Here is a 56933-nt window from a genome sequence, read left to right as displayed (position 1 = left end):
TCCAGGTAGCCCACATCGTGAAACCAGGCGGCCAGCACCAGGGCTTCCAGGTCGGCCTCGCTGAGTTTGGCGGCTTCCCCCAGGGCGCGGGCTTCTTTTACCACCGTGGCCGTGTGCTTGGGCGAGTGGTACACCAGTTGGGCGGGCAGTTTTTCCTCCAGCAAAGCCTGCACGTAGGCTTTGGCGTTTTGTATGATTTCGGCCTTGGCCGGCTTTTGAGTAAGAATAGGCTCCATTGGGGCGAAAAAACAACGGGGAAAAGCAACAACAGGCTGTGCGGCTTACAACGCGTTTCGGCGCGCCAGGTTGTTGAGGTGAAAAAGATGGGTGGAGTAAGTATAAGGTATAACGCCCAATGCCCGTTCCAGGTGCCGTACCTAGCCTGGGGCGGCGCGGTAAAACGAGCGTCTGGTGCCAATTCTTGGTTGGCCCAACCGTAGCCCAGTAATTTGCGTACCGCACCGCACGGCCAAGTATGGCTGCTGGAAACAACCGCAACCGAGCGGTTTGCCGTATTTCTGACTATCACGCTTCCCGCGCTGGCACCGGCCGGCGGCATTGCCTTCGTGCTACTTCCCTCTCTTCTTATATGAGCAGACATTTCCTGTCCTGTTGCCTGCTGCTGGCTCTGTACGGAGCGGCCGCGCCTGCGGCCCTGGCGCAGCAGAAAACCCAAACCGCCCACCCAACCCGCCCCAACTACCGCAAAGCCGGCCTGAACTGGGAATCGAAAACGCCCCCGGACAGCACCCGCATCCGCTACACCGTCTTCCTGATCGGGGACGTGGGTAAGCCCATTGCTGAGGCGGAAGGTGGGGAACCCTCCCTGAACTACCTGCGCAAGCAAATACTGGCCGCCGGCAGCAAAAGCACCACCGTTTACCTCGGCGACAATATTTACGAGTACGGCATGCCCGAGGCCAAAGCCGCCGACCGCAAGGAGTCGGAGCGGCGTATGATAGACCAGCTCAAGGTGCTTCGCGACTATCAGGGTGAGAAGTATATGATTCCGGGCAACCACGACTGGAAACAGGGCCAGCGCGGGGCCGTGGACCAGGTGAATCGGGAGCAGTTCTTCGTAGAAAACTACCTGCAGAGCGACTCAGCGGCCTTCCCTTACACCGGCGACTTTTTCATTCCGCGCGACGCCTGCCCCGGACCGCTGGAAATCCGCTTGCAGGACAATCTGGTACTCATTGCCATCAACTCCCAGTGGTTTCTGCAAACCTCCGGGGAGCGGCCCTACGGGGCCAACAGCGGCTGCGGCGTAGCCAACGAAACCGACTTCTTCACGCAGGTGGAGGACATTATTCAGCGCAACGCGGGCAAGAACATTATGGTGGTGGCCCACCACCCGCTGTTTTCCGATGGTATTCACGGCGGCTATTTCACCCTGGGCGACCATTTCTTCCCGCTCAGCATTGTGTACAAATACGCCTTTGTGCCCCTGCCCATTATTGGCTCTATCTACCCCTTTGCCCGCAAGTACGGCGGCATAAGCCAGGATATTCCGCACCCCTTGTACCAGGCGTACAAGAAGGGGCTGATGGATATTTTTCAGAAGTACCCCAACGTGGTGTACGCCGCCGGCCACGAGCACAACCTGCAGTATTTCAAGGAAGGCAACCTCAACCATATCGTGAGCGGCTCGGGCTGCAAAACCCAGCACGTGAAGCCCGGCTCGGGTGGTGATGCGCTGTTCTCGGACAAGGAGAAGGGTTTCGCCCGCGTGAATTACTACGACAATGGGGAGGTGTGGACGGAATTTTACGTGCCGGAAGGTACCGGCCAGACCGGCCGCTTGGTGTTCCGCACGCCCATGTATGCCCAGCAGGAAGTAGTGGCGGAAGGTCCCACCAAAATTGTGGGCCCCCGCCCCAATTTCCGCGACTCTACCGTGACGGTGGCCGTAAACCCAGGCTACGACGACCGGGGCCGGTTCCATAAGTTTCTGTTTGGGGAGCACTACCGCAAGGAGTGGGCCACGCCGGTGAAATTCCCGGTGCTGGACCTGGCCACCGAGAAAGGGGGCCTCACGCCCTACAAAATTGGCGGCGGCAAGCAAACGGCCTCCCTGAAGGTACGCAATGAGGAAGGCCGCAACTTCACCATCCGCAGCCTCAACAAGGACCCCTCGGCGGTGCTGCCCGAAGCCCTGCGCACCGGCGCGGCGGCCGATATTCTCCAGGACCAGATTTCGGCCCAGCACCCGTTCAACTCCATCGTAATTCCGCCCCTGGCCGATGCGGCCGGTATTCTGCACACCAACCCCGAGCTGCGCTACATCCCCCAAGACCCCCTGCTGGGCCAGTACCTGGAGCGGTTTGGCAATACGCCGGGCGCCATTGAGGAAGATGCCAAGGACGACCAGAGCAACGTGGAAAGCCTGGGCAACGCCAAAAACCTGGTGGGCACCGACAAGGTGTTTGAGCGCATCACCGACGACAACGATAACCGCGTCAACGAAAAAGCCTTTGCCCGCTCCCGCCTCTTCGATATGTGGATTGGCGACTGGGACCGGCACGAGGACCAGTGGCGCTGGGCCGAGAAAAAGGACAAGGACGGGGACCGGAAATTCACGGCCGTGCCCGAGGACCGGGACATTGCCTTCTTCAAGGGCGACGGGCTATTTCCCTACCTGGCCTCGCGCAAGTGGGCTATCCGCAACTTCCAGAACTTTGGCAAGGACTACGCCGACTGGAAGGGCCTGAACCTGACCGCCCTCAGCAACGACCGGGTGTACCTGGCTTCCGTAACTAAGGAGCAGTGGGTGAAGCAGGCCGAGGAAATGAAAGCCGGCCTCACCGACGAGGTAATTGAGAAGGCCTTCAGAGAGCGGTGGCCTCAGCAGATTTACGCCCTGCACGGCCCCGAAATCATTGCCAAGCTGAAAAGCCGCCGGGAGCTGCTGCCCCAGGTTGCCGCCGACTACTACGAGGTGCTTAGCAAGGTAACGGAGGTAAAAGGCTCCAAAAAGCGCGAGAAGTTTGTGGTGGAGCGCCTCGAAGGTGATAAGACGCACGTAACGGTGCAGAAAATCAACAAGGAAGGCGAACTGACCAAAATGCTCTTTGACCGCACCTTTGATAACAAGGTGACCAAGGAGCTGCGTCTCTACGGCTTTGAGGGCCGGGACCTGTACGAGGTGAAAGGCGACGTGAAGAGCGGCCCGCTGGTACGCATCATTGGGGGCCTCGACCGGGACTCTATCGTGGATAACTCCAACGTGGCCGGGTTCCGCCACCGCCTGCACATATATGATGCCGACTCGGGCAACGTGATTGTGCCCGGCAAGGACACCCGCCTGCGCCTGGAGCCCGGTATTGACGTGAGCCGCTACGACGTGCATAACCGCACCGACCGCAAGGACTACACGCTCAACTATTTCGGCCCCACGGCCTACTTCGGGTACAACATTGATGACCGCCTGTTCCTGGGTGGGGGCGCGGTGTACCGCACCTACGGCTTCCGCAAGGCCCCGTATGCCACCGAGCAGAGCCTGGCTGCCAACTATTCGCCTTCCCAGAGTGCCTATAACGTGCGCTACCTGGGCCACTTCGTGGATGTGTTCGGCAAGACGGATTTGCGCCTCACGGCCCAGCTCTATGGCCCCCAGCTGCTCTACAACTTCTTCGGCCTCGGCAACGACACCAGAAACATACTGGCTGATGGGGATGAGCGGGCCCGCAACCGGGACATCAACGACACTTACCGTGTCCGCTTTTCGCGGCTGTACGTGGCTCCCATGCTGGAAAAGGACATTTTCAGCTTCCTGAAGTTTGGTATCGGGCCGCAGTACGACCAATTCCGGATTGACCGGGCGCAGATTGGCAGTGAAATTGGGGGCGACAACCTGGACGCCGCTGGCAACGGCAAAGAAGGTACCGCCGCCGCGGGTATCCGGGCTTCTGACTTTGGGTTGAACCGCTACGTGGGTGGTAAAGCCTATTTGAACCTGGATGCGGCCAGCTCGCCCAAAAACCCCCGGATTGGCCTGCGCTGGTACAACTCCGTGGAGTACAACCACCAGCTCAACGGCGAGAAGCTGGATTATGCCCGTCTGGCTACGGAGTTCCGGGCTTACGTCTCCCCGAACTTCCCCTTCCAGCTTACCTGGGCCGGCCGCATCGGGGCCAACCGCAACCTCGGCGACTACCGCTTCTACCAGGCTAACACGCTGGGCGGCACCACTAACCTGCGCGGCTACCGCCGCACCCGCTACGCCGGCCGCAGCTCGGTGTACGGTAACGCCGAGGTGCGTATTCAGCTCTTCAGCTTCAATGCCTACGTGGTGCCCGGCAAGTTCGGCATCCTGGGCCTGGCCGACGCCGCCCGGGTGTACACCTCCCGCGACACCCAAACCGGCCTGAAGGCCTTTCACACCGCCGTGGGCGGGGGTGTGTGGGTAGATGTACTCAAGCAGGCCGTCATCAACGCCACCTATTCCGTAGGCGAAGAAAACCTGGTGTTCGTCGGCTTCGACTTTCTGTTTTAGTTGTCAGTTGCTGGTTATCAGTTGTCAGTTGCTAGTTGTCAGTTCTGCTTACTGTTGACAACTGACAACCAGCAACTGACAACTAATAGCTCATTCTTCTCCCGCTCTCCTCTCATCCTTCCGTATGCCCCCATTTTCGACGCTCATTGGGCGTGTTGTTCGTCCGCTTGCTGCTGCCGTGTGCGTGCTGGCGGCTGGGGCGGCGCAGGCGCAGGTAACGCCCTCCACGCCGCCCGTGTACCCGCCGCCGGCTCCGCCCGCCTCCGATACCACCGCCGCCGACCAGGTGGGTCGCGACCAGGAGTTTGCCACGCCCTCGGTAATTGGCATGGGGCCCAGCAAGGGCCTGATTTTCCACTACGAGCGCATGCCCCGATTCAACGTGGCTTCCGACGGGCAGGCCGTGGGCTTGCAGGATTATAAGTCGCAGGCTGAGAAGAACGCCCGACTGGTGATTAAGGGCTACATCCCGTTCTGGAACCGGCCCCACCTCAAAATGCTGCTCGGTATCAATTACGAGCGGGAGGAGTTCAAATTCCGCCAGTACCCGACGGGGTATGAGCTGTACGACAACATTGAAGATAAGGGCCTCAAAACCCTGGGCGCGCAGCTGGCCATCATCCGGCCGGTAAATGCCGTGAACTGGTACATCTTCCGCCTGAAAGGGGAGCTGAGCGGCGACTATACCTCCCAGGGCGTGAACGTGGCCGACTACCTGCGGGTATCCTCCGAGTTCCTGTACGGCTGGAAGCGCAGCCCCACCTTTTCCTGGGGCGTGGGCCTGCAACTGGGCTACACCTTCGGGCGGCAGAGTATTTACCCGGCCGTGCTCTATAACCGCACCTTCAACGACCGGTGGGGCGTGGAGGCCATCTTCCCGGCCCGGGTAACGGCCCGCTACAACGCCTCGCCCAAGTCGTTGTTCTTTGCCGGCTACTCCGTGGATGGCTTCAACTACATCATCAAGCTGCGGCAGCCCCTGCGCCGCGCCGACAATATTGCGCTGCGTACTCTGGAGCTGCGCGAAACCGAAGTGAAATTCCGGGGACGCTGGGAGCGGGAAATCTATGACTTCCTCTGGTTTGGGCTGGAAGGCGGCTACCGCTACAACTACGCCTTCGATGCCTTCGACCGCACCAATAACGACCGGACTAAAATCATCGACTCCAAGCTGGCCGGGGCCCCCTACGCCTCCGTGGAGCTGTTCATTGTGCCCCCACGCAAATTCCTGAAGAAAACGGTGAACAAGTAAGCGCGTGTACGCTTGCCCAGCCGCCATACACCAAAAAGCCCCCGTTGCGTGCAGCAGCGGGGGCTTTTGGTTTGTACGGAGCGGCTTAGCAGCTTAAGGCAGCCGGGTTACTCTTCGCAAGGCCATGTCAATCTGCCGGCTCAGCGTGTCGGCCACAAAATCGGCCTCTTCCGCTATGGACTGCTGGTACTCCACGGCCGATTCGGAGGCGGCATCGGTTTCCCATTGCAACAGCTCCGATAAGGTATCCAGGCGGGTGAGCGACTGGTCGAGGTGCTGGTAGAGCTGCAGCCAGATGGCGCTGGCATTCACGGGCTGCTTGGTCTTCAGCAGCAGGCGCAAATCCAGCAGCTGCATCACCACGTCGGCCAGCTTCTGGAGGCGGCCCTGCTCCTGGGCGGAGAGCTGGCGCGGGTTCCGGTCAATTACGCACAGAGCCCCTACGGGCACGCCCTCGGTGGTGCGCAGGGGCGTACCGGCGTAGAAGCGCAGCTGCAAGGCATCGGCCACTGTGGGGCTGACCAGCTCGCAGGGTTTCTTCTGCAAATCCTCGTAGATGGTCACGTCTCGTTGCAGAATAGCTACCGAGCAAAAACTCTCGTCGCGGGCTACCCGCTCGGCACCTGCCAGTCCAAAGTTGGCCTTAAACCACACGGTGTCCTGCTCCACCAGCGAGACTAAGGCAATGGGCACGCTGAACAGCTTGGCGGTGAGGCGAACCAGCTCATCGAACACGGCATCCGGCACACTACCCAGCACTTGGTACGGCGCCAACGCTTGCAGGCGCTGGGCATCATCTTCAGGAATCAGGGAGGTAAACGACATACACAAAGCTACTACATTCTTCCTGCTGAGCTTCTGTAACAATGCACCAAACGGCCACCCGTACAGGTAGAGCCCTGGCCCGTTGAGCTAGCCTGTGCGGACAGTAACGCTTCGTACTACCACCCGGAACGTCATGCAGCGCGCAGCGCAGCATCTTGCACGCCAACGTTACAACGACAATCCCGACATCAGCACGCGAGATGCTTCGGCAAGCTCAGCATGACGTTCCAATACTTTCGAAACAGCTTCGGCGCTATGTGGGCCTGCTTGCCCGATAAAACGTCCCGGTGCGGCGGCGGCAAGCCGTCGGGCCGGTTGTCGTTTGGAGCCGTTTGCATAGCCGGGCAGCCAGCACCATTGCATCATCAGCAGGCAATAATGGACTTGGCCGGCCCGGTCCGGCGGGCGGAGCCCGTCGGGCCGGTTCTCATCAGGCGGCGGTGGTACGTCGTCGTTCGGGTGTGAGCTTACTTCAACCGGCCCGACGGCTTCCCGCCGCCGGACCGGAGCGTTTATCGGCTCGGACCGGCGGCACCGGGCTAGCGGTGGATATACTGCGCGGGTATCATGCCGATGGCCTCAGCCCGGAACGCTGACTGAGTGGGTGGGAGGTCCAGGTAGAGCCGGGCAGTTGCCTGTTGGCAGAGGCTACCGTTGCGGTAACCCGCATAGTCGCGGTAGGAGCTGTACGGCCACTCCTCCAGGCTGCGGACCAGGCCGGCCCGGACAGGATTCTGGTGCAGGTAATGAAAGCAGGTGCGCGGGTAGTCGGCCTCATCGAAGGAAAGTAGCCGGGCTTTGGTTTTTGCCTGGAACAAGGAGCCGGTACGCTGCCGCTGCTGGTTGATGGCCTGGGCATACGAGCCCAGCACGGTACCAAACGCGGGCAGCAACGGATGCTGCTCCTGCGGACTGGGCGAGGACAGTACCAGAAAGTGAAAGTGGTTTGGCATCAGGCAGTACGCCAGTATCTGGGCATGCGGCACCACATGCGTGCGAATCTTACGCAGGAAAAACAGATAGTGCTCCGGGGTAAAAAAAATGCGCTGCTGATTGTTGCCCCGGTTGTAGATATGGTATAGGTGCTCCGGCTGAATAGTCATGTAAGTAAGATACCCCCCAGCCGAAACACTAGCAACCGGCATGCCCGGTCCGGCGGCTTTTTCAGCCGTTGGGCCGGTTGTCGCCTGCTGATGGTATAGCGGCCCTACCAGCCGACCGGCTGCCGGCGGCCCCGGCGGCGCTACCGCCAACCAATAGGCTACCGGAACGGCCCGGTCCGGCGGGCGGAGCCCGTCGGGCCGGTTCTCGTCAGGCGGCGGGTGGTACGTTGTCGTTCGGGTGTCAGCTTACGTCAACCGGCCCGACGGCTTGCAGCCGCCGGACCGGGCCGTCCAGGCCGACGCGGCTAACTAATAGGCTACCGGAACGGCCCGGTCCGGCGGGCGGAGCCCGTCGGGCCGGTTCTCGTCAGGCGGCGGGTGGTACGTTGTCGTTCGGGTGTCAGCTTACTTCAACCGGCCCGACGGGCTCCGCCCGCCGGACCGGGCCGTTCAGGCGGACGTTGCCAATCAGTAGGCCGTGCCGGCTTTCTGGTTCCCGCAAAAGACGAACGAGTTCGGGTCGGACCCGAACTCGTTCGTCTTTTTGGCTTTCTGGTTGGCCAAGGTGGCCTACTGGTTGGCCGGCGGCGTGAACGGGTTGCCCGCCACGACGAACGAGTTCGGGTCCGACCCGAACTCGTTCGTCTTTTTGGCCTACTGGGTAGCCGGCGTGGGGAACTGGTGGGGGGGGGCTAGGCGGCGGACTTGCGGGGGCGTTTGGGGGTGGGGGGCGGGGGCAGCAGGGGCGCTTGCAGCTGGCGGTACTGCTCGAAGAGGAACTCCAGGCGGCTGAGTTCGGTGGGGAAGGCGGCGGGGCGGTAGCACAGGTCCACGGCCCTGTCGAGCTGCTGGTGGGCGCGCACCAGGGCGGGGGGCATGGTGAGCGGGTCGTAGAGGGTGGCCAGGCTTTCCTCGGGGAACTGGGCCCGGGCCGCCAGCACCTGCTGCGCCGCCGCTTCCACCGCCGCCACCTGCTTCGCGCTGGGCGAGGCCGGGAAGGGGAAGTTGTTGTAGACGATATCCTTTGAATACCGGTAGTCACTCTTCAAGCGCCCACATATTTGCCGCATCCAAGCCATGTGCATAGCAGAAGTCAGAACCCCAAACAAGAAAGGTGTAGCATCTGCAATGGTTAGCACTTGGTCGTTAGCTATGGTTTCAGGGGAGAGAAAACCAATGGGAACGTACAAACGCCTTTCAGAAGATACTCTAGGTATCAGTAGATACTGGGTGTTGGGTTGAGCTATTTGGCAGAAGAGGGTAGGGGTAGAAGCAAACTTCTGTGTAGAACTAGCTTTGCTTGCTGCACGAAATACCCGTGTAGCTTCAACCCTTTTTACAATCTGTGGCAATGATTTCAATTCACTTGGACCAATTCTCTCTAGCCACAAGCAGTAGCGCGTGTAGCCATTAATGAACTCTTGAGCGCCCGTATACGGTCTTATCCACTTAGCAGCGTTAGGCTCTGTTAGAAGAAATTCATCTTTCTCTTCTTCCGTCAAAATTAGATTGCCCCCATCACGCGGCATACTTCCGAAGCGCATGGGAGGCACGTTTGAAAGCGGCTGGGTTCTATTAGTCACTAACAGTTCAGGCCCGTCAACCAAATAGGGGTTAATATTTTTGACCTTCAACTCCTGCGGTTCACTTTTGGGGGTGGCATAATCGAACAGACGGCGCGTTGGTAATGCTTCTTCCCCATAACCCACAATCACGCAGAACACATTGGCGTTGCCGCGCGCTTCGTTGCTCCACTTGAAGGTGCGGTGTGCAAACTGCACGTGCATCTTATAACGGTTCAACATCTCATTCCATAAGATGCTCACTTGCTCACCCTGTGTAATGCTGTTGGTGCTTACCAGTGCCACCCGAATAGTGGTGCCTTGCACGTATTGCGCGGCTTTGAGGTACCACGCAGCCACATAATCAAGTACACCCGCGCTTTTCAATGGACCCGCTACGTTTAGCAACTCTTGACGCTGTTGTTCATCCATCAGCATAGCCCCCACAAACGGCGGGTTGCCGAGGATGTAGCTGAGCTGGTGTTTGGGGGCCACGGTTTCCCAGTCGGTGGTGAGGGCGTTGCCGTGCACGATGCGGGCGGTGCGGGTGAGGGGCAGGCGCAGGTAGAGGTTGCCGAAGGCTTCGGAGAGGCGCAGGTTGAGTTGGTGGTCCATGAGCCACATGGCCACCTCGGCAATGCGGGCCGGAAATTCCTCCACCTCAATGCCGTAGGCCTGGTCTACCTGCACGCGGGCGTAGAGGGCCAAATCCACGGTCTGGCCGGTGGCGCGGCGGTCCTGGAACAGGCGCTCCAGAATTTCCTGCTCCAGCAGGCGCAGCTCCCGGTAGGTCACCACCAGAAAGTTGCCGCAGCCGCAGCTGGGGTCGAGGAAGCGGAGCTGCTCCAGGCGGCGGTGCAGGGCATCGAGGCGGGGGCGGTTCTGGCCGGCCTGGGCCAGCTCCTGGCGCAGCTCATCCAGAAACAGCCCCTGAATCACCTTCAGAATGTTGGCCTCGGAGGTGTAGTGCGCCCCCAGGTTGCGCCGCTTCACCGGGTCCGTCACGCTCTGAAACAACGACCCGAAAATGGCCGGCGAAATCCGCGACCAGTCGAAGTACGTGCAGCGAATGAGCTGCTCGCGCAGGCCCGCATCGAAGGCCGGAAACGGGAAGAACTCCGTGAACAGGGAGCCATTCACGTAGGGCAGCTGCTGCAAGTGGGCGGGCAGCTGGCGCTGGCGCTCCTGGGGCGGCTGGTCGAGGATGGAAAAGAACTGGGCCAGCTGGGCGCCCACGTCGGAGCCATCGGGGCGGGTGTGGGCCTCCAGGAACTCGCGGAAGGCGTCCTTCTCGAAGATGGCCGTATCCTCGGCAAACAGACAGAACAGGATGCGCACCAGCAGCACTTCCAGCTTGTGGCCGTGGTAGCCGCCGCGCAGCAGGGCATCGTGCAGCTCGCCCATCAGCTCGGCCGCCTTGATGTTGGCGGGGTCCTCGGCCTGGTACTGGCGCTTCTGGTAGCCCGTCAGAAACGAAAACAAATGCAGGTGCTGGTGCAGCTCCTCCAGCCCGAAATCGAAGCTGGTGCCCTCGTCGAGGTCATACAGCCGGAAGCGGGCGAAGTCGGACACCAGAATGTACTTGGGCAGCTCGTGGTCTTTGAGGCCGGGGAAGTAGTCTTTGGCCTGCTGCACGGCTTTGTCGAGGTCTTTGCCCCGGCTTTTGTGCTCCACCAGCAGGGTGCCTTTCCAGAGCAGATCAATAAAGCCCTGATGGCCCGAGAGCTTCTTCACGGGCTCCTCGAAGGTGGCTACGCGGCGGCGGTTCACGCCGAATACGTTGAAAAAATCACCCCAGAAGGCTTTGGCTTCGGCGTGCTCCCGGGTTTCGCCCTGCCACTCCTGGGCAAAGCGAATGGCGCGGTCTTTTACTTCGGATAAGGAAAGCGGCATAAAATAGGGATTGGGAGGCGGAAGATAGTCGTTCGGGGCGGTAGGTGCCGTGTGGCGGGCGGTTTGCTCCGGTCCGGCGGGCGCCAGCCCGTCGGGCCGGTTGTCGTCCGGGCCGTGCGCGCCGGGTGAGTGTCGTGCGCCCTGGTGCAGGTGTCAGCTCACAACAACCGGCCTGACGGGCTGGCGCCCGCCGGACCGGGCCGTGCAATGGTCCGGCTTCCAGGCCCGTTACCGGGCGCAAAAAAGCCCCGACCTAGGTAGGCAGGGGCGAGGTATGGAAAGGAAGCGTTACCGGATTACCAGAGACGGGTATCGTGCACACCGGCGGGCAACGGCGGATGCTCGGCAAAGCCCAGCACGCACCAGCCCGGCTCAATGCCGAAAGTGCCGCCGGGCAGCAGGTAGCTTACCCAGCGCTCCAGGGTGCGGCCGGTGTGCTGCTCACTTTCGGGCTCATATTCGCGCAGCAGCAGGGCATCCCCCACCTGAAAGTTCCGGTCGTTGAGGCGCACATCGAAGGGCTTGGTACCGGCCTCCACGGCCGCAAAACAGGTGGGCCAGATTTTGAGCTCGTGGGTGGCAGGGGCCAGGACCGAGGAGGCAGCAGCGGGGTTCAGCGTATAATACATGAGGAAAAGCAGAAGGAGGTGAATCGGCCGTATTCGAAAGAATCATGCCGTATTGCCTTGAATATACAAAACAAGGAGCAATAACGGGTAACAGCGGCGGATAGTTCGCACGGTAGCCCGCCACCGTGGCAGTGCTGCCCGGTCTGGCGGCTGGAAGCCGGCCCGGTGAGCGGCCCGGTGAGCGGCCCAACGAACGGCCCGGTCCGGCGGGCGGAGCCCGTCGGGCCGGTTGACGTCAGCTGACACCCGCCCGGCTCGCACCACAACCGGCCCGCCGGGCTACCGCCCGCCGAACCGGAACACCCGTAGTCTGCCGGGCCGGGGCAGTTGGCGCGAAACGGGTGGCCGTAACGATTTCATCATGATTTGATAACCCGGGCCTGGGCCGGCGGCCCTGTACTTTTGCGGCCGGGTACCTCCATTTCCGGCTGCCCGCCCTGTACTGCATGAAAGCTGCCAAGAAACTCCTGCTGGATGAACTCACCACTGCCCTGGCTCCGCAGCTGCCCCAGGGGGGCAAGCTGCCCAAGGGCATCAGCAACACCGTACAGCACCTCGCCGACCAGATTCTGCGGCAGCGGGCCAAGCAGGAAAAGCAGCGCCCCGCAGTACCCGCCAAGGCGGCCCGTCAGCTCCTCACGGAGCAGCTGGCCAGCCTGCTGGATGCCCACCTCTACGACTCGCCGGAGCAGGAGCGGGAAGAGCCCCTCACCAGAGCCATCAGTAAAACGGCCGGGCAGCTGGCCGAAAAGGTAACCAAGCTGCGCAAGCTGGCCCCCGCCGAAGCCGTGGTACCCGAACCCGCCAAGCCGGAAAAGGTGCGCCGTACCCGCGCCTCCCGCGCCGCCAAGCCGCAGGCCTAGCTACCCGTGGCAAGCAAGCAGTATAGCTGGCTGATTGCGGGGTTGCTACTGGCAGCTTCGGCCCAGGCCCAGACCCCGGAGCCAAGCGTTCTGTACTCCGGACGGGTGCAAAACCCGATGGCGGCACCGCTGGCCGGAGCCTCCGTGCTGGTGAAAGGCACAGCCGTGGTCACCACTACCAACTCCGAGGGCGTGTTCCGGTTCAGGGGGCCGACCGGGCCGCAGGTGCTGGTGGTCAGCTACCCCCGCCACCTCACCGTGCAGTACCCCATATCCTCCCCCGATTCGGTGGTGATTACGCTGCACTCCACCCAACCGCGCGCCACGCCCCGCCGCCCGGAGTAGCCGCTGCGCCCTGCCGGTGCCGGTGCGGCGGGTGGAGCCCATCAGGCCGAAGGCTGCTGCCCCCGCGCCTTTGCTAACAGCCGCGCGGCTACCGGTGGCCCAAACGACAACCGGCCCGACGGCTTGCAGCCGCCGGACCGGCGTGGTAGGAGGTAGTATGAAACCTGGTTAGCCTTTGGGGGCGGCCGGTTTGCGGGGGCGGGCGGCGGGCTTCTTGTTCAGGCTTTTAAGGTAGGCGTAGGTATCGAACTGGGAACGGACGCGGCCTTGTTCGGCGGCTTCCTCCTGGCCCAGAAAGTTGTTCTGCCAGTCGCGGGCCTTCACGTTATCCTGGCGCTGGAGGTCCAGCAGGTGGCGCACTTCGGCCTTCAAATCGGGCTGCAGAATGGGGAAGGCCACCTCCACGCGGCGGTCCAGGTTGCGGGCCATCCAGTCGGAGGAGGCCACGTACACCTTCTCCTCGCCCCCGTTGCCGAACACGTACACCCGGGCATGCTCCAAAAACCGGTCGACCATGCCGCGCTGGGTGATGTTGCTGCTTTGGCCGGCCAGCTCCGGAATCAGGCAGGAAATGCCCCGGATGAGCAGCTCCACCCGCACGCCGGCCTCACTGGCCTCGTACAGTTTCAGAATCATGCGCTCATCCTGCAAGGCGTTCAGCTTGAGAATGATGTAGGCATCCTCGCCCCGCCGGGCCCGCTCCATTTCCCCATCGATGAGGGCGTTCAGCTTTTCGCGCAGCTCAAAAGGGGCCACCAGCAGGTGCTGGAACAGGCCGGCCTTGTCCTGGCGGTCGTGGAAGTAGCGGAACACCTCGGCCACTTCCCGCGTGATGTCGGGGTTGGCGGTGAACAGGCCGTGGTCGGCGTAAATCTCGCTGGTTTTCTCGTTGAAGTTGCCGGTGCTCAGGTAGGCGTACAGCTGGTTGTGGCCTTCCTCGGCGCGGGTAATGAGCAGCAGCTTGCTGTGCACTTTCAGCTCGGGAATCCCGAAGATGACGTTGGCCCCGGCCTTTTGCAGCTTCTCGGCCCAGAACATGTTGCTTTCCTCGTCGAAGCGGGCTTTCAGCTCTACTACCACCGTTACCTGCTTGCCGTTCTTCACGGCTTTCAGCAGGGCTTTGGCCACTTCGCTCTTACCAGCTACCCGGTACAAGGTCATGCTGATGCCGCTTACCTGCGGGTCTTTGGCCGCTTCGGTGAGCAGGCGGGTTACGTAGTCGAAGGACTGGTAGGGCGGGTGCAGCAGGTGGTCGCGCTGGGCAATGGCGGGCAGCATGGGGCCGGTGCGGGGCAGCGTGGGCTGGGGCAGGGGTACCATGGGTGCGTACTGCAAGCGGGCCAGCCCAAAATCGGGGAAGCCAAAAAAGTCGCGGAAGTTGTGGTAGCGGCTGCCCTCCACCAGCTCCTCCTTGCCAATGCCGGTTTTTTGCATGATGGCCCGCAGCACCTCCTTGGGCATGGCGGGGTCGTAGAGCAAACGGGCCGGGAAGCCGGTTTCGCGCTTCTGCAGGCTGCTCTTGATTTTGGCCAGCAGGTTGCCCGACACTTCCTCCTGAATATCCAGCTCAGCGTCGCGGGAGAGTTTGATGGCGTGCACCTGCACCTTCTGGTACTTCGGAAACAGCTCCTGGGCGCAGCACCGGATTACGTCGTCCAGGAACATTACGTAGTGCTCCCCCTCCACGTCGGGCAGGCGCACGAAGCGGCTGCCGTGGCGCTTGGTGGGTAGCTCCATAGCCACTATCCGCTCAGCGTCGTGCTTTTTGCGGTTCTCGGGCTGGCTGAGCAGGAAGGTGAGGTACACGCTCTGGTCGCGCAGAAACAGATGGTGCAGGTTCTCATCCAGAATGATGGGGGAGAGCAAATCCTGCACGTTGCTGCGGAAATACTGCTGCACCCACTGGTGCTGCTCCTGCGTGAGGTCGTGCTCCGAAATCAGGTGGATGTGCTCCTGGCGCAGGCCGGGCAGTATCTGGTTGCGAAAGGTGTCGCCAAACTCCTGCTGCTGCCGGCCCACTTCCTGCAACAGGTCGTGGAGCTGCTCGGCGGGGTCTTCGCCTAGCTTGGCCCGGGTTTTCTTCTTGAGCTTTACCAGGCGACGCAGCGTAGCCACCCGCACCTTGAAATACTCATCCAGGTTGCTGCTGAAAATGGCCAGAAACTTGATCCGCTCCAGCAGCGGCACCTCCGGGTTCTGGGCCTCCTGCAACACGCGGCGGTTAAACGTCAGCCAGCTTAGCTCGCGGTTCAGCAGCCGGGGCTGCGCCTGTTTGGTTTCGGACATATGATTCAGTTGCCGGTTGTCGGTTGTGAGTTGCCAGTTATGAGTTGCCGGTTGTGAGTTGCTAGTTAGCAGCATTTAGACCTGGCAACCGGCAACTCACAACCGGCAACTGACTATTGGTTTTTGGGTTTGTCGAAGAAGTAGTATTCCGCGTTGGCACGGTCTACCCGGGCCCATTGGTCGGTACCGAACTTCAGGCACACAATGGCGGCCGTGGGCATATCAGGGATGCTGCTGGGGGAAAGCAGGTTGGCAAACTCCGTGAGCGTATTGTTGTGCCCCACCAGCAGCACCGATTCGGCCTCATCCGGCAACTCTCGTACCACAGTCAGCAAATCGGGCACGGTAGCTTCATAAATGGCCTCTATCACCTCTATCTTATCGGCGGGATATTCCAACTCATGAGCTACCAAAGCGGCTGTACTCATGGCCCGCACGGCCGGGGAGCTCACCAGTAAATCCAGACGGATGCTGCGCTTGGCCAATGCCTCGCCCATTAGGGGAGCATCGTCGCGGCCCCGGTCGTTGAGGGGGCGCTGCTTGTCGCTCAACTCGTCAAAGCTCCAGCTGGATTTCGCGTGGCGCATCAGATACAGGGTTTTCATAGGCAGAGAAGCAAAACGGTAGGCAGGCCTCTTTACTAAGGCCTGGGGAAAAGGTTTTACCGGAGCGAAAATCAGCTTACCCCGGCAACCAAGCACTTGGTAAGCTCAACCATAACCGGCTAAAAAAAGCCCCTTCTCCGGACAGGAAAAGGGGCTTTTCGGGTAGTGCAGGAAAAGTACCCGAGGGTTATTCCTTGATGAAGCGCTGGTGCGTCACCTGCTGCCCATCGGCAATGCGCAGGGTGTATACGCCTTTGGCCAGGCTACCCACATTCAGCAGGTTGCCATCAAAGTGTACCTGCTTCATTTGGGCGCCGCGTACGTCGTATACCGTTACCGCAACCGACTCGTGGTTGATGGCGGCGGGTACTTCAATGTTCAGCACGTCGGTGGCGGGGTTGGGGTAGATGCGGTACCCGGCCGATTCGGCCGTGGCCAGACCCTGACGAGCCGTGCCGCCCGAAATGGTGATGCTGTAATCTTCGGTTTCGCCGTAGCTGTAGCTGTTGCAGCTGGTAGTAGCCGAGGCGTCGCTCATCACCACGCGCAGGCGGGTTTTGCCGCTCTTGGCCGTGGCCGGTACCGTGAAGGTGCTGGTGAGGGTGCTGGCCGAAGCGCTGCTGCGGCTGGCTACCAGCTCACCCGTATCAGCGAAGTCGCCATCCTGGTTGTAGTCGATGTAGATTTTCCAGTACTCGGTGTAGGCCGTAGAAGCATAGCCCGCGGAGTAGCTGATGGTCTGGGACGTACCGGCCGTTACCGTGGTGCCCAGGGCCGTACCGTCGTAGTAGCCGGCATTGGCCCCCGAGGTGCGGCTGATGGAACCGAGCTGCACAAAGTCAACCCACTCGTAGGCGGCGCTGGTGCCTTTGCTGGCGCAGTAGGTAGGCGTGGTGGGCGTAGGGGTAGTGCCGCCGGGAGCAGTGCCGCCGGTAGAGGTAGTGAGGCCCACGCGGGCGCCGCCGGTGGCAAACAGGGCGTTCATTCGCGAGGACTGCCCGTTGGAGAACATATACATGCAGGCATCGTCGGTGTAGTCCATGTAGTTCATGAACATGTCACCATTCGGGCCGTTGGAGCAGGTCACTTTCGGGAAGGAAGGGCAGCCGCCATTGCTGGTTTGCTGGGTGGGCGTGTCGCTCACCAGGTCGTTGCCGCAGCTGGCATCACCCCAGATGTGGCGCAGGTTCAGCCAGTGGCCCACCTCGTGGGTAGCGGTGCGGCCCAGATTGAAGGGAGCCGAAGCCGAGCCGCCCCGGCCGAAGCCCGAGCTGAGGATAACCACGCCATCGGTAGCGGCCGCGCCGCCGGGGAACTGGGCGTAACCCAGCACACCGCCCGAGAGGTTGCACACCCACAGGTTCAGGTATTTGGCCGAGTTCCAGGCGTCGAGGCCGCCGGTGCTTACCTTCTTCATGGCGTCATCGGTGCCCCAGCTGGTACGGGTCGTGGATTTGCGCTCAATGCCCGTGGTAGCCGCGCCCGTAGGGGTCTGTTTGGCCAGCACGAACTGAATGCCCACGTTGGCCACCAGCCCGGCGAAGGCCGAGGGCGTCTTGCTTACGTCGGCGTTCAGCTTGTTGAAGTCCTCGTTCAGCACCGCAATCTGCGACTGAATCTGGGCATCTGACACGTTCTGGGCCGTGGTGTTGTACAGCACGTGCACCACCACCGGAATGGTTACTACCGCCGTGGTGCGCTGGGCTACGGGGTTGGCAATAAAGGAATTGGTCTGGTTTTCAATGGAGGCCAGACGCTGAGCCATTGCCGGATCGGCGGCCAGCTGCTGCGCCAGGTTTTCCATGGTGGAGCACTGGCGGGTCTGGGCTTCCGCCGAGAGCGAGGCCCCCAGGCTCAGGCCCGCGAGGGCCAGGGAGTACAAAGTTTTTTTCATACGCTGTGTGTGGTTGTGGATGGTGGAAATGGAGGTGAAAGAAAGGGTACTGCAGGTGTGTGTGGGTTGTGGAAAAAGGGAACGTAAAGGCCAAATTATTGAAAATATTTAAATTAATACCTGTCAGGTAAAATGATACTGCAAGAAAAGTTGATTTAATTATGAATTTGTTAGTGATATGACAAAACAAAACTCCCCGGCCTGACAGGTCAGGCCGGGGAGTTCAGAAGGTAATCGGAAGCGGATTATTGCTTCTGGAAACGCTGGTGCTGCACGTTCACCCCATCCGTCAGAACAACCTGGTAGAAGCCGGTGGGCAGGGCCGATACGTCGAGGGTGCCGCTGGCCGAAGTGCGGGTCTGCTTCATCTCGAAGCCACGCAGGTCGTACACTTTAGCTGTCCAGTTGCTGGCTGGGGTATCCATAGCCGTGCGGATGTTCAGCTGATCGGTGGCGGGGTTGGGGTACAGCGTCAGGCTGGTGGCTGCAACGGTCAGCGGAGCAGTAGCCCCGTTGGAAGTAGCCAGGCCCACGCGGGCGCCGCCGGTGGCGAACAGGGCGTTCATGCGCGAGGACTGCCCGTTGGAGAACATATACATGCAGGCATCATCGGTGTAGTCCATGTAGTTCATGAACATGTCACCATTCGGGCCGTTGGAGCAGGTTACCTTCGGGAAAGTGGGGCAGCCGTAGTTGCTGGTTTGCTGGGTGGGCGTGTCGCTCACCAGGTCGTTGCCGCAGCTGGCATCACCCCAGATGTGGCGCAGGTTCAGATAGTGGCCCACTTCGTGCGTGGCGGTGCGGCCTTTATTATACGGAGCTGCCGAGCCGCCGGGCAAAGAGGAGTACAGCACTACCACGCCATCGGTGGTGGTTGAGCCGCCGGGAAACTGGGCGTAGCCCAGCAGGCCCTGGCCCAGGTTACACACCCAAATGTTCAGATACTTGGTGGCATCCCAGGCATCGTCGCCGCCGCGCTTGGAGTTCTTTACCGCGTCATTGCTGCTCCAGGAAGTTACTTTGGTTACTTTATGGATGATGCCGTTGGTGGCGCCGCCGGTAGGCGTACGCTTGGCCAAAGCAAATTGCACGTTGGTATTGGCGGCCAAGCCGGCAAATGCTGCCGGAATCAGCGAAGCATCGGTATTGGTTTTAGCGAAGTCTTGGTTCAGAACATCAATCTGGGCCTGTACTTGGGCGTCACTTACATTCTCGGTGCTGGTGCGGTATAGTACGTGCACAACTACCGGAATAGTAACGGCGGCCGTGGTGCGCATGGCTACGGGGTTGGCTGCGTAACGAGCCGTTTGGGCCTCAATGGCCGACAGGCGCTGGGCCAAACCTGGGTTAGCGGCCAGCTGGGCATCCAGCACTTCCATGGCAGCGCATCCCCGGTTGGCTACTTTCGTGGGAAGCTGGCCGTTGGCGGGCAGGATAGCACGCTGGCCGGTTTGAGCAGAAGCCGAAATGGAAGCTAGGCAGGCCAACCCAAGGGAGAGGGAGTAAAAGGTTTTTTTCATGTACGCAGTAGTTGTGTGATATTTTGAATGAGTGGGAGGTGAAAGATATGTTTTTTTGAGAACTTTTCAATAAAACATGGCCACATCTACGAATGTCGAACCAGGAGGTTGGATGTGAGAAAAGAAAAGGCACAAAAAAAGTCTGGCTATAGCCAGACTTCTCTCACTCAATACTGTAGACGCAAACAACTACTCATCTTCCTCAACGACGGAATAGTCGGCAAAACGGTCGGCGGGGTACAGGGCTTTCACTTTGCGAACCAGCAGGTCGCGCAGCTCGTCAATGTTCTCCCGGTCAGTGGCCGAAATAAAGATGACCGGGTCGTGGAGTTTGGCCATGTAGGTAGCTTTCAGCTGCTCCAGCGACGGGCGGGAAGCCACTCCTTGCTCCTCAGTATCCTCGTCTTCTGAGTTCATACCCTCAAAGCCGCCGTGGTGCTCGGCCTCCGCTTCGGGGTTGTACTGGTCAATTTTATTGAACACCAATAGCATGGGCTTATCGGCCGCCTGAATGTCCTTGAGGGTTTCATTCACCACGGCAATGTGCTCCTCAAACGAAGGGTGGGAAATGTCCACCACGTGCACTAGCAAATCGGCTTCCCGGATTTCATCTAGGGTGCTTTTAAAACTCTCGATGAGGCGGGTGGGCAGCTTGCGGATAAACCCTACAGTATCGGACAGCAGAAAGGGCACCGTATCCAGCACCACCTTGCGTACGGTAGAGTCCACGGTGGCGAATAGCTTGTTTTCGGCAAACACCTCGGCCCGGCTCAGCAGGTTCATGATGGTGCTTTTGCCCACGTTAGTGTAGCCTACCAAAGCCACGCGCACCATGCCGGTGCGGGATTTGCGTTGGGTCTGGCTTTGCTTGTCCAGGTCCTTGAGGCGCTCTTTGAGAAAGGTTATCCGGTCGCGCACTACGCGGCGGTCCGTCTCAATTTCGGTTTCACCGGGCCCCCGCTGGGCCACGCCCCCGCCACGCTGCTTATCCAGGTGAGTCCAGAGGCCAGTGAGGCGGGGCAGCAGGTATTGGTACTGGGCCAGCTCCACCTGCGTCTGGGCCGTAGCCGATTTGGCCCGGCTGGCGAAAATATCAATGATGAGCAGGCTGCGGTCCACAATCTTGACCTTCAGCTCAGCCTCCAGGTTACGGAGCTGGGAGGGTGAGAGGTCATCGTCGAAGATAACCATGCTGGCCCCGCTGTGCTGCACGTAGGCTTTGATTTCCTCTAACTTTCCCTCCCCCACAAACGTGCGGATATCGGGTTTGTCGAGGCGCTGCACGAAACGCTTGGTAACGGTGGCGCCGGCCGTTTCGGCCAGAAAGGCCAGCTCATCCAGGTACTCCTGGGTGCGGGCGTTCAGCTGGCGCTTTTCGGGCACAGCTACTAACACGGCGGTTTCAGTCTCCGAGGTGGTGTCGTAGGTGGCGTCTTTGTTGCCTTTGGCCAGGATGCGGCCGGCCCGGCCTTTCACGGTATCAAAATTGCCGTGATGACGCGTGCTGTTTTGGCGGGGTTTAGATTCTTTGGCCATAGCGGGAGGGAGCGAAAGGGAAAACGAAAGCCCGCCGGGCGGCAGGCTTTCGAGTGGTTCATACGGTAAAGGTAGGAGAGTTGATATGTTGAGTTCCAGCCCCGGCGCTGGAGCGTCCGATGCAAGTCGCACTACCGGCCGGCAGCTACCTTTCAGTAGCTCCGGCGCGCTGTAGGTAGCCTGTTTACCGGAGCGTGAGCGAATACTCCACTACCTGCCGGATTTGCTCGTCGGTGAGCTTGCCTTGGAATGCCGGCATCTTCTTGCTGATGCTGCCGTGGGTTACCTGGTACACACGGCCCGCGTCGTTGAGGTTGCTTTTGGTCAGGTCGCGGGCTCCGTTAAGGCCCAGCCGCCCATCGGCTCCGTGGCACACGGCGCAGTTTTGGGTGTAGAGCACTTTCCCGGCCGCCAAAACCGGCGTGGCCGGTTGAGCAGTGGCGCTGTCCTGTGCGGCTAGCTGCGCTGAGTTGATAGTGGCTAAGTCGGCGGGAGATATGGCGGCCGTATCCACGGGGGCAGCAGCATCGGGGGTAGCGGTAGCTTCGGCCTTGCCGGGAGGGGCAGATAGGATAGTGGCTTGCGGCTGGTGGGCAGTACGCATTGGGTAAACCATTGGGTAAACTAAGAAGCCAGTTAACGCGAAGGTGGCTAATAGGCTGCCCAAGGCTAGGGAGGACCTTTCCCGGCGTAGTGCCCACACACAAACCAGCAAAAGAGCCAGTACACCCAACTGCAACGCCAAAGAAAACGCGTCCAGGGAAGGCGAAGTGGCCCACACACTCACGCCGCTCAGCAAAACCACTCCCACCAACACACTGTCGGCCCAGCGGGTACGGGCGCGTAGGTGGCCCAGCATTTCCCGGCGGCCTGTGAGCAGCAACAGCAGCTTACAGCCGAAGAACACGAACGTTACCAGCACCACAACGGCGTGCAGGCGCAAGAGCAAAACGGGAGTAGACAAACGAGCGGGTGATTAACGTAAAACTGGGAGAGGCAAAAATACAGTATGCCAGCCGCCCGCCCGCCAAAAACGAGGCGGAAGCGTAAAGGGCCGTTGGGAGGCCCGTATCTTTGCGGGCCCGTCCGGCTTTTCGGCCGGTTCCCCTTTTCCTTAGAGCCCCGCCCCGCATGCGCGTTGCCATTGTTATTAATACCAGCTGGAACATCTGGAATTTCCGTCGGAGCTTGGTAAAAGCCCTGCAGGCTGCTGGCCACGAGGTACTGGCCATTGCCCCCCCCGATGCCTATTCTGAGCGGCTGGAAACCGAGCTAGGCTGCCGCTTCGTGCCTATTCTGATGGAAAACAAGGGCACCAACCCAGTGAAAGATGCTGCCCTTACCCGCCGCTTCTACCAAATTTACCGCCGGGAACGGCCCGATGTAGTGCTGCAGTACACCATCAAACCCAACATCTACGGAACTATTGCCGCTCGTATGGCTGGTATTCCCAGCGTCAACAACGTCTCGGGCCTGGGTACCGTGTTTATCGTGAAAAACATGGTGAGCAAGGTGGCGCTGGGTTTGTACCGCTTTGCCTTCCGGTTTCCCAAACGTGTTTTTTTTCAGAACGACGACGACCGGCAATTGTTCCTGCAAAACGGCCTGGTGGACCCGCACATTACCGATTTGCTGCCGGGCTCCGGGGTGGATATTCACCGCTTCCGGCCTGATCCTGCCTACCAGCGGCAGGAGCCCTTCGTGTTTCTGATGATTGCCCGGGTGCTGTACGAGAAAGGCGTAGAAGAGTACTTTGAGGCCGCCCGACTGGTGCGCGAGGCCGTACCGGGCACGCGGGTGCAGCTGCTGGGTGGTGTAGACGAAAGCGGGGGCGTGGGCGTGAAACGTAGCGTATTTGAGCAGTGGCTGCAGGCCGACAACGTGGAGTACCTGGGCACCTCCGACGACGTGGCGGCCCAGATCCGGCGGGCCGACTGCGTGGTGCTGCCCTCCTACCGGGAAGGCACGCCCAAAACCTTGCTCGAAGCTGCTGCCATGGGCAAACCCATTGTAACCACCAACGTGCCCGGCTGCCGCGAAACCGTGGTGGACGGCCAGAACGGCCTCCTCTGCGAGGTGCGCAATGCCCAGGACCTAGCCGAAAAAATGCTTCGTATCGTGCGCCTGTCTACTCCCGAGTTGGAGCAAATGGGCCGCGCGGGCCGCCGCCTCGCCGAAACCAAGTTCGATGAGCAACTAGTGCTTACCAAGTACCTGAATGTTGTGCGCGACGTAACCACTCAGCCGACTACACGCCGGTAAATCTGCCTACCTTGCGGTGCGGTTGCCGCTTTGTCTCCAGCTGTTACTTTATGGAATTTACGTATTTTGATGTACCGGGCGTGGTGGAAATCCAGCCCCGGGTGTTTGGTGATGCTCGCGGAGCATTCTTCGAGTCGTTCAGCGCCCAGAAGATGGAGGCCGCCGGTATTGTAGGTGATTGGGTGCAGGACAACCAGTCGCGCTCTGACCGGGGAGTGGTGCGGGGGCTGCATTTCCAGAAGCCACCCTACGCCCAAGCCAAGCTGGTGCGCGTGGCTGCTGGCCGCGCCCTTGATGTGGTAGTCGATATCCGCCGCGACTCGCCCACCTACGGGCAACACGTTTCGGTAGTGCTGGATTCGGAGCGCTTCAACATGCTGTACGTGCCCGTGGGCTTCGCGCACGGCTTTACGGCCCTGGAGGACAACACGCTTTTCCTCTACAAGTGCACCAACTATTATGCCCCGCAGGCTGAAGGGGGACTGTCTTGGAACGACCCGGTGCTGAATATCCAGTGGGGCGTTGAAAACCCCACTATTTCGGCCAAAGACCAGATTCAGCCCACCTTGGCTGAACTGGATAGTCCGTTTTAATAGGTAAAATTGTGAAAGGTGAAGTTGCGAAGAAGAGGGCGCAGACCAATACGTCCTCTTCTTCGCAACTTCACCTTTCACAATTTCACCTCACACCAGCTCTAGCAACGTTTCCAGGCCCATGCCGCGGGAGCCTTTGATGAGCACCTGGCAGTTTTGCAGGCGCTGGCTGCGGAGCCAGGCGGCAGCTTCGGGTTTGGTGGGGAAGTAGTGAAAGCCCGCGTGAGCGGCAGCAGCCTGCTGCATTTCCTTCCCGATGAGTACCACCGTGCCCAAGGGCTGCTCCCGGAGCAAGCCGCCCAGGGCCCAGTGCTCCGCCGTGCTTTCAGATCCCAACTCGAACATATCACCCAGAATTACCACTTTTTGCTCGGGCGTGCCGGGCCGGGCCGCGAAGCTGTGCAGGGCTGCGGCCATACTGCTGGGGTTAGCGTTGTAGGCGTCCAGCAGCACCTCATTGTGGGCCGTACGCACAAGCTGGGAGCGGTTGTTGGTGGGAGCGTACTCGGTCAGGGCCTTGGCAATGTCTTCGGTAGATACTGAAAAGTAAGCTCCTACAGCGGCGGCAGCGGCTAGGTTGGGGAAGTTGTAGCCGCCGGTAATCTGGGCTTCTGCCAGGCTGCCATCAAACAGCCGGAACGTTACTTTGGGCGAGGTGGCACGGAGTTCGGCCGGGTAAGTATCTGTGGAGCCGGGGTAGGTGATGCGCTCAGCCACCTCGGTAGCCATGCCGGGCAGGTGGGCATCCAGGGTGTTTACGAAGGCCGTGCCGCCTACCTGGGCCAGATAGCGGAACATTTCGCCCTTGCCTTTTACAATGCCTTCCACCCCGCCAAAACCCTCCAGGTGGGCTTTGCCAATGTTGGTGATAAGCCCATGCGTGGGCTCGGCCAGGCGGCACAGCAAATCAATTTCGCCCTGGTGGTTGGCCCCCATTTCCACAATGGCCAGCTCATGCTCACCGGGCCGGATGCTGAGCAGCGTAAGGGGCACGCCGATGTGGTTATTGAGGTTACCCTGGGTGTACTGCACGCGGTAGCGGCGGCTCAGCACGGCGTGTACCAGTTCCTTGGTGGTGGTTTTGCCGTTGGAGCCCGTAATGGCCAGTACCGGCAGTATCAGCTGGCGGCGGTGATACTGGGCTAGCTCCTGCAGGGCCACCAGTGGGTCGGGGGCGAAGGTGTAGCGGTCGGGGTGCTGGGCAGCCAGCTCTTCATCATCCACCACGGCGTAGCGGGCCCCGGCAGCCAGGGCCTGGGGGGCAAAGTCGCGGCCCCGAAAGGTGGGCCCATTCAGGGCGAAGAACAGCGTGCCGTTTTGGGGTTGCCGCGAGTCGGTGCTGACGGCCGAGGCCTCCCGATACCGGGTGTAAAGCGCCGCAATATCTACCATACTGTTTTGTGCGTAATTTGAAGGCAATAGGAACTGAACCCCAACGGCTGACGTCGCTTACTTGATGCGTAAACTAGTAGTACACGGAGTATTGACGACGGTGTTTGGCGGAACCGCCCTGCTGGCGCAAGCCCAGGGCACCGCCCCGTTCGGGTTTGAGTTTCGGGAGGTAGCAAAAGTAGTGCAAGGTACCGAGACGCTGCGCAATGCCTGGGCGGGCGGCCTCAACTCGCCCCAGTTTTCCAACCTCGACCTGAACACCGACCAGCAGCCCGACCTGTTCGTGTTCGACCGGGCTACCAACCGGGTGCTGCCGTTTTTGAGCGTGGCTACTGCCACCGGGCGGGCCTGGCAGTTTGCCCCGGAGTACGCGGCCCTGTTTCCGCCAGATCTGACGGGCTGGGCGCTGCTGCGCGACTACGACTGTGACAACCGCCCCGACCTGTTTACGGCCGACGCTTCGGGCAGCAACATTCGGGTGTTTCGCAATGTGGCCGATGCCCAGGGTCGGGCTTCTTTCCGGCTGGTTACCGTACAGCTCAGCTACAATGATGCCGGCGGCCCCATCAATATTGCTACCGGGGGCTACAACACGCCCGCCATTGAGGATGTGGACGGCGACGGCCGCCTCGACGTGCTCACCTACGATTTTGCGGCCACTTCACCCTCCATTTACTACTACCGCAACGTGACGGCCAGCGGCTGCGGGGGGCTGGAGCTGCGCGAGGCTACCGGCTATTGGGGCGGTATCATGGCCTGCCTGGCGGGGTGCAACGGGTTCACGTTTGCCCCTGATTTGTGCCGCCCCCAGCCGCGGCCTCAGCACACCGGGGGCTACAACATTGCCTTGTTCGACCTGGACGGGGACGGAGACAAGGACCTGCTGACTGGCCGTGACAATTGCTCCGAGCTAACGGCCATTCGCAATGAAGGCACGGCCCAAACGGCCCGCTTCACGGCGGCCGGGCTCAATGCCAATGCACCGTTTAGCACGGCCCGGGCTCTGCTGCCCAACTTTCCGGCTGCCTACCCCGTGGACGTGACCTTTGATGGCCGCCCCGACCTGGTAATTGCACCCAACCTCTACGACAACGTGGATACCGTGGAAACCCGGCAGTCGGTGCTGCTGTACCGCAACGCGGGTACGGCGGCTGCGCCCAACCTGGTGCGGGAGCAAAACGACTTTCTGCAGCGCGATATGCTGGACGTGAGTGAGCTGGCTGCCCCCGCCTTCGGGGATGTGGACGGCGACGGGCTGGTGGATATGCTGGTGGGGGGCGTGAGCCGCAACAATGCCCGGGGCTTCTACCGGGCCGGCCTGAGCTACTACCGCAACGTGGGTACTAGCTCAGCGCCGGTATTTCAGCTTATTACCCCAGATTATCTGGGGTTGATGAGCCGGAAGCTGGCCTTTGTGAAGCCCGTGCTGGTAGATTTGAACCGGGACGGAGCTCTTGACCTGGTGTACTCCGGTTTCGCCTACACCTCCGCCGATAACCCCATCAGCTACGTGCTGAACACGGCTCCGGCCGGTCGGGCGCTGGCATTTAATCTGAACTCGGCGCGCACCTTTGCCAACATGCCCCAGCGCGCGTTTGATATGCCGGCCTTTGCCGATATCAACGGCGACGGGCTGGTGGATATGCTGCTGGGTACCAATGCCAACTCCCTGAGCCTGCCGGGCCAGGCGCTGCGCTACTACCGCAACACCGGCACCTCCGACCTCAGCCAGACTTTTAGCGTGCAGGACAATGACTTTGGGCAGCTCCGAACGGGCAATGGCGGCCGGCCCAGCAACCTGAGCCCGGTGGTGGCAGACTTCGACGGGGACGGCCGCCCCGACCTGCTTACGGCCGATGCCGCCGGCGACATCCGGTTTTTCTCTGATGTACGCACGCAGGCGGGCGCCTTCCTGGGCCGCACCGATATTTTCTACAACTCCCTCACTACCCAGTTTCAAGCCGGACAATGGGGCTCGGCCAACAAATTTCACTACGCTCCCGCCGCCGCCGATGTGAACGGGGACGGTGTGCCCGAACTGTTTCTGGGCCTGGAAAGTGGCGGGGTAGCCAGCTTTGGCGTCCGTAGCCGCACGGTAACGTCCAGCCCAGTTGCCAGTGTTGGGCTGTCGTTGCAGGTCTACCCCAACCCGGCCACGTTTACGGCTACGGTGGAGGCCCCCCAGCCTGTACGCGTTACGGTGCTGGATTTAGCAGGCCGACTGGTTCGCCCTACCACCTTGGCCGCCCGTACCCACCGAGTAGCCGTAGCGGGCCTGCCTGCCGGAATTTACTTACTTCGCTGCCAGGCCCTCACCGGCGAAACAGTGGTGAAGCGGCTGGAGGTGAAGTAGAACTCAGACTACTTATATGAGAAGCGCCCCTCGGCCAAAATCGAGGGGCGCTTCTTGTGTATGTGTACAGACGTTCTAGCGGCTCGGTACCAGGCTGCGTAGCTCAAAAGCGTCACCGTCCTCCAGGGCCGGAAACCGTTCCCGAAAGGCGGTTAGCTCGTCGCGGCGTAGGGTGCGGGTAATGCTGGTTTCCTGGTTGCCCACTTCCACCAGGTACTCGCCGCGCATATCCAGCAGGGCCGAGTCGCCGGTGTAGGCCAGGCCGTTGCCATCTACGCCTACGCAGTTCACGCCCATGGTGTAGGCCAGGTTTTCGATGGCGCGGGCCCGTAACAGGGTTACCCAGGCGGTGCGGCGGGCGGCGGGCCAGTTGGCCGTGTACAGCAGCAGGTCGTAGGGCTGCTCCTGCGGGTTGCGGCTCCACACCGGGAAGCGCAAGTCGTAGCACACTAGCGGGCAGATGCGCCAGCCGCGCCATTCTTCCAGCAGCCGCTGGGTACCAGCCGTGTACACGTGGTGCTCCCCGGCCATGGTAAACAAATGGCGCTTGTTGTAGAAGCTCACCGCGCCATCGGGGCGCACCCACAGCAGGCGGTTATAATAGCGGCCCTCGTCCTCCACAATGAGGCTGCCCGTCACTACGGCGTCCCGCGCCTCGGCTACCAGCTGCATCCACTCCAGCGTGGGTCCGTGCATGGGCTCGGCCAGGGCAGCGGCTTCCATGCTGAAACCCGTGGTGAACATTTCCGGCAGTACAATCAGGTCCGTCGGAATCGAAATTTCATCTATGTGACGACTCATTTCCTGGCGGTTGGCCGCGGGGTCGTGCCAGTGTAGGGCGGCCTGCACAAAAGAAACGGTTAAATCAGACACGGCAACAGGCGTTTAAGGGAAGAACAGTAAGGAAGTATAAGAATAATATGCTATTCTGCAAAGTAATATTTACATAATGAATGGGTTGCGGGCCGTCTAAATGAACGTAGCCCGGTTGGCATTCCCTGGGTGCGACCCTGCGCTAGAATGGGGTACGCTTGAGCTTGCAAAGGGCCTTAGTACGCGTAGATAAGTTGTTAGAGGCTAGCCGAATGGTAATAAGGACCTTCGCAAGCGCAGGGCGAAATGAGGTATCTGCAGTTCCTGTTTTCATCTTTCTGCCCGCAGCCGCCTGGCCGCCGCCCGCAGCGTTTCTTCCTGTTTAGCAAAGCAAAAGCGTACCAGCTTATCGTCGTGGCGGTGGTGGTAGAAGGCCGAGAGGGGCACCACGGCCACGCCGGTTTCCTGGGTGAGGCGGCGGGCAAACTGCTCATCGGTCAGCTCCGGGGCCAGGGTGCTGAAATCGGCCACCTGGAAGTAGCCGCCCGCTACCTGCAGCAGGCGCAGCCCCGTGCCGGCCAGCAGCTCCCGGAACAGGTCGCGCTTCTGCTGGTAAAACGCGTGCAGTTCGTCGTAGAGCCCGGTGAGGGGCAGCACGTCGGCCAGGGCGTGCTGGGTGGGCGTGCTCACGCTAAAGGTCACGAACTGGTGTACCCGCCGCAGCTCCGCACTCAGGGCTGGCGGGGCCAGGCAGTAGCCCACCTTCCAGCCGGTGGCGTGGTAGGTTTTGCCGAACGAGGACAGCACGAAGGCCCGCTCCCGCAGCTCGGGGTGGGCGGTTACGCTGCGGTGGGGCACGCCATCAAACACCATGTGCTCGTACACCTCGTCGCTGAGCAGCAGGGTATCGGTGTCGCGCAGCAAGGCGGCCAGGGTATCCAGGTCGTCGTCTGTCAGCACGGCCCCGGTGGGGTTGTGGGGCGAGTTGATCATGAGCAGGCGGGTGCGGGGCGTGAGGGCGGCGGCCACCCGGTCCCAGTCGGGCCGGAAATCGGGCAGGCTCAGGGGCACGTACACTGGCACGCCGCCCTGCAGGCGCACGGCGGGACCGTACAAATCATAGGCCGGCTCCAGAATCAGCACCTCATCTCCCGGGTGCACCACGGCGGCCAGTACGGCGTACAGCGCCTCGGTGGCGCCGCTGGTCACGGTTATGTCGGTGGCAGCATCGGGCAGGTGGCCGTAGAGGCGGGCGGTTTTGGCGGCAATGGCCTCGCGCAGGCGGGGCAGGCCGGGCATGGGGGCGTACTGCTGGTGGCCGGGCGTGAGTACGTGGCGGGCCAGGGCCTCCAGCAGGGGCCGGGGCGGGTCGTAGTCGGGAAACCCCTGGGCCAGGTTGATGGCCCCGGCCTCCTGGGCCAGCTGGGTCATCACCGAAAAGATACTGGTGCCCACGTCGGGCAGCTTGGAGGAAAGCGTGGGTGCGGGCATGAATGGGTTATAGCGTGCAGCCCGCCAATGTAAGAAGCCAACGCCTAAAACGGCCACGTTCCTTCGGCTAACTCTAGAACTGGACGTCAAAGCGTCCGTCGGTGACGCGCAGCGTATCGCAGCCGGGCTCGTAGAGCGTGAAGGCGAAGCGGCCGGCCGCAATGCGGGCCACCGGGTCGTAGCGCGTCAGCGTCAGCGTGCCCGTGCGGATGTTGACTCCATCGTAGGAGCACCTGTCTGTGTTAGCTCGGACAGTAAATCCTACCCTTTGAGGTGGCGGAAATATCTGCGTTATTGACAGTATTTTATAGGTAGTCGTCAATATGCCGAAAGAAACAGTATCTGATAGCAGCAAACTGAGTGTCAACTTCTACCCTTGACTACTCATGTCAGCGCCGATTGACAGTTTATTAAGTGTAAACCAGTCTCCACCAGTTTGATTTATACCCTTTGCAACGTACGGCTTGCCGTTGACCAAACAGCCGAAAGTGCGGGCTCAGGTCTGAGTGGCGGGGGGCAGCTCGGGTAGTGGGTCGGGGGCGGGGTCGCCCTCTTTGCAGCTGCTGCACTGCGTGAGCAGGGCCAGGGCCAGGTAGAGGGGCGGGCGAGTGAGTTTCACGGGGCGAAACGGGATAAAGGGGTAAGAAAGATGAGACAGGCCCGCCGCAGCGGGGTAGCAATAGGATAGGTAGCAGGACGGTAGGGCCAAGCTACGCGGCCGGGCGCAGAAAGGCAACCGCCTCGGTAGGAGCCACGGCCACAGCGGTGCGGGTGCGGTAGGGGCTCTGGGTGCGGCCGGGCACATCGTAGAGCTGGTTATTCTGCACACGCAGCAGGTTCAGAGTTTCAGGGTAGGCAGGAAGCAAAAAAAAGCCGCCGCAACCTGCGCGGGGCAGACTGCGGCGGCTCACAAGGGGGCAGATGCGGGCTGTACTCAACCCCGGCGCTGGTAGGGGAAGCGTTTGGCGGCGTTGCGCATGAGGGCGTTGGTCAGGTTCTGGGCGTTGTCGGTGAGGCCCCCGCCGCCCTGGAGCTGGCAGTCGTATTTCCAGAGCAGGCGGCCTGCCTGCTGGTCGTGCAGGCTCATGGAGGCCGTTACCTCATCGGAAATGGCATAAAAGGGCGTAAGCACGTTGATGGCCACGGCGGCGGCCAGGGGCAGTGGCTTGTTGAGCAGCAGCTGCCCGGTTACCACGGCATCCACGCCCAACAGCCGGGCAAGCTCCTCGCGGGGGTGGGTCTGCACGTCCTCGTAGCTGAGGCCGGCCTGTTGCAGCAGCGCGTTGGTGCGGGCCACATCCTGAAACTCCACGGAGTAGCCGCCCCGCTTGCCGGAGCGGTGCAGCAGCCAACTGAACACATTGTTCTGCACGGCCAGGCCGGTCTGGTACTCCTGCTCGGCCAGGGCCTGCTGGCTGGGGCGCCGCCCCTGGCCCAGCAGCGGGGGAGCGGGCTTGATGTGCACGTTGAAGGGGAGGATGGCCACCGTGCGGTGGCGGGGCTGCACCTGCTGCTTAAAGTCGCGGGCGGTGTACACCCGGGGGGCGCAGGCGGCCAGGCAGAGGAGCAGCAGGAAGGGTAGAAGCTTTTTCATGGCGGGCAGAAATTGAAGGATAACCGGATAAGGCAAGCCCGCCGCGCCGGCGGCAGCCGGGGCGGGCAAGAGGTTCAGCTTCTGGCCAGAAGTAGGTGGTTAAGCGTTTTGCAAACCGGGTGCCAGTTTTCGGAGAAAAGTTCCGAAGCGAGAAAAAATTTGTGGTGAAGAAGGGTTTGATTAAAGAAGAACGTCATGCTGAGCTTGTCGAAGCATCTCTACCGCTTCGTCAGCGCCATTCAACGAATCGGTAGAGATGCTTCGACAAGCTCAGCATGACGTTCTTCCGGTTAGCCGGTTGCTTATCCAACCCCTTTACAGCGGCTTTTTCAGCAGCTGGGGGAAGGTGTGGCGCACCTTTTCCACCTTTACCATGGATATGTTCTGGATGTAACTCTCGCGGGGATGCAGGCGCAGGTAGCCCTGGTGGTAGCCCTCGGCGGGCCAGAACTGCCGGAACGGCTGCACCTGCGTAACCACGGGGCTGCCGTACTGCCGGCTGGCATTCACGCGGCCGATGGTTTCATCGAGTACCTTTTTCTCCTGGGGGGTGCGGTAGAACACCGCCGAGCGGTACTGCGGACCCAGGTCGGGGCCCTGGCGGTTGGGCGTGGTGGGGTCGTGGGCGGCTTTGAAGAACACCTCAGCCAGCTGCTGGTAGCTGATTTGCTTGGGGTCGTAGTACACCTGCACGGCTTCGGCATGGCCGGTTCGCTCGGTGCCCACCTCCTCGTAGGAAGGGTTGGGCACCGTGCCCCCGCTGTACCCCGATACGGCCGCCTTCACGCCCCGCAGCTCCTCAAATACCTCCTCCGTGGCCCAGAAGCAGCCCCCCGCAAAGGTGGCCACGGCCAGGCCGGCGGTGTTGGCCGGAGCGGGGGCGGCGGTGGAGCGGGTGAGCGGGCCGGTTTCGGCCTGGGCCTCGGCGGGGCGGCGCTCCGAGCAGGAGGCTAACGATACCAGGAGCAGGGCCGCGAGGCCGTTTTTCAGCAGGTTCATAAGGAAGAGGTGCAAGAGCCAGAGGGTACAGGAAAGATCTACATACGAAGCCACTGCCGGCCCGGTCGCAGCCGTTGAGCTTGCGAAAGTTGCTTTCGGGCCGGCGGGGTGGTTTCTTCGGGAGTTACAACGTTATCCGTGCCCGTGAAATTCCCCTTTCGTACGCTGTGGCCGGCCCTGGGGCTGGCGGTTTTGCCCCTGCTGGCTTCGGCCCAAACCCTGCTGCCCATTGAGCAGCAGGTGCCCGCCGCCGTGCGCTGGTACGAGGTGCGTACGCCCCACTTCCGGGTGGTGTACCCCCAGGGGTTTGAGCAGCAGGCCCGGCGCACGGCCGCCCGCCTGGAGCAGGTGCACGAGCCGGCTGGGGCCTCGCTGGGACTGGCGGCCCGGCCCGTTACGGTGGTGCTGCAAACCCGCAACACCATCGGCAACGGCTTCGTAACGCTGCTGCCCCGCCACTCCGAGTTCTTCACCACTTTCCCCCAGGACCCCTACCTGCCCGGCACCCTGGACTGGCTGGATGAGCTGACGGTGCACGAGTACCGCCACGTGGTGCAGTTCGATAAGGCCCACCAGGGCCTGGGGCAGCTAGGCTACCTGTTCGGGGGCTACGGCGGGCTGGGCCTCACCACCCTGGGCGTGCCCGACTGGTTTGCCGAGGGCGACGCCGTGGGCACCGAAACAGCCCTCACCCGCAGCGGCCGGGGCCGGATTCCGAATTTCGACGCCTATTTCCGGGCTAACCTGCTGGCCGGGCGGCGCTACTCCTACGCCAAGGCCGTGGCCGGCTCCTTTCGGGATAATGTGCCCAACCATTACGTGCTGGGCTATTTCCTGACTTCCCGCCTCAAGCGCACCGCCCCCGACCCCGGCGTGTGGGGCACGGTGCTCAACCGCTACTACCGCTTCCCGGTGTACCCGCTGTCCTTTTCTGACAAGCTGCGCCGCACCACTGGCCTGCGCACCGACGACCTGTACGGGCAAACCGTGCGGGAGCTGGACAGCCTCTGGCGCCAGCAGGCCGCTGCCCGCCCCCTCACGCCCGCCACCGAGCTGCCGGTAGCGGCCACTGAAAAGGTATTCACCGAATATCAGTTTCCTCAATATCTTGATGATAGCACGGTGGTAGCCCTGAAAAGCGGCCTGGGCCACACGCCCCAGCTGGTGGCGCTGCGCCGGGGCCAGCCCGAGCGGGAGCTGTGGGTGATGGGCCTGCACCACAACCCCGAGCAGCTCTCGGCGGGCGGGGGGCGGGTGGCCTGGCTGGAATTCCGCTACCACCCGCGCTGGCAGCAGCAGGTGTACTCCGAGCTGCGGGTGCTGGACGTGGCCACCGGCCAGGTGAGCCGCCCCGGCCGCCGCAGCCGCTACACCACCGCCGTGCTCAGCCCCGACGGCCGCCGCCTGCTGGCCGTGAGTACCGACTCCAGCTACCAGCACCGCCTGCACCTGCTCGATACCGAAACCGGCCGGGAGCTGCGCACCTTCGATAACCCCGAAAACCTACCTTATCTGCACCCCCGCTTCGCCCCCGACGGCCATACGGCGGCCGTAGTGCGGCTGGAAGCGGCTGGCAAGCGTCTGGAGCTGCTGGATACCGAAACCGGCCAGGCCCGCGTGCTGCTGCCCGCCGCCAACGACAATATCGCCCAGCCCCAGCCCGGCCCCGATTTCGTGCTGTTTACCTCGCCCCGCTCGGGGCAGGAGGAGGTGTACGCCGTGCGCATCAGCACAGGGGAAGTGCAGCAGGTAACCAGCCGCCCGGTGGGCAGCTACCACCCCACCCTCAGCCCCGACGGCCAGCGCCTGGCCTTCCACGAAATAAAAGCCCAGGGCAGCCGGGTGCTGGAAATGCCCCTGAGCCCCGGGCAGTGGCAACCGGCCCCGCCCGCCGCCCTGGCTCCCAACCGCTACGCCGATGAGCTGACCGCCCGGGAGCCGGGGGCCCGCACCGTGGGCCCCATTCTGCCCCAGGACGGGCCAGTTGGGCCCGTACTGATGGCCCGGCGCTACCGCCGCCTGCCCCACGCGCCCAACCTCTACGGCTGGGGCTTGGTGCAGAGTCCGTCGGGCAACGGCCTCAACCTGGGCATCCGGGCGCAGGATGTGCTCAGTACCACCCAGGCCGTTGCGGGCGTGGGCTTCGATGGGATAGAGCGGGCCGGGCGGGTGTTTGCCGATGTTAGCTACCAGGGCCTGGGGCCGGTGCTGGATATGAGCGTGGAGCACGGTGGCCGCCGGGCCATCGGGCCGCTGCCCACCGGCGGGCTCAGCGAAGAAACCTGGCAGTACAACCGCCTGAGTCTGGGGAGCCGTTTGCCGCTGGTGCTTACTACCTCCCGCATGCTCACCTCGCTCACGGTGGGTGCGTTCTACCAGCGAGAGCAGGCCCGCAACTACCCATTCGTTCCTCGGCCTTCTCCGGTTGAGGTAACTATCCGGCCTCTCAATGTGCTGCTGGGCACTGTGAGCTTCTCCCGCACCCTGCGCCAGAGTACCCGCGACGTGGCCCCGCGCTGGGGCCAGAGCGTGCTGCTGACGGTGCGGGATACGCCGTTTGGCCGGGGGCTGGAGGCCCGGCAGCTGGGGGCGCAGGGTAGCTTGTTTTTGCCGGGGGTGGGCCTGCACCACGCGCTGCGGCTGCGGGCCGGCTACCAGTACCAGCAGCAGCAGGAGTACCGCTTCGGGGCGGCCATCTTCTACCCCCGCAACCTGCCCTACCTCGGCGCTAACTACCTCACCGCCGCCAGCGCTGAGTACCGCCTGCCCCTGGCCGACGTGCATTGGGAGCTGGGCCGGGTGCTGTACGTGCAGCGCCTGAAAGCCAACGTATTTGCCGACGGGGTACGGGCCCAATCGGGTACCCTGCGCCGCAACTACTACTCCACCGGCTTTGATGTGTCGGCCGTGTTCAATCCGCTGCGGCTGCGCACCCCGCTGGAAGTGGGCCTGCGCACCGTGTACAACTCCTACTACCGTGTGTGGGAGCTGCAGCCCCTGGTGCTGAACGTTGGGTTTTGAGATTATGCCCTAGTATCTGGCGGCAGGCAGTGCTGCGCCCTATCACCTGCTGCCCTCACCATGAAACCATACTGAGAAGCCGCTTGAGCCATTTGGGTAACCTGCACAAATGCCCGCGAGAAGTGCCCATAGGTAGGCCTTCCTGCGGGTAGTGGCTAGCAGGAAGTACCTCTCACGATGCCCATATGGGGTGGAAAACTCGGCTACTCAGCGGCTACGAACACTAGCAGGGGTTCCGCGCTGGTGTCATTGTAAAGAAAAAGCTGCCGCTCCCGGATGGTGTAGCGCGCTACCCGGGGCAATAGAGACAGGTAAAGCGTTTCCTGGTCTTGCTGAGCGCAGGTGGCGTAAGTGCTGAATTGCTCACTAAAGCGCAACTCCGGACTACCGCCCGGTAGCGTGTAGTTGCCCCCGTACTGGTTACAGAAGCTCTTGCCTCGGTTGCTGCCATCCACGGAGTTGAGCAGCAGCTCAGAAGCGGAGGACGGAGCTGTTTGGCCATTCAGCTCACGCAGGATCCAGCGTTGGTCCAGCAGATATACGGGGGCCGGCATGGGCTCGTCCTCTTTAGTGCAACTGCCCAGCAGCAGCGTGGTGCTCAGTAAAGTAGCGTACCGGATAGAAGCCATAAGTTCAGGTGCAAGTAGATGGAAACGGTGACATGAGCAAAGGAGCCCGTGCTACCAGGAAAGGTTGCAACCTGTATGCCAATAGCTCCCATTGCCTGTTGCCTGCCAGTTGCGGTGTAGGCTACCGAATACCGCAACAGGTCAAGAATACTGGCCTGAATCAGGGCCCGCCGGAACAGCGGGCCATTCTGGCGCGGCATATAATTAAAAGTCAATATATTGGAAGGCAATCAGAACAGTACGGCGTGCGTTAAGGAGGCTTGTTTACGCTACTTCACGTTTTGCCGCTTTCCTTCTGTTTCTGTGGTAGAGCATGTACATAGCCGAGAGCAAGATGCCGGGTGTTTCTTGGGACTTTAAGTAGTAAAATCCGTAGCTGGTGGCTTCCGGCAACCCAAGCTGCACGCAGCGTACCGTAGGTAATTATGGGCTTTTTGCCGGACTAGCCACCGGGTGTTGCTTCTCTGTACCGTTTTGTGCGCCCTCTCAACGTCAACAATGGCTCTAAATCAGTCCCTTTCTCCTTCAGCCCGGCAGGTGTTATTTGAGAGGCCGAGCGTGCTCATTTCCTTTGATGCGCTCAACCAGTGGCTGCATGTGGAGTGGCGCGGGAAACTTACCCTGGAGCAAGTGCGGGAGGGCTCAGAAAAAGTACTGGCTTTGGAGCGCAAACATCAGTACAAGCTGCTCCTGAACGATAACACCCAAGTCACGGAATTTAACCTTACGGAGGAAGAGCAGCGAAGCTACCAGATTATGCACCTGCTGTTTGAAGCGGGGCTGCACTACCTGGCCTGGGTGTATGCGCCGGTACCCCAGGGCCAGTCCTACGCCGAAAACTCGGTGGCCGTGGCTGGCTGGCCCCTTATCCTCACGTTTGAGGAGTATGGACCCGCCGCCGAGTGGCTCCGGCAGGTATCTTCGCAGTCCTGACCGAGGTATCAGCCAGATTGGGCGGGCTGGCATTGGTGTTGACCGAAGCTGCCGAGCCGGGCGGGAGTGCGCCGCGTACTACCGGGGCTGGCCACTGATGGCCCGCCGCGAAAGGCCCGTTGGGCACCTATAGTATGTCCGAAATCCAGCTCCATGCCGAGTCATACGGGGCGTTACTTTTACTGCCCCAGGTACCGTGCCTGATGGTGCGCTGGCACGGCTTTGCCAACAGCCGCAACCTGCGCCAACTCCTGAACAAAGCCCTGGAGCTGTACCAGCAGTACGCACCCCGGTACCCGCGGCTGGGGTGGGTATCCGATGCGCGCCGGTTTGGGGCCATGCTGCCCGCCGACCAGGACTGGGCTGCCGTCGACTGGAACCGCCGGGCCTACGCGGCGGGCATCCGGCGCGCGGTATTCATCTCCCCCAATAACGTATTTGGGCAGATTGCCTTGCAGCAGCTGACGCACAAAATGGAGCAGGCCGCTTACTTGCGTATTACGCACGTTGCCTCCCCGGAAGCAGCCTGGCAGCAGGTACTGGCTACCGCATAAGCGGCCGGGGCCGACGGGTGCTGAATGTTTTCCGGCTGGGCAGTGTTGGTCAGGCATTGTTTCACCGCCTATCGTCTGCCATGCAAGTATTTCGCCCCCTTGGCCTGCCCGCCGGATTTGCCCTGGCCGTCCTGCTTCCCTCCACCTGCTCGGCCGCCGGCAACCCGTCCATCACGGTGGTAGTGTCGGCCCTGGCTTCCACCTCCTCGGCCGTAAAGATGTACTTCTATAATGCGCGGGAAACGTTTCTGACCAAGGGTGGCTACGCCTTTATGCGGGTGGTGAAGCCGGCGGGGCAGCGGCAGGTGAGTGTGCCCGTGGAACTCCCGCCCGGCGACTGGGCCGTGGCCATTACCCAGGACGTGAACAATAATGATAAGCTGGACAAAAACCTGATGGGCATCCCGACGGAACCTTTTGCCTTCTCCAACAACGTGCGCCCCCGCTTCGCGCCTCCGGGCTTCGATGAGTGCAAATTTACGGTAAGCGGTCCGGCCAAAACGGTCAGTATTGCGCTTACCCAGTAGGCTTATGGCTTGCGGAAGGGGTGTGCGCCCCGCGCCAGCCGCTCCGTTAGCTCAACGGCCCGCCGGGCCCGGGTTTCGGCCTGCTTGGCGGTGCGTACGTGCTGGGCCACGGCCCGCCGCATACTACCTGAAAGCTGACCAAACTCCGTTTCGGCTTCGGGCCAGGCCTCAAATGCCTGGGCAAGCTCACCCGGTAAGTCCACCCGGTCGGGTTCTGGGTCGGGGGCCAACGTGAGCGTAACGCGCTGGCCCACTTGCACACCTGCGGCCTGGCATACATCCTTGTTAATCATAAGGTAGCGCCCGCCTCCAGTGAGGGGCAGCAGCCCCAGCCGCACTGCGTAGCCATTGAGGGTACCCGTAACCCGCCGTGTGCTGAGGCCACCCAGGGTTTCCAGCACCAGTGGGGGCACTACCACAATTTGGGTGGGCATAAAATTGGGGCCACCAGCTTCCATGGTAGCTTCAAACTGGCAGGTAGTCATGGGCGAGGGGAAAGGCGGTAAACTTTTTGGGGGCTGACGGAATTATAGCCTTCTGAATTTGGAATAACGAACAAGCAATATGAAAATAGAAATCTGGTCGGACATCCTGTGTCCGTTTTGCTACATCGGCAAGCGCCGCCTGGAAAAAGCCCTGGCTTCCTTCGACCATGCCCAGGACGTGCAAATTCAGTGGCGCAGCTTCGAGCTAGACCCCCAAGCCAACCCTACGCCGGGCGAAAACCAATATGCCCGCCTCGCCAAGAAATACGGCAACACCGAGGCCTGGGCCCGGCAGATGAGCGCCAACATGGCCCAGTCGGCCGCCGAGGAGGGGCTGGCCTTCAACTTTGATACGGTAGTGCCCGCCAACTCCCTGCGCGCCCACCGCTTGGTGCACCTGGCTGCCCGGCACGGCCACCAGGATGCGGCCAAGGAGCGCCTGTTCAAAGCCTATCTGGAAGAAGGCCTCGATATTAACGATGTGCTCACCCTTACCCGCCTGGCCACTGAGTTGGAGCTGCCCACCGCTGAGGTAGAGCAACTGCTGACTTCTAACCAGTTTGAGCAGGAAGTACGCTACGATGAGTACCAGGCCCAGCAACTGGGTATTCGGGGAGTGCCGTATTTCGTGTTCGAGGATAAATACGCCGTATCGGGGGCTCAGCCCGCCGAGTTGTTCCGGGAAGTGCTGGAAAAAGTGTGGGCCGAAGCCCGGCCTCAGCCCGTACAGTTGGCGGGTGCCGAGGGAGCCGCCTGCGGCCTTGATGGCAGTGCCTGCTAAACGCCTCGGTTACTCCGGTCAGCCATGCAAAAAGCCCGTTTCTGTACAGAAACGGGCTTTTTGCATGATTGGAGGCTTTATTCAGCCGCTTTGAACTCCAGCAAAACTTTTGTGGAGTTGGTAGCATCATAGAGCTTTAGCTGCTTGCCGCTGATTTCGTAGCGCACGGTGCGGGGCAGGGCGCTGAGGTAGTTGTCCTCGATGGTCTGGGCCGGGCAGGTAGTGCGGGTGGAGAACTGGGGGCTGATGGTAAGCTGGCCAGCCTCGGCTCCCAGCGCAAAAGTGCCTCCGAAGGAGTTACACGGTGCCAGACCTTCGGTCGTGCTGCCCTGGGCGTTGAACTGTAGATATGACCGATACGTATCGGAGTAGCTGGAAACGGCAATGGGCATTTCCTCCACCGCCACCAGCATCCAGCGGCCGGATACCAGGGCAGTACCGGGGGCGGGGCTGTTTTCCTCGCAGCTGGTGAGGACGGCCAAAGCGGCCAGCAATAGGGTAGTAGTGGCGATACGCATACGCTGGGTAGGATAGAAAGTGGGACAGGCTACCGGGAAGAGTGTGCCCCGGCTTCAAATGGTTGCACGGGAGAGTTTTGCTTTCCTGTATTCCTGCGCCAGGCTACCGCTTCCGGCCTGGTAGCGGCTCGGGTGGCGCTGGGGCGTATGGTTTGCCCACCTGTGCGGTAGTTCGCAGGTGCCTGCCCGGGTTATGCGCTGTGGCAGAATCCGGTAGCAACGCACAAATGCCGGGCGGAACCCTGTGTATAGGGTTCCGCCCGGCATTTGGCTTCAGCAGTAAGCAGGTAGCTTACCTGTTGCTGCGGCCTAGTAAGTGGAGGTGCTGGGAGACTTCATCTTCTGCCCATCCCGGGGCTTCTGCATCGATTTGGTTTTCTTGCCGGAGCGGCTCATTTTGTCCGAGCGGCTCATGCGGGTGGTGCCGGTAGTGGTAGTGGTCTGGTCGGTAGTGGTCATCTGCTCAGTAGCCGTGGCCGTGTTGGGGGCCGTACCCTTGTTGGTAGTGCCCAGGGTACCTTGCGAAGCGGCGGTAGACGATTGTGGAGTGGTTTGGGCGGAAGCAGCGGACATACCCAGCAGCAGGGCTGCGGCGGAAGCAAAGAGGAATTTCATGGAAACAGGGTAGTAAAGTATACAAGTGGAAAAGGCCAAGCGCCTGGGAGCGTATACGCCCGCCTTTTGCCCCCGGCTACTGGTTGCCCCGAAAAGCCATAATTATGCATGACGGAGCAGGTAGCCCTGAGAACAGCCTGCCCCATACCAGCGCGCAGCTAGAGGCACCTGGCGGCCTCTCGCCGCCGCGCGCTCAAGGTATCCGCGACAGGTATATGCTTGGGGAAGATTGCCTGGTTGCTGCCCGGCCGTTTTACTTATTCTGCGTGCTTATGACTCCTGCTGACCTCAAGCGCTTGGCGGTACTCGACTTGTATGATATTCTGTATTCGGCCCGGGAAAAGCTGTTTGATGATCTGGTAGAGCTGGCCGCCTATGTTTTCAGCGTGCCGGTGGCCTGCATTGCCTTCGTGCATGAGCGGGAGGTGTGGCACAAGGTCAGTGTGGGGATGCCACCCAGGAGGTGCTGGCCGTGGAACAAACGTTGTGCTCCCCCGCTGTTCGTTCCCGCGAGCCGGTGCTGGTGTATTTCGACTTGCTGGCCGAACCTGCGCTAACCATTGATACTGCGCAGGAGCGGCAAGTGCGGTTTTACGCCGGAGTCCTTGTCCGCACGCCCCAGGCGTTTGCCATTGGCACGGTGCGCCTGGCTGACTACGAGCACCGGGACTTCACCGAGCCCGAGCAGCAGCTCCTGACGCAACTGGCCGGCCTAGTGATGCTGGCCCTGGAGGCGCGCCTGCGGCTGCTGGATACGCAGGGACCGGCCGCCTAGGAGCAGCTGCGGCAGGAAACGGAGGAGACTTTGCACAACCAAATGGCGGTGGTCCGCTACCTCAAGGCCCGCAGTGCCGGGCAGGTGTCCGTGCCGGCCGAGCTGCTGGAACCCATTGGCCGTCGGCTGGAGGAACTGGCCAACGTGCTGATGACGGCGGGCCGGTAAAGGGCATACCGCGTGACCGGCAAGTAATAAGCCCTTCATTCCTCTGTCAACGGGGAATGAAGGGCTCATCGTTGGTAGAAGCGTCGCCTGCAGAACCTAGGAAATGATGATTTCCACGCGGCGGTTTTGCTGACGGCCTTCGGGGTTATCGGTGCCGTTGGGGGTGGTGTTGGGGGCTACGGGGTTGGTTTCACCGAGGCCCTGCACCTGGAACTGGCCGACGGTGCCAGCCTTATGCTGGGTGAGCCAGTCGGCAATGGCCTGGGCGCGGCGCTGGGAGAGGGTGCGGTTGTAAGTGTCGTCGCCTTTGGAGTCGGTGTAGCCGTTGATGACGACGCGGCTTTTGGTGTACTGCCGCACTACGTCGGCCAGCTTTTCCAGGGTAGGCGTGGCGGCAGGCTTGATGTCGGCTTTGTCGAAGTCGAACAGCACGTCGGTATCGAAGTTGATAACCAAACCCATATCGGTCATTTTGCCGCCCAGGTCACTGGCCGCGCCGGATAAGTCGCTGACGGCTCCGGTGAGCTTCTGGCCCTGGTCGGGGCGGGGAGCACTGGCGGGAGCTGCCTCAGTGGCGGCGGTGGGCGCTGATGAGCCCACGGGGACGTTGGCGGTACCGGTCAGGGGCTGGCCGGATTGGGCGGCTTCGGGGGTGGTGGCAACGGTGGCGGAGCGGTTGTCGGAGCAGCCGGCGAGCAGCAGGGCCGCCAGTAGCAGCCCGGCCGGGCGCAGGGGGCTACTCGTGTTGCGGCTCAGGGAGCGGCTCATCGTTGGATAGTAATGCCGTCAAAGGAACCCATGCCGGGCAAACTCAGCGAAATGGTGGTGCTGGTAGCGGGCGGGGCCGGGAACTTGAAGCTCATGATGCCGGGGCCGGACTTGCGCGCATCGGCCGCTACGCTTTTCTTGCTGTAGTCGAGCGGCAGGGCCATGTACAGACCCGACTGGTCTTTCAGCACGTTGTATTTGCGGGAGGTGGCATCGTCGATGTATGATACTTGGTCGATATCGGCGCGCACGGTTTCATAGTTGCCATCGGCCGTAGCGGGCAGGGAGGCCTGCAGCTCCACGGTGAGAATGTCCCCGATAACGCGGGCTTTGGTGAGGGCTACCTGGGTGCCTTTGGGGCCGGGCTGGGTAGCCAGGGCCGGGGTGGCGGGGGGCGTTGGGTTGGTGGTTTCGGCGCGCTCGACGCCGACATTGGACGCGGCCGGGGCAGCGGGCGTTTCGGTAGCGGCCGGGGCGGTAGTGGTAGCCGTGGTGGTTTCAGCGGGTTTTTCCTGGCTGCAGGCGGCGAGGCTCAGGGCAAAGGCGCTGGCAACCAAAAGGGACTTTTGCATGGGAAAGGAAGAATGGTGGAGGGTATCGGTACGAAGTCAACGTGCTATGGGTTAGGTGGATGCCCCTGATAGGGCGGCTGAACGGCGGCGGCGTGGGACTGAAAAATGTGTGTTGGCTGCCTGGGGTGGGGTTTGGGTAGCAGCAAAAACGGCCGCCCCTGAGTGGGAGCGGCCGTGGTAAGGTTAATTATCTACTGGTATCAGGACAGGGGCCAACGGGCTGCCGGCTCCGGACTTTGAATAGTTGGACTGAGCTGGGCAAGTTGGGTGAGCAAAAAGAACGTCATTCCGCGCTTGCCGAAGAATCTCGCGGGCTGACGCCTGAGTTACCATTACAACGTCAGCACGCGAGATTCCTCAACAAGCGCGGAATGGCGTTCTATATCCTGCCTCGCTGGGCGTAGGTGCGGGAACGGGGACCGGCTTTGCGTAGCGGGCGGCGGTATTGATGACGTTGCGGACCGACTGGTAGGCGGTGTAGAAGCGGGGCTCGGGGCACTGGTAGCGCACCAGGTACTTATCGAGGCGGTTGCGGAGCAGGACTACGGCGGCGCGCAGGTCGGCGGCAAGGGCCTGGGTGTGGGCTTTGCCATCGGCGGAGGCGAGGCGGGGGGGCGACTGGCCGGCCTAAAAAGCGGTGAGGGCGGCGGCCAACTCGGTGAGCCCCTGCTGGGTGACGCCCTGGTCCTGCAGGGCGGTGAAGTGGGCGGTGGCTTGGTCGTGGATGTTTTTGCTGATGCGGGCTAGGGCGTTGTCGGGGGCGCGGCGGAGCTGGCGCTCGGTGTAGTAACCGGGTGACAAGGGATAGTGGCGGAGGCGCCACGCCCTCAGCCCGCCGACGCAGAGGCTGTAGCAGCGGCGCGGCTGGTTGTGGCGAGGGTGGTATGGGTGCGGGTATACAATTTATATAGTCAAGATGGGCTGAGGGATAAGGTATCTACTCTACGTACATTATCCCCGTACTTTGTAGCAACTACTCCTGTGGACTATGCCCGACCTTCCCACCGCTGCCGGTTTCCCCCGCCTCACCTACCTGCGCATCAAAAACTACCGCGCCCTGCGCGACGTGGAGCTGCGCGACCTGACGCCACTAACGGTGCTCATCGGCCCCAACGGCAGCGGCAAATCCACAGTGCTTGATGCGCTGGCGTTTCTGGCCGAAGCGGTGAGCGGCAACCTGCAACAAGCCTGGGAAAAGCGGAACCGCTTCGCCGGAATGCGCACGCGCGGGCAGGAAGGGCCGATTGAGTTTGAGGTTCAATTATATAGTGGATTAGGATCTATAAGCTATTATCTGATCATAGATGGATATGATGCTAAACTTGACGTTCTGGAAGAAGGCTTCTATCTGCCAGATAGCAGGATATTCGGAGAAGGTAAGTTGTTCAAAACATTCTTATCTCAAAGTGGAAATTCTACAGGTCTTACATCTGAGTTAATCCCCTCAGATTACAACGAGGAAGGCCGAGAAAAACCGTCTGATAATCGACAAATGTATTTGAGCGGTATAGGGACTTCGATGCTAGGATATGCTTTTGCATATAGTCGTAAAATCAGCCCCTATGCACATGCTATCAAAAACTTACTCCAATCCTACCGTTATGTCCACCTCACTGACGACCACTTGAAGGGCTTTTCCGATGTAGGCCCACAGGAGACGCTGTCGGCTAACGGGGATAACCTGCCCAACGTGCTGTACTACTTGCACACCAAGCATCCGGAGGCGCTGGCCCGCATCAGCGAGCAGCTGCGACGCTGGGTGCCGGGGCTGGCGGAGGTGGTGATGGAAAGTACCTCGGATGAGCGGCTGCTGCTGCGCTTCCGGGATGCGCCGTTTGAGAAGCCGCTGCCGGCCCAGTATATGTCGGATGGCACGATGCGGCTGGCGGCCCTGCTGACGCTGCTGTATGAGCCCAACGCCACCGGCCTGCTGGGGATTGAGGAGCCGGAAAACGAGCTGCACCCGCGCCTGCTGCCGCGCTTAGCCGAGGAGCTGAGCAAAGCCACCGAAACGCGGCAGCTGCTGGTGGCCACCCACTCGCCGGCTTTGCTGGATGCCATGGAGCCGGAGCAGGTCTGGATTCTGCACCGAGGCCCGGATGGATATAGCCAAGCGTCGAGGGTGGCCGATATGCCCGATATCGTGGCCATGGTGGAAGAAGGCGCTAAGCTTGGCTACCTCTGGTCGAGTAACTTCTTTGAGGTGGGCGACCCGCTGGCTCCCCGTTCTTCGCAGTCGATTTCGGAATAGCATGCAGGTCGAGTTTCTGTTGGAGGAAGAGTCGGCGGAGGATGCGTTGCGCCAGCTGTTGCCGCGTTTGCTACCGCCGCATTTCGTGCCGCGCTTTCGGGCGTTGGGCGGCTGGCAGGCCCTGCTGGACAACCTGCCCACGTTGTTGCGCGGCTACCGCAAGCGAATGGCCCAACCGGGCCAGCAGGCCCTGCGCATTGTGGTGCTGCTGGATGCGGATGGGGTGGCGGAACGGCGGCTTGCCGCGCTGGAAGCTGCTGCCAAAGCAGCCGACCTAACGACGTTCGGGCACGTCTCTGAAGGCTCCGATTTTCAGGTCTTCAATGCGTTAGCTATCCAAGAGCTGGAAGCGTGGTTCCTAGGCGACCGGGACGCCATCATGGTGGCTTTCCCCAGAGTCAAACCGCATCATTTTAAGGGAGTTGACCGGGAGCCGGAGTCTCACCCGAAACCCAATGAGGTTCTATGGCGCATTTTGCAAGCAGCGGGCTTATACACCACTGGCAAGCGCAAGCGAGAATGGGCCGAAACCATTGCCCCGCACCTTAACCCAGCCCGCAATACCTCAACCAGCTTCCAGTATTTCTGTCAAGGATTAGCCCAGCTGTAAAACGAAAAAGCCGCACCTCCTGATGGAAAGTGCGGCTTTTTCAGGCTGTTACAATGAATTACACTCCCACCGTTTCCTCACTGCCTAACTCGCTCAGGATGCGTTTGGCAACTTGGACGTTTTTCACGTCTTCGATGCTGAGGATGAGCTGTTCCTTCCGCTCCTTCATGGAGGCGGAGCGGGGGTGGGTTTGCACGTAGCTGAGGATGTTGCCGAAGGTGTCGCTCTGGAAGTACCGCTCGTTGTTGGCGGCCGGGATAAAGCCTTTCAGCAGGTTCTTCTTCAGCGTCAGCTTCTCGAAGCCCACCTGGCAGGCCTGCCAGCGCAGGCGCACAATATCGGCCAGCTGCTCCACCTCCTGGGGGAGCGGTCCGAAGCGGTCCACCATGCCGGTGAGTACCTTACGCAGCTCCTCGGGGCCTTTGGCTCGGTCCAGCTTGCTGTACAGCTGCAGGCGCTCCGATACGCTGCTCACGTACTGGTCGGGGATGAGGATTTGCAGGTCCGTCTCGATGTTGCACTCCTTGGGGCGGCCGGTGCCGGCGGCTTCCTGCAGGCGCTGGGTGGGGTCGCCGAGGAACAGGTCGCGGAACTCGGTTTCCTTGAGCTCCTGCACCGCCTCGTCCAGAATCTGGTGGTAAGTTTCGAAGCCCAGGTCGTTGATAAAGCCCGACTGCTCCCCGCCCAGTAGGTTGCCTGCCCCCCGAATGTCCAAGTCGCGCATGGCCACGTTGAAGCCCGCGCCCAGGTCCGAGAATTCCTCCAGGGTGCTCAGGCGCTTGCGGGCATCACTGGGCAGGCCGGCCACCGGGGGCGTGAGCAGGTAGCAGTAGGCCTTTTTGTTGGAGCGGCCCACCCGGCCCCGCATCTGGTGCAGGTCACTGAGGCCGTGCATGTGGGCCCGGTTGATGATGATGGTGTTGGCGTTGGCAATGTCGAGGCCCGACTCGATGAGGGTGGTAGCCACCAGCACGTCGTAGTCGCCGTCCACGAACTTCATCATGCGCTTTTCCAGCAGGTCACCGTCCATCTGACCGTGCACGTAGGTCACGCGGGCATCGGGCACGAGGCGCAGAATCATGCTGGCCTGCTCCTCGATGTCCTTCACGCGGTTGTGCACGAAAAACACCTGCCCGCCCCGCTTCAGCTCCCGCGACACGGCGTCGCGGATCAGCAGCTCGTCGTACACGTGCAGCTCCGTCTGCACCGGCTGGCGGTTGGGCGGAGGCGTGGCAATCACGCTCAGGTCGCGGGCACCCATCAGCGAGAAGTGCAACGTGCGCGGAATGGGCGTGGCCGAGAGGGTGAGCGTGTCCACATTCACCTTGATTTCCTTGAGCTTGTCCTTGGTTTTCACCCCGAACTTCTGCTCCTCGTCAATCACCAGGAGGCCCAGGTCCTTGAACTGCACATCCTTGTTGGTGAGGCGGTGGGTGCCGATGAGGATGTCGGTTTTGCCGTCGGCCACCCGCTGCAGGGTTTCCTTGATTTGCTTGGTGGTCTTGAAGCGGTTGACATACTCCACCGTCACGGGCAGATTGCCGAGCCGCTCGCGGAAGGTTTTGTAGTGCTGCATGGCCAGAATGGTGGTGGGCACCAGCACGGCCACCTGCTTGCCATCGGCCACGGCCTTGAAGGCGGCCCGAATGGCCACTTCCGTCTTGCCGAAGCCCACGTCGCCGCACACGAGGCGGTCCATGGGGTGGGGCACTTCCATGTCGCGCTTCACGTCCTCGGTGGCCTTGGCCTGGTCGGGGGTGTCCTCGTAGATAAAGCTCGATTCCAGCTCCGCCTGCATAAAGGAGTCGTGGGCGAAGGCGTGGCCGGGCGCGGTTTTGCGCTTGGCGTACAGCCGGATCAGCTCGGCCGCAATGTCCTTCACCTTCTTCTTAACCGACTTCTTCTTGTTTTCCCACTCCGGGGAGCCCAGCTTGCTCATGGTGGGCGGCGTGCCCTCGGCCCCGCTGTACTTGGCAATCTTGTGCAGGGCGTGGATGCTGACCGTCAGCACGTCGTCGTCGCGGTACACCAGCCGGATGGCCTCCTGCAGCCGGTCGTTGATTTCCACCTGGGTGAGGCCGGCAAAGCGGGCAATGCCGTAGTCCTGGTGCACCACGTAGTCGCCGGGTACCAGGGTGCGCAGCTCTTTGAGCGTCAGGGCCTTTTTCTTGGAGAACTTGCGGGTTTCCTGGGCTCGGTAGTAGCGCTCAAACAGCTGGTGGTCGGTGTACACCACCAGCTTCAGCGTCTCGTCAATGAACCCTTCGCGCAGGCCCAGCAGCAGGTGCTGAAACTGCACATTGTTGTCCAGCTCATCGAAGATGGTGCGCAGACGGTCGGCCTGGCGTACCTGCTCGGCGGCAATGATGTTGGTGTAGCCCTTCTTCTGGTTGTCGTGCAGGTTCTTGACGATGCGGTTGAAGTCCTTGCCGAAGCTCGGCTGAGGCCTGGCGTTGAACTGGAACTCCTCGGCCCCGGCCTTGTAGTGAAACCGTTTGCCGAACTCCACCACCGCAAACCCGTCCAGCAGCTTCTTGAGCGACTTACCCGATTCAAACAAATCCTCCGGGCTGCTCACCACCTGGGTACCGCCCGAAGCCGCCAGCAGCTCCTTGAAGCCGTGCTCAGCCTTGTCGAAGTATTCGTCCACCACGTCCAGGGTCTGGCGCACATCCTTGGCCCAGATGGCGGTGTTCTGCGGAATGAAGTCCAGAAACGCCTCCCGCGTCTCCTGGAGCAGCTTGGTTTGCACGTTTGGGATGATGCTCACCTGCTGCCGCTTCTCCACCGACAGCTGGCTTTCCGGGTCAAACGTCCGGATCGTCTCCACCTCATCCCCGAACAGCTCGATGCGGTAGGGCAGCTCGTTGGCGTAGCTAAAGATGTCCACAATGCCGCCGCGCACGGCAAACTGGCCGGCCTCGTACACAAAGTCGCTCCGCTCGAAGTCGTACTCCGCCAGCATGTCGCTCACGAAGTTCACGTCCAGCTTGTCGCCCACCTTTACCAGAAACGTGTTGGCCACTAGGCTTTTCTTGTTGATAACCTTCTCAAACAACGCCTCCGGGTAGGTAACGATGAGCACGCCGGCCGTTTCCTTGGCGCTGGCCTTGCCGCGCTTTTTGACCTTGGGTTGACCCTCGGTTTCCGCCGCGTCGGCCGCGTCGTCGGCCTCCTGCTCGGCGGTGGTTTTAGGGCCGCGGTGGTTGTTCAGCTTGTTGAGCACCTCGGCCCGCATCAGCACGTTGGCGTTTTCCGTTTCGTCGAAGCTGTAGGGCCGCTTGTAGGAAGTCGGGAACAGCAACGGCTCCTCCTCAGGTATCAGGTGCTGCAAGTCAGCCAAAAAGAAACCCGCCTCGTCCCGGTCGTGGAGTACAAACAAGTGGTGCTGATCCGGAAACTCTTGGTGCAAAGCGGCAGCCAACACCGCGTCCTGGCTCCCGATAAGGCCGCGCAGGTGCAGGCGCACAGGCGTCGCGTCGGCGGCTTGAGCGGCCCCGCGTAAGCTGTGTTGCGTGGCCGGATTTAGGCGGGCGCCCACCGTTAGGGTAGTGGGGTCGAGGGCGTAGAGCTTGAGAAAATCGGTGACCTTCAAAACGAGTATCGGCTAGGAGGAAATTAAAAGGGAGAAGCCCGGCCGAATGTAAATCCGGTCGGGCAATGGGCTGGCGTCTGCGGGCAAACTACAGCTAAAATTAGCTCCCCTCTTTAGCTGGAGAGAGGTTGGGGTAGTTGAAGAACTAGAATTAAAAGCCAGAACTAGTGACTCATTCAAAAACCGTCAACCATCCCCAACTCATCCTCAGCTGAGGAGGGGAGCTTGCTGTTAGTTTCTTAAGCAGAAGCGCGCTACTCAATACCGCGGCCGCGCCCCGAAAGTTTCCGCCACTTTTCGGCGGCGCTGCCGTATCTTCCAGTCCCCACCCGCGCTAGTTCCTGTCTTCTCCGGCTTTGCCTTGCTCATGACTACTTCCGCGACCAATCCATCCCCCGATGAGTGGGATGATCTGCTCAATCACCTGCGCCACGTTCGGGAGCAGGTGCAACAACACGGCCCCCTGCCCGACCACGAAAAGGCCGAGGCCACCGATGCTTTTCGGCGCGGCTTGGCTTTGCTGGAAGGGCAGGTGCACGATATTCAGGGCAATCTGAAAGGCAGCTCCGGCAAGTGGTAACTCCGGTTGTGCTGACAGCAGGGTAGTTGAACGCCATTTCAACCTTGCAGGCAAAACGTTCTGCATGAGTAGCGGAGCCTTTTTGCACCTCACACTGCCTAGTAACCGAAGAATTTACCCCGGCTGCTATCCGGTATTGCTGCCGCTGCTGGTATCTTCGTTGCTTCTGTTTTTTACCCCTGTCGTTAGTGCGCGGTTCTTCTCATTTGGCCATTGGCCTGATTACCGGCGTGGCCGTGGCCGGGCTGGTGCCGGGCATTCCATTTTCGCCGGCCGGTATTGCCTTGGCTGGCTTCTCCTCCCTCGCCCCCGATCTTGACCACCCCGGTTCCCGCCTCAGCAAACGCCTAGGTTTCGCGCAGAGCTATGTGCGCTGGGCGTTTGTGGTCGTGGCCGCTGCCTTGGCTCTGTACACGCATTTCCAATTACCTCCGGGCCCCGACCGGCGCATGGGGTTCACGGCGGCGCTGGCGTTTGGTCTTATTGGGGCAGCCCTGCAGGGCGACTCTACTCGCAAGCTGGCCTTACTGTTTACTGGCCTGTGCACGGTGGTTGCGGGGTTGTATACGGGGTTTGTGTGGCTGAGTATGCTGGGCCTGTTCGTGTCGGTGGCACCGTTTACCAGTCACCGCTCCTGGACGCACACCATTTGGGCCGCCGGCCTCTGGACCTACATTGGGCACTTGGCCAACCAGAGTCTGGGCTGGCACGGAGTAGCCCTGTTTGCCGGCGGCGGCTATGTTTCCCACTTGCTGGCCGATACGCTTACCAAAGCCGGCGTGAAGTGGTTTCGGCCCCTCACTGATGTCTGTCTGAAAATTCCCCTGATTCGGACCGGCTCCAAGAGTGGCAATTTACTGGAGGTGGCTATCTGCATCGGGTACGGGCTGTTGGTACTGGGAATCTGGTTGGGCAGGCTTAAATTTTAGATTCTTTCTAAAAAAGCCCGTAAGTTGTACCTTTGCCGTGCCACCTACAAGGGCTATCTGGGTCCTTTGGTCTACGGATGTGTTGCATTGAGCTATTGAATTCCTGATTCGGACGAATACTTTCTACCCAGAATATAGTAGCTTTTACATTTGAATAGCTGCTATAGCTTGAAAGAAGTAGGTTTTGGATTTTAACAGGAAGCTGTTCCGCGTGCGGCGCTGTTGGCTTTGCTGTCTGTAACGCGAAAGAGTTAGATAAATCTCATGTAGATTGCATTCTGTTAATTTCAAACTTAAGAATAGATTTTGTTTAATATTGTAGAGATAAATGGATAGGCTTATGCGCGAATAAGTTGGATAATTAGCTCATTCAGAGCCCGAAATCAGCCTTCTTCATCCACGGCTCATCTGCGGTTGTGTAGTTGCGGCTTGCAACAGCCTAACGCGTTTTTCGCTTCGATGCCTGTTCTTGCCCGAATATGCTGCTTAATTTTGCCACTGGACTATTAGTATACTCCAAGCCTGCCAACGACTACCTTTGACAGGCCTCCGGATGCAACCGGACCGTACCGATCTCACTTACCCGCTCTTACTCACACACACCTTTTTGCGCTCAAACCGTTTCTTGTATGAACCAGATGAATAGCCCTCTGATCAGGATCGGCGTCTTCTATGACGGCAATTATTTCCTGAAAATCAGTGATTACTACTACTTCCAGCATGATCGTAAGGCCCGTATCAGTTTGGAAGGCCTCCATGAATTTATCCGTCATCAGGTAGCTGAGGAGGAAGACGTAGATGTACGTCTGAGCCAGATTATTGACGCCCATTTTTTCCGTGGCCGCCTCTCCGCAACGGAGGCCCGCGACAAGGACCGCCTCTTTCATGACCGGCTGCTGGACGATATCCTGATGAACATGGGTATCCAGACGCACTATATGCCCCTGAAAACCCGTGATGGTCGTTTGCAGGAAAAAGGCATTGACGTGTGGCTGTCCCTGGAGGCTCTGGAACTGGCTATCCACAAGAGCTTTGACGTAGTGGTGCTGATTGCCGGTGACTCCGACTATGCACCCCTAATCAAGAAGCTGAACACCGTGGGTACCCGCGTGATGCTCCTGAACTGGGATTTCAAATACACCGATTTCAAGGGCGAAAACCGCGTTACCCGCGCTTCGCAGCAGCTATTGGATCAGGCCACCTACCCAATTCAGATGCACGAAATCATTGACCAGGGCCTGAGCACCGGCGACGAACTAGTAGAAACCATGTTCGTGAATACGCCCGAGCCAGTAGCGTATCCGGCCGTGAAGCCAGTGCGCCCCACGGGCCCCACGGCAGCCGGGCCGGTTGGTACGATAGGCATCAGCACCATCAAAAATCTGAAAAACGGCTTTGGCTTTGTGGTAATGCCTCCCAATAACCTCTTCTTCAGCTACGCCGATATGGCGGAGGGCGACTTCAATGAGCTGCGGGAAGGCGACTGGGTAGAGTTTACCGTGGGTCGCAACCACCGCGACGAAGATTGCGCCCGCAACGTGCGTAAAGTGGAAGCTCCCGAAATAGACGAAAACGACGAGTACGACCACGACCACCACGAACACGAGTCGGCCAGCTCACCCGAACGACTATAACCCTAAAGGTTCGGTACGTTGAAAAGCCGCCGGAAGCCCATTATATAGGGCTTCCGGCGGCTTTTTGCTGGAGAAAAGGGTAGCACACCAACCACTTGGCTGGTACTGACTATTCTACCTCAACTGAACGTACTGGTCTACTCCGGGGAAACCAGTAGATCATGGAAGTCGCGCTTGGTGGCGGGGTAGCGGTTGAACGTGCCCATACCGCGGGCTACTATAAGGTTGTCGCGCGTGGGGCAGATAATGGTGGCACTGCTGACCACTAGAGTTTTACCGCTGTGTTCTACCACACCGTGGGCCACCAACTGGTCGTGCAGGCGCACTGGGTGCAGGTAGTTGATTTTAAATTCCACCGTAGAAACCAACTCGCCGGCCGTAAACGCCAGGGAAAGGGCCGCTGCCCCCAGTGCCGAGTCCATGAGGCCGGCCAGTACGCCCCCATGGCAGGTGCCGGGGGAGGAGAGGTGCTCGTTGCGGATGGTCATGGTATAGCGCACGTCACCAGGCTGGTTTAGCACCAATTCCATCCCATTGGCCTGCCCGTAGTGATTAATGCGGTTATACACGGCTATGAGTGTTGCCGCGTCAAGTGAGGTAGGTTGCATGGGGTAAGCAGGCGAGGAGGTGGAAGGCTGGAAAAGTAGCTACTTTCGGCCACACCGCTGGTGATGTACACTGCGGGCTGCGCCCTTACGGAGCCAGCTCTTTGCGCATCAGAAAATGCGGAATACTCCCGAACAGCGTGTGCGAGGGTGCTACCACGGTGTACCCAAGCCGCTCGTAAAACGGAACGGCCGCCTCCCGGGCCTGCAATACCAGCTCTTGAAGGCCCTGTTGCCCTGCCGCTGCCTCCAGAAACTCCAACACCTGCCGGCCCACGCCCTGACCCTGCCACGCCGGATGTACGGCCATGAACCGCAGTTGCCCCTGGCCCGGCCCGCTGGGGTGCAGGCGGCCCACGCCCGCCGCGTAGCCTTCAGGGGCCAGCAGGAGCGCATGGGTGGTGCTGGCGGCTAGGTCGTCGTCGGCACGTTCCGAACCTTCGGGCTGCTGCCAGGGCTGGCGGAGCACCTCGTAGCGCAGGCGGTAGTAAGCGGCCCACTCGGCTGGCGTATGGGGGGTGGTAATGGTCATGGCAGCGGAAATGCAGGGTAGGTGAAACCCGGGAGAAGGTGGCTGGGTATGCTGGTATTTCAGGCCGAAGCTTACGGAGCGCAGAGCGCCTTACTATCTTTGGCCATTGTCCTGATTTTCTCTTCTTTCAGCCCATTTCCCATGGCCTCTTTTGACATCGTTAGCAAAGTAGATCCGCAAACTCTCGAAAATGCGGTAAATACAGCCAAAAAAGAACTGCAAACCCGCTACGACCTGCGCGACACCAAAGGCGGTATCGAACTGGACAAGAAAGCCAACCTCATCACCCTGACCTCGGAAAACTCTATGCGCGTGCAGGCTCTGGAAAATATCCTGCTCACCCGCATTGTAAAGCAGGGCATTGACGGAACTGCGTTGGACTTCTCGGAGGAGGAGCAGCCCAATGGGGCGTTGGTGAAGAAAGTAGTGAAAGTACGCGCCGGCGTAGACAAAGAAGCAGGTCGCAAAATCATCAAGGCTATCAAAGATGCCAAAGTGAAGGTGGAAGCCCAAATGCAGGATGACCAGGTGCGCGTAACGGCCAAGAAGATAGATGAACTGCAAGCTGCCATTGCGGCGGTGCGCCAGGCCAGCATCGGCCAGCCTTTGCAATTCATCAATATGAAGTCATAGGCAACCCAACCGCTAGTGGCCCATCGTTGCATCAGGTTGGTTCCTTGCCATATTGCGTGCTCCCTCATTTTATCATCTCCCCATGCAATTCGATTTTTCAGTTTTTTCTGACCCCCAAACCTGGGTAAGCCTGCTCACGCTTACGTTCATGGAAATTGTGCTAGGGATTGACAATATCATCTTCATCTCCATTATTGTGAACCGCCTGCCCCGCGACATGCAGAAGCGGGGGCGCAGCATTGGCCTGCTGCTAGCACTGCTGTGCCGTATTGGCCTGCTGATGAGCATTAGTTGGATTGTGGGCCTGAAGGCGCCGCTGTTCCAGCTGGATATTCCCTGGGCCGACCACGACTTTGGCGTAACGGGCCGCGACCTGATTCTGCTGGCCGGGGGCTTGTTCCTGATTGCCAAGAGCACCACCGAAATACACACCAAGCTGCAGGGCGAGGAAGAGCACGAGGAAGGCGGCAAAGGCGGCGCTTCCTTCGGGAGCGTCATCTTCCAGATTATCCTCATCGACATCGTGTTCAGCTTCGACTCCATTCTGACGGCCGTGGGCCTGGTGGATAACGTGCTGATTATGATTCTGGCCGTTATTCTGTCGATGGGTGTAATGCTGGTCTTCTCGGGTGTGGTAGCCGATTTTGTGAACAAAAATCCCACCATCAAAATGCTGGCCTTGTCCTTCCTGATTATGATTGGGGTGATGCTGGTGATGGAAGCCTTCCACAAGGAAATTGAGAAGGGCTACATCTACTTCGCCATGTTCTTCTCCCTGATTGTGGAGGTGTTGAACATGCGTTTGCGCAAGAAAGCCGCCCCCGTGCACCTGCGCGACTCCCAGTACGACTAGGTTGTAAAATTGCCATTCCGCAAAAAGAGGCCCGCAGCAACTGCGGGCCTTTTTTGTGTTCTACTCAGCTATTAATACTGCCACGGCACCGGCCTGGTCCTGCACCCGCCGCGTAGCCAACTCCAGTAGCCGGCGATTCAGCTCAGGCCGGTTGGCGTGGTAGGTTTCCCACTCGGGCAGGGTAAACAGGCCCGTTACCAGCCCAATTATGGTATAGCGCAGCTTCGTATTACGTGTCAGCAGTTCAGCCAGCAGGCGTTGCTGCTCCGTGGCTGAGGCAGTTGCCAGCGGGATGTGGTGGTCCCGTACAAAGCTGGCTACTATCCGCAGCAGCACGTCATTCTGAAGTTTGAGTACGGGCCGGAGGGTACCGTGGGCAAAGCGGGCCGCAGGGGTATCGTCGGGGGTTACGGTAGCGGCTATGTGAGGGCGTAAGGCCAGCAGAGCACCATCGGGGCGCAGATATTCGGGCATGAGTGTGGGCATAAAAAAACCGCCCGGCAGCTTGCCGGGCGGTTCTTATACGGGCAAGTGTTTGTCGGATTAGTGACGCACTACTACTTTTTTGGTGATGATGCCTTCTGAAGTAGTCAGGCGTACCAAGTAAATGCCACCGGCTACTTTGCTGGTGTTCACTACCACGCCCTCCTGCTGGAGGCGGGCGGCGGTTACCGTCTGCGTGCTCACGCGCTGGCCTAGCAACGACACCAGCTCCACCTGTACCGGAGCTTTGCTGCCTACCTGGGTGCGCACCATCAACTGGTCGCTGGCGGGGTTGGGGTACACTTCCAGCAATTGCTCGTTCAGTTGCTTGGTGCTCAGGATGGACGTCGGCAGGTCGAAGTTGGCTTTCTGGTCGGTGAGGACGTTGCTGCTGCCTTGTACGGCGTTGGCACCCATGCCGCGGCGGGCAAACACCTGCCAGATCAGGGCAGCGTTGGCGGCCTTGTTGTTGATGGAGTCAGCCTTCAGAATGGCGTTGCGGCCATCCAGGAAACCGGGGTTGCAGGGCTGCAGCTTGCAGCCATCCAGCACCAGGCGCAGGGCAATGTTGTTGCCGCCGGTGTTGGCGTTCAGGTCTGCGTTATAGCCGTATTTGCCAATTAAAGCCCAGTTCAAATCCCACAGTGTAGTAGCCCAGATGTAGCCAATGCTGTGCACATACACGCGGGTCTGGCCGCTGGCATCCACGTACGTGTTGTAATTGACGTTAGCTACCGTTTTACCCACGTAGTCATAGGTAGCCGGGTTGATTTGCATGTTGGTGCTGTACTGCGTAGGACGAATACCGACACCGGTAGTGGGCTCAAACGAAGCATATGTGCCAATACCGCGGCCGGTAGTGCCTACGTCGCCGGGCTTAGTGGTCATCCACAGCGCGAAAAAGTCGCTCCAGCCCTCGCCCATTTGCTCGGCGCTGCTCAGGCAGTTGGCGTTGGCGGGGCCACCGGTGAGGCGGCTGGAGATGCCGTGCCCATATTCGTGAGCTACGATGCCGTTATCAAAGTCACCGTCGCGGTAATAGGTAACTGGCGTACCAACTGTGAGGCTAACCGTGGAGCCGGCTTGGAGGCTGGCTTTGATGCGGTTACCGTCGGCCTGCGAAATCATAACGGCCGGAATCCGGATGCCAGTAGTGTCACCCGTGAAGGCGAAAGGAATCTGGTTACCATTGTTATTGATGACAATAGCCATTTTTGCTCCGGCGGCCTGGGCCTGCTGCACTTTAATTGTGAAGGCACAGGTACCCCGGTCAATAAGAGCAATATTGCCAGCTACTGCGGCGGCATTGGTGTAGGCAGAGCAGCCTAGGTTAGGGGTGGTGGTACCATCGTTGGCAAGTACCAGATTACCACTCACTGGGCCCGTGCGCGACAGGCGCCGGGTAAACGTAGCCTCAACGGACTCAATGTTGCCAGCCAGGCTAGCAGGGGCCGATATAGTCACGTTGGCCACCGACCGGTCCCACAGATACATCTGCATGCGAGGGCGTTGCCCATCGGCGGGGGTAGCAAAGTTGGCGTTGTTCAGGCTGACCGTGGAGGAAGTGGAAGCGTCCT

Annotated in this window: 52 protein-coding genes (2 of these 52 only partly in view); 21 read left to right on the top strand and 31 right to left on the bottom strand. The window is 60.6% G+C overall.

Features of this window, described 5'->3' with window-relative positions:
* Nucleotides 1-236, bottom strand: partial view of a Pycsar system effector family protein gene (locus ROI90_RS04575; RefSeq protein ID WP_315997152.1) — the 5' portion only. The gene continues 1006 nt to the left of window position 1, outside the view; the window shows 236 of its 1242 coding nt (coding positions 1-236); it begins with the start codon at nt 234-236; its stop codon lies beyond the left edge, outside the window.
* Between the two features lie 353 nt (nt 237-589).
* Between ROI90_RS04575 and ROI90_RS04570 the strand changes: the two genes are divergently transcribed.
* The gene (locus tag ROI90_RS04570) at nt 590-4495 is read left to right on the top strand and encodes a metallophosphoesterase (RefSeq protein WP_315997151.1); all 3906 of its coding nucleotides are present in this window, start codon (nt 590-592) and stop codon (nt 4493-4495) included.
* A 124-nt stretch (nt 4496-4619) separates the two neighbouring features.
* Nucleotides 4620-5747, top strand: a complete 1128-nt coding sequence (locus ROI90_RS04565; protein ID WP_315997150.1) for a DUF6268 family outer membrane beta-barrel protein — start codon at nt 4620-4622, stop codon at nt 5745-5747.
* A 93-nt stretch (nt 5748-5840) separates the two neighbouring features.
* Here the strand turns inward: ROI90_RS04565 and ROI90_RS04560 are convergent, their stop codons facing one another.
* From ROI90_RS04560 to ROI90_RS04540, 5 genes are all read right to left on the bottom strand, one after another.
* Entirely contained in the window at nt 5841-6572 is a 732-nt protein-coding gene (locus ROI90_RS04560) for a GAF domain-containing protein (protein WP_315997149.1), read from the bottom strand.
* A gap of 168 nt (nt 6573-6740) precedes the next feature.
* Nucleotides 6741-6938, bottom strand: a complete 198-nt coding sequence (locus tag ROI90_RS04555) for a hypothetical protein (RefSeq protein ID WP_315997148.1) — start codon at nt 6936-6938, stop codon at nt 6741-6743.
* A gap of 173 nt (nt 6939-7111) precedes the next feature.
* The gene (locus tag ROI90_RS04550; RefSeq protein WP_315997147.1) at nt 7112-7675 is read right to left on the bottom strand and encodes a transposase; all 564 of its coding nucleotides are present in this window, start codon (nt 7673-7675) and stop codon (nt 7112-7114) included.
* Between the two features lie 692 nt (nt 7676-8367).
* The gene (locus ROI90_RS04545) at nt 8368-11130 is read right to left on the bottom strand and encodes a class I SAM-dependent DNA methyltransferase (RefSeq protein WP_315997146.1); all 2763 of its coding nucleotides are present in this window, start codon (nt 11128-11130) and stop codon (nt 8368-8370) included.
* Between the two features lie 296 nt (nt 11131-11426).
* Nucleotides 11427-11759: an ASCH/PUA domain-containing protein gene (locus ROI90_RS04540; protein WP_315997145.1), complete on the bottom strand. Its 333-nt coding sequence runs from the start codon at nt 11757-11759 to the stop codon at nt 11427-11429.
* A 446-nt stretch (nt 11760-12205) separates the two neighbouring features.
* On the opposite strand from ROI90_RS04540, the gene ROI90_RS04535 reads away from it, so the two are divergent.
* Together ROI90_RS04535 and ROI90_RS04530 are read left to right on the top strand one after the other, a co-directional pair.
* Nucleotides 12206-12622, top strand: coding sequence for a hypothetical protein (locus tag ROI90_RS04535; protein ID WP_315997144.1), 417 nt, complete (start codon nt 12206-12208; stop codon nt 12620-12622).
* A gap of 6 nt (nt 12623-12628) precedes the next feature.
* A complete protein-coding gene (locus tag ROI90_RS04530) occupies nt 12629-12967 on the top strand; it encodes a carboxypeptidase regulatory-like domain-containing protein (RefSeq protein WP_315997143.1) in 339 nt (112 codons plus the stop codon).
* Between the two features lie 168 nt (nt 12968-13135).
* Here the strand turns inward: ROI90_RS04530 and ppk1 are convergent, their stop codons facing one another.
* From ppk1 to ROI90_RS04500, 6 genes are all read right to left on the bottom strand, one after another.
* Nucleotides 13136-15253, bottom strand: coding sequence for a polyphosphate kinase 1 (ppk1, locus tag ROI90_RS04525; protein ID WP_315997142.1), 2118 nt, complete (start codon nt 15251-15253; stop codon nt 13136-13138).
* 113 nt (nt 15254-15366) lie between these two features.
* Nucleotides 15367-15858, bottom strand: a complete 492-nt coding sequence (locus tag ROI90_RS04520) for a SixA phosphatase family protein (protein WP_315997141.1) — start codon at nt 15856-15858, stop codon at nt 15367-15369.
* Nucleotides 15859-16045: 187 nt separating this feature from the next.
* Entirely contained in the window at nt 16046-17752 is a 1707-nt protein-coding gene (locus ROI90_RS04515; protein WP_315997140.1) for a GEVED domain-containing protein, read from the bottom strand.
* Between the two features lie 245 nt (nt 17753-17997).
* Nucleotides 17998-19272 (bottom strand): M43 family zinc metalloprotease, encoded by a 1275-nt coding sequence (locus ROI90_RS04510; protein ID WP_315997139.1) that lies wholly within the window; start codon nt 19270-19272, stop codon nt 17998-18000.
* A 189-nt stretch (nt 19273-19461) separates the two neighbouring features.
* Nucleotides 19462-20808 carry a GTPase HflX gene (hflX, locus tag ROI90_RS04505; RefSeq protein ID WP_315997138.1) on the bottom strand — a complete coding sequence of 449 codons (1347 nt, stop codon included), beginning with the start codon at nt 20806-20808 and terminating at the stop codon, nt 19462-19464.
* Nucleotides 20809-20992: 184 nt separating this feature from the next.
* The gene (locus ROI90_RS04500) at nt 20993-21772 is read right to left on the bottom strand and encodes a c-type cytochrome (protein WP_315997137.1); all 780 of its coding nucleotides are present in this window, start codon (nt 21770-21772) and stop codon (nt 20993-20995) included.
* A 167-nt stretch (nt 21773-21939) separates the two neighbouring features.
* Here ROI90_RS04500 and ROI90_RS04495 point away from each other — a divergent pair, with 167 nt between their 5' ends.
* Together ROI90_RS04495 and rfbC are read left to right on the top strand one after the other, a co-directional pair.
* Entirely contained in the window at nt 21940-23070 is a 1131-nt protein-coding gene (locus tag ROI90_RS04495; protein ID WP_315997136.1) for a glycosyltransferase family 4 protein, read from the top strand.
* A gap of 50 nt (nt 23071-23120) precedes the next feature.
* The gene (rfbC, locus tag ROI90_RS04490; protein WP_315997135.1) at nt 23121-23663 is read left to right on the top strand and encodes a dTDP-4-dehydrorhamnose 3,5-epimerase; all 543 of its coding nucleotides are present in this window, start codon (nt 23121-23123) and stop codon (nt 23661-23663) included.
* Between the two features lie 90 nt (nt 23664-23753).
* Here rfbC and ROI90_RS04485 read toward each other — a convergent pair whose 3' ends face one another.
* Entirely contained in the window at nt 23754-25055 is a 1302-nt protein-coding gene (locus tag ROI90_RS04485) for a UDP-N-acetylmuramoyl-tripeptide--D-alanyl-D-alanine ligase (RefSeq protein WP_315997134.1), read from the bottom strand.
* A 64-nt stretch (nt 25056-25119) separates the two neighbouring features.
* On the opposite strand from ROI90_RS04485, the gene ROI90_RS04480 reads away from it, so the two are divergent.
* On the top strand, nt 25120-27408 hold the full coding sequence (locus ROI90_RS04480; protein WP_315997133.1) for a T9SS type A sorting domain-containing protein: 2289 nt from the start codon (nt 25120-25122) through the stop codon (nt 27406-27408).
* A gap of 75 nt (nt 27409-27483) precedes the next feature.
* Here ROI90_RS04480 and ROI90_RS04475 read toward each other — a convergent pair whose 3' ends face one another.
* The 6 genes from ROI90_RS04475 to msrA form a co-directional block, all read right to left on the bottom strand.
* Nucleotides 27484-28281: an amidohydrolase gene (locus ROI90_RS04475; RefSeq protein ID WP_315997132.1), complete on the bottom strand. Its 798-nt coding sequence runs from the start codon at nt 28279-28281 to the stop codon at nt 27484-27486.
* 270 nt (nt 28282-28551) lie between these two features.
* On the bottom strand, nt 28552-29712 hold the full coding sequence (locus ROI90_RS04470; protein WP_315997131.1) for a methionine aminotransferase: 1161 nt from the start codon (nt 29710-29712) through the stop codon (nt 28552-28554).
* A gap of 73 nt (nt 29713-29785) precedes the next feature.
* The gene (locus ROI90_RS04465; RefSeq protein ID WP_315997130.1) at nt 29786-30034 is read right to left on the bottom strand and encodes a hypothetical protein; all 249 of its coding nucleotides are present in this window, start codon (nt 30032-30034) and stop codon (nt 29786-29788) included.
* Between the two features lie 174 nt (nt 30035-30208).
* Nucleotides 30209-30331 (bottom strand): hypothetical protein, encoded by a 123-nt coding sequence (locus ROI90_RS04460; protein ID WP_315997129.1) that lies wholly within the window; start codon nt 30329-30331, stop codon nt 30209-30211.
* A gap of 315 nt (nt 30332-30646) precedes the next feature.
* Entirely contained in the window at nt 30647-31306 is a 660-nt protein-coding gene (locus tag ROI90_RS04455) for a hypothetical protein (RefSeq protein ID WP_315997128.1), read from the bottom strand.
* 315 nt (nt 31307-31621) lie between these two features.
* Nucleotides 31622-32305, bottom strand: coding sequence for a peptide-methionine (S)-S-oxide reductase MsrA (gene msrA, locus ROI90_RS04450; protein ID WP_315997127.1), 684 nt, complete (start codon nt 32303-32305; stop codon nt 31622-31624).
* Between the two features lie 144 nt (nt 32306-32449).
* Here msrA and ROI90_RS04445 point away from each other — a divergent pair, with 144 nt between their 5' ends.
* The gene (locus ROI90_RS04445) at nt 32450-35326 is read left to right on the top strand and encodes a BamA/TamA family outer membrane protein (protein WP_315997126.1); all 2877 of its coding nucleotides are present in this window, start codon (nt 32450-32452) and stop codon (nt 35324-35326) included.
* 203 nt (nt 35327-35529) lie between these two features.
* Here ROI90_RS04445 and ROI90_RS04440 read toward each other — a convergent pair whose 3' ends face one another.
* Complete coding sequence (locus tag ROI90_RS04440) at nt 35530-35955, bottom strand: META domain-containing protein (protein WP_315997125.1); 426 nt, start codon at nt 35953-35955, stop codon at nt 35530-35532.
* A 558-nt stretch (nt 35956-36513) separates the two neighbouring features.
* On the opposite strand from ROI90_RS04440, the gene ROI90_RS04435 reads away from it, so the two are divergent.
* The 3 genes from ROI90_RS04435 (at nt 36514) to ROI90_RS04425 (ending at nt 37969) form a co-directional block, all read left to right on the top strand.
* A complete protein-coding gene (locus ROI90_RS04435) occupies nt 36514-36888 on the top strand; it encodes a hypothetical protein (protein WP_315997124.1) in 375 nt (124 codons plus the stop codon).
* 134 nt (nt 36889-37022) lie between these two features.
* Entirely contained in the window at nt 37023-37442 is a 420-nt protein-coding gene (locus ROI90_RS04430; protein ID WP_315997123.1) for a hypothetical protein, read from the top strand.
* An 80-nt stretch (nt 37443-37522) separates the two neighbouring features.
* A complete protein-coding gene (locus ROI90_RS04425) occupies nt 37523-37969 on the top strand; it encodes a DUF2141 domain-containing protein (protein ID WP_315997122.1) in 447 nt (148 codons plus the stop codon).
* 2 nt (nt 37970-37971) lie between these two features.
* On the opposite strand, the gene ROI90_RS04420 is transcribed toward ROI90_RS04425, so the two are convergent.
* The gene (locus tag ROI90_RS04420; RefSeq protein ID WP_315997121.1) at nt 37972-38454 is read right to left on the bottom strand and encodes a YdeI/OmpD-associated family protein; all 483 of its coding nucleotides are present in this window, start codon (nt 38452-38454) and stop codon (nt 37972-37974) included.
* A 79-nt stretch (nt 38455-38533) separates the two neighbouring features.
* Between ROI90_RS04420 and ROI90_RS04415 the strand changes: the two genes are divergently transcribed.
* Nucleotides 38534-39235 (top strand): DsbA family oxidoreductase, encoded by a 702-nt coding sequence (locus ROI90_RS04415; RefSeq protein WP_315997120.1) that lies wholly within the window; start codon nt 38534-38536, stop codon nt 39233-39235.
* Between the two features lie 77 nt (nt 39236-39312).
* On the opposite strand, the gene ROI90_RS04410 is transcribed toward ROI90_RS04415, so the two are convergent.
* Together ROI90_RS04410 and ROI90_RS04405 are read right to left on the bottom strand one after the other, a co-directional pair.
* The gene (locus tag ROI90_RS04410) at nt 39313-39753 is read right to left on the bottom strand and encodes an META domain-containing protein (RefSeq protein WP_315997119.1); all 441 of its coding nucleotides are present in this window, start codon (nt 39751-39753) and stop codon (nt 39313-39315) included.
* A gap of 309 nt (nt 39754-40062) precedes the next feature.
* Complete coding sequence (locus ROI90_RS04405) at nt 40063-40368, bottom strand: hypothetical protein (RefSeq protein ID WP_315997118.1); 306 nt, start codon at nt 40366-40368, stop codon at nt 40063-40065.
* A 427-nt stretch (nt 40369-40795) separates the two neighbouring features.
* On the opposite strand from ROI90_RS04405, the gene ROI90_RS04400 reads away from it, so the two are divergent.
* Entirely contained in the window at nt 40796-41143 is a 348-nt protein-coding gene (locus ROI90_RS04400; RefSeq protein ID WP_315997117.1) for a GAF domain-containing protein, read from the top strand.
* Nucleotides 41144-41173: 30 nt separating this feature from the next.
* Complete coding sequence (locus tag ROI90_RS04395) at nt 41174-41311, top strand: hypothetical protein (protein WP_315997116.1); 138 nt, start codon at nt 41174-41176, stop codon at nt 41309-41311.
* A gap of 96 nt (nt 41312-41407) precedes the next feature.
* On the opposite strand, the gene ROI90_RS04390 is transcribed toward ROI90_RS04395, so the two are convergent.
* From ROI90_RS04390 to ROI90_RS04380, 3 genes are all read right to left on the bottom strand, one after another.
* A complete protein-coding gene (locus ROI90_RS04390) occupies nt 41408-42079 on the bottom strand; it encodes an OmpA family protein (protein WP_315997115.1) in 672 nt (223 codons plus the stop codon).
* Complete coding sequence (locus ROI90_RS04385) at nt 42076-42651, bottom strand: hypothetical protein (RefSeq protein ID WP_315997114.1); 576 nt, start codon at nt 42649-42651, stop codon at nt 42076-42078. Before ROI90_RS04385 ends, ROI90_RS04390 begins: the two co-directional genes overlap by 4 nt.
* Nucleotides 42652-43278: 627 nt before the next feature.
* The gene (locus tag ROI90_RS04380) at nt 43279-43452 is read right to left on the bottom strand and encodes a hypothetical protein (RefSeq protein ID WP_315997113.1); all 174 of its coding nucleotides are present in this window, start codon (nt 43450-43452) and stop codon (nt 43279-43281) included.
* Between the two features lie 187 nt (nt 43453-43639).
* Here ROI90_RS04380 and ROI90_RS04375 point away from each other — a divergent pair, with 187 nt between their 5' ends.
* Entirely contained in the window at nt 43640-44902 is a 1263-nt protein-coding gene (locus ROI90_RS04375) for an AAA family ATPase (protein WP_315997112.1), read from the top strand.
* A 1-nt stretch (nt 44903) separates the two neighbouring features.
* Complete coding sequence (locus ROI90_RS04370; protein ID WP_315997111.1) at nt 44904-45512, top strand: DUF4276 family protein; 609 nt, start codon at nt 44904-44906, stop codon at nt 45510-45512.
* A 58-nt stretch (nt 45513-45570) separates the two neighbouring features.
* Here ROI90_RS04370 and mfd read toward each other — a convergent pair whose 3' ends face one another.
* Entirely contained in the window at nt 45571-49107 is a 3537-nt protein-coding gene (gene mfd / locus ROI90_RS04365; RefSeq protein WP_315997110.1) for a transcription-repair coupling factor, read from the bottom strand.
* 367 nt (nt 49108-49474) lie between these two features.
* Here mfd and ROI90_RS04360 point away from each other — a divergent pair, with 367 nt between their 5' ends.
* From ROI90_RS04360 to ROI90_RS04350, 3 genes are all read left to right on the top strand, one after another.
* Nucleotides 49475-49687, top strand: coding sequence for a hypothetical protein (locus ROI90_RS04360; RefSeq protein WP_315997109.1), 213 nt, complete (start codon nt 49475-49477; stop codon nt 49685-49687).
* A 188-nt stretch (nt 49688-49875) separates the two neighbouring features.
* The gene (locus tag ROI90_RS04355; RefSeq protein ID WP_315997108.1) at nt 49876-50616 is read left to right on the top strand and encodes a metal-dependent hydrolase; all 741 of its coding nucleotides are present in this window, start codon (nt 49876-49878) and stop codon (nt 50614-50616) included.
* 629 nt (nt 50617-51245) lie between these two features.
* Nucleotides 51246-52250 (top strand): NYN domain-containing protein, encoded by a 1005-nt coding sequence (locus tag ROI90_RS04350; protein WP_315997107.1) that lies wholly within the window; start codon nt 51246-51248, stop codon nt 52248-52250.
* A gap of 137 nt (nt 52251-52387) precedes the next feature.
* Here ROI90_RS04350 and ROI90_RS04345 read toward each other — a convergent pair whose 3' ends face one another.
* Nucleotides 52388-52858 (bottom strand): PaaI family thioesterase, encoded by a 471-nt coding sequence (locus ROI90_RS04345; protein ID WP_315997106.1) that lies wholly within the window; start codon nt 52856-52858, stop codon nt 52388-52390.
* An 85-nt stretch (nt 52859-52943) separates the two neighbouring features.
* Nucleotides 52944-53387 (bottom strand): GNAT family N-acetyltransferase, encoded by a 444-nt coding sequence (locus tag ROI90_RS04340; protein WP_315997105.1) that lies wholly within the window; start codon nt 53385-53387, stop codon nt 52944-52946.
* A 141-nt stretch (nt 53388-53528) separates the two neighbouring features.
* Between ROI90_RS04340 and ROI90_RS04335 the strand changes: the two genes are divergently transcribed.
* Together ROI90_RS04335 and ROI90_RS04330 are read left to right on the top strand one after the other, a co-directional pair.
* Nucleotides 53529-54020: a YajQ family cyclic di-GMP-binding protein gene (locus ROI90_RS04335; protein WP_315997104.1), complete on the top strand. Its 492-nt coding sequence runs from the start codon at nt 53529-53531 to the stop codon at nt 54018-54020.
* 82 nt (nt 54021-54102) lie between these two features.
* Complete coding sequence (locus ROI90_RS04330; RefSeq protein WP_315997103.1) at nt 54103-54873, top strand: TerC family protein; 771 nt, start codon at nt 54103-54105, stop codon at nt 54871-54873.
* A gap of 60 nt (nt 54874-54933) precedes the next feature.
* Here the strand turns inward: ROI90_RS04330 and ROI90_RS04325 are convergent, their stop codons facing one another.
* Both ROI90_RS04325 and ROI90_RS04320 read right to left on the bottom strand, forming a co-directional pair.
* Entirely contained in the window at nt 54934-55347 is a 414-nt protein-coding gene (locus ROI90_RS04325; RefSeq protein WP_315997102.1) for a hypothetical protein, read from the bottom strand.
* A 69-nt stretch (nt 55348-55416) separates the two neighbouring features.
* A protein-coding gene (locus ROI90_RS04320) for a T9SS-dependent M36 family metallopeptidase (RefSeq protein ID WP_315997101.1) crosses the window boundary here: on the bottom strand, nt 55417-56933 show its 3' portion. It continues 1189 nt past the right edge of the window; 1517 of the gene's 2706 nt are visible here — the last part of the coding sequence; its start codon lies beyond the right edge, outside the window; the stop codon is at nt 55417-55419.

This window comes from Hymenobacter endophyticus, from assembly GCF_032464715.1.
In the GTDB taxonomy this organism is placed as follows: Bacteria; Bacteroidota; Bacteroidia; order Cytophagales; family Hymenobacteraceae; genus Hymenobacter; species Hymenobacter endophyticus.
This window is presented reverse-complemented; position numbering and strand designations above follow the sequence as displayed.

Excerpts from the sequence above, each read along its gene's own strand:
- ROI90_RS04570 (WP_315997151.1), top strand. The coding sequence starts at position 590 with ATGAGCAGACATTTCCTGTCCTGTTGCCTGCTGCTGGCTCTGTACGGA.
- ROI90_RS04565 (WP_315997150.1), top strand. The coding sequence starts at position 4,620 with ATGCCCCCATTTTCGACGCTCATTGGGCGTGTTGTTCGTCCGCTTGCT.
- ROI90_RS04560 (WP_315997149.1), bottom strand. The coding sequence starts at position 6,572 with ATGTCGTTTACCTCCCTGATTCCTGAAGATGATGCCCAGCGCCTGCAA.
- ROI90_RS04555 (WP_315997148.1), bottom strand. The coding sequence starts at position 6,938 with ATGATGCAATGGTGCTGGCTGCCCGGCTATGCAAACGGCTCCAAACGA.
- ROI90_RS04550 (WP_315997147.1), bottom strand. The coding sequence starts at position 7,675 with ATGACTATTCAGCCGGAGCACCTATACCATATCTACAACCGGGGCAAC.
- ROI90_RS04545 (WP_315997146.1), bottom strand. The coding sequence starts at position 11,130 with ATGCCGCTTTCCTTATCCGAAGTAAAAGACCGCGCCATTCGCTTTGCC.
- ROI90_RS04540 (WP_315997145.1), bottom strand. The coding sequence starts at position 11,759 with ATGTATTATACGCTGAACCCCGCTGCTGCCTCCTCGGTCCTGGCCCCT.
- ROI90_RS04535 (WP_315997144.1), top strand. The coding sequence starts at position 12,206 with ATGAAAGCTGCCAAGAAACTCCTGCTGGATGAACTCACCACTGCCCTG.
- ppk1 (WP_315997142.1), bottom strand. The coding sequence starts at position 15,253 with ATGTCCGAAACCAAACAGGCGCAGCCCCGGCTGCTGAACCGCGAGCTA.
- ROI90_RS04520 (WP_315997141.1), bottom strand. The coding sequence starts at position 15,858 with ATGAAAACCCTGTATCTGATGCGCCACGCGAAATCCAGCTGGAGCTTT.
- ROI90_RS04515 (WP_315997140.1), bottom strand. The coding sequence starts at position 17,752 with ATGAAAAAAACTTTGTACTCCCTGGCCCTCGCGGGCCTGAGCCTGGGG.
- ROI90_RS04510 (WP_315997139.1), bottom strand. The coding sequence starts at position 19,272 with ATGAAAAAAACCTTTTACTCCCTCTCCCTTGGGTTGGCCTGCCTAGCT.
- hflX (WP_315997138.1), bottom strand. The coding sequence starts at position 20,808 with ATGGCCAAAGAATCTAAACCCCGCCAAAACAGCACGCGTCATCACGGC.
- ROI90_RS04495 (WP_315997136.1), top strand. The coding sequence starts at position 21,940 with ATGCGCGTTGCCATTGTTATTAATACCAGCTGGAACATCTGGAATTTC.
- rfbC (WP_315997135.1), top strand. The coding sequence starts at position 23,121 with ATGGAATTTACGTATTTTGATGTACCGGGCGTGGTGGAAATCCAGCCC.
- ROI90_RS04485 (WP_315997134.1), bottom strand. The coding sequence starts at position 25,055 with ATGGTAGATATTGCGGCGCTTTACACCCGGTATCGGGAGGCCTCGGCC.
- ROI90_RS04480 (WP_315997133.1), top strand. The coding sequence starts at position 25,120 with ATGCGTAAACTAGTAGTACACGGAGTATTGACGACGGTGTTTGGCGGA.
- ROI90_RS04470 (WP_315997131.1), bottom strand. The coding sequence starts at position 29,712 with ATGCCCGCACCCACGCTTTCCTCCAAGCTGCCCGACGTGGGCACCAGT.
- ROI90_RS04455 (WP_315997128.1), bottom strand. The coding sequence starts at position 31,306 with ATGAAAAAGCTTCTACCCTTCCTGCTGCTCCTCTGCCTGGCCGCCTGC.
- msrA (WP_315997127.1), bottom strand. The coding sequence starts at position 32,305 with ATGAACCTGCTGAAAAACGGCCTCGCGGCCCTGCTCCTGGTATCGTTA.
- ROI90_RS04440 (WP_315997125.1), bottom strand. The coding sequence starts at position 35,955 with ATGGCTTCTATCCGGTACGCTACTTTACTGAGCACCACGCTGCTGCTG.
- ROI90_RS04430 (WP_315997123.1), top strand. The coding sequence starts at position 37,023 with ATGTCCGAAATCCAGCTCCATGCCGAGTCATACGGGGCGTTACTTTTA.
- ROI90_RS04425 (WP_315997122.1), top strand. The coding sequence starts at position 37,523 with ATGCAAGTATTTCGCCCCCTTGGCCTGCCCGCCGGATTTGCCCTGGCC.
- ROI90_RS04420 (WP_315997121.1), bottom strand. The coding sequence starts at position 38,454 with ATGACTACCTGCCAGTTTGAAGCTACCATGGAAGCTGGTGGCCCCAAT.
- ROI90_RS04415 (WP_315997120.1), top strand. The coding sequence starts at position 38,534 with ATGAAAATAGAAATCTGGTCGGACATCCTGTGTCCGTTTTGCTACATC.
- ROI90_RS04410 (WP_315997119.1), bottom strand. The coding sequence starts at position 39,753 with ATGCGTATCGCCACTACTACCCTATTGCTGGCCGCTTTGGCCGTCCTC.
- ROI90_RS04405 (WP_315997118.1), bottom strand. The coding sequence starts at position 40,368 with ATGAAATTCCTCTTTGCTTCCGCCGCAGCCCTGCTGCTGGGTATGTCC.
- ROI90_RS04390 (WP_315997115.1), bottom strand. The coding sequence starts at position 42,079 with ATGAGCCGCTCCCTGAGCCGCAACACGAGTAGCCCCCTGCGCCCGGCC.
- ROI90_RS04385 (WP_315997114.1), bottom strand. The coding sequence starts at position 42,651 with ATGCAAAAGTCCCTTTTGGTTGCCAGCGCCTTTGCCCTGAGCCTCGCC.
- ROI90_RS04375 (WP_315997112.1), top strand. The coding sequence starts at position 43,640 with ATGCCCGACCTTCCCACCGCTGCCGGTTTCCCCCGCCTCACCTACCTG.
- ROI90_RS04370 (WP_315997111.1), top strand. The coding sequence starts at position 44,904 with ATGCAGGTCGAGTTTCTGTTGGAGGAAGAGTCGGCGGAGGATGCGTTG.
- ROI90_RS04360 (WP_315997109.1), top strand. The coding sequence starts at position 49,475 with ATGACTACTTCCGCGACCAATCCATCCCCCGATGAGTGGGATGATCTG.
- ROI90_RS04350 (WP_315997107.1), top strand. The coding sequence starts at position 51,246 with ATGAACCAGATGAATAGCCCTCTGATCAGGATCGGCGTCTTCTATGAC.
- ROI90_RS04345 (WP_315997106.1), bottom strand. The coding sequence starts at position 52,858 with ATGCAACCTACCTCACTTGACGCGGCAACACTCATAGCCGTGTATAAC.
- ROI90_RS04340 (WP_315997105.1), bottom strand. The coding sequence starts at position 53,387 with ATGACCATTACCACCCCCCATACGCCAGCCGAGTGGGCCGCTTACTAC.
- ROI90_RS04335 (WP_315997104.1), top strand. The coding sequence starts at position 53,529 with ATGGCCTCTTTTGACATCGTTAGCAAAGTAGATCCGCAAACTCTCGAA.
- ROI90_RS04330 (WP_315997103.1), top strand. The coding sequence starts at position 54,103 with ATGCAATTCGATTTTTCAGTTTTTTCTGACCCCCAAACCTGGGTAAGC.
- ROI90_RS04325 (WP_315997102.1), bottom strand. The coding sequence starts at position 55,347 with ATGCCCGAATATCTGCGCCCCGATGGTGCTCTGCTGGCCTTACGCCCT.